The sequence below is a fragment of the Streptomyces sp. NPDC000878 genome (assembly GCF_053599695.1).
Genome location: NZ_JBSFMT010000052.1, coordinates 1 through 55,925, shown reverse-complemented (window position 1 = coordinate 55,925; position 55,925 = coordinate 1). Strand labels below are relative to the sequence as shown.

The following is a 55,925-nucleotide window of genomic DNA, read 5'->3' as shown; positions in this document are numbered from 1 at the left end:
CACGGTCGCCCAGACCGAGGCCGCCGTGGCCGCCGCCCGACGGGCCTTCGACACCACGGGCTGGGCGACCGACGTCCAGTTCCGTATCCGCTGTCTCGACCAGCTCCACCAGGCGCTGACCGACCATCTGGAGGAGCTGCGCGAGCTGACCATCGCCGAGGTCGGCGCACCCCGCATGCTCACCTACGGCCCCCAGCTCGACGACCCGGTCAAACTGGTCCGCTTCTACGCCGACCTGCTGCGCAAGTACCCGCTGACCGAGGACCTCGGCGAGGTCGAGATCCGGGGCCAGCGGCACCGGCGCTGGGTGGAGAAGGAGGCCGTCGGGGTCGTCGCCGCGATCACCGCGTACAACTACCCGAACCAGCTGGCCCTGGCCAAGCTCGCCCCCTCGCTCGCCGCGGGCTGCACGATCGTTCTCAAGGGCGCCCCGGACACCCCGCTGACCACGCTGTTCCTCGGTGAACTGATTGCCGAGCACACGGACATCCCGCCCGGCGTGGTCAACGTACTGACCTCCACCTCCGTCGAGGCGGCCGAGGTGCTCACCACCCACGCCGACGTCGACATGGTCTCCTTCACCGGGTCCACCGCGACCGGCCGGCGGATCATGGAGGTCGCGAGCCGCACCGTGAAGAAGGTGTTCCTGGAACTCGGCGGCAAGTCCGCCATGATCATCCTCGACGACGCCGACTTCACCACCGCAGCCATGTTCGCGGCCGGCACCATCTGCTCCCACTCGGGACAGGGCTGCGCGCTCACCACCCGGCTCCTCGTACCCCGGGCCCACCACGACGAGATCGTCGAGAAGGTCGCCGCGGGCCTCGCCCGGATGCGCATGGGCGACCCCACCGACCCCAAGACCTTCGCCGGCCCGCTCATCAGCGCCAAACAGCGCGACAAGGTCGACGGCATGGTCCGGCGGGCCGTCGCGGCGGGCGCGACACTCGTCAGCGGCGGTACGAAGGTCGATCCCGGCTTCTACTTCACGCCCACCCTGCTCACCGATGTCGATCCGGACAGCGAGATCGCCCAGGACGAGGTCTTCGGGCCCGTGCTCGTGGTCATCCCGTACGACGACGATGACGACGCCGTCCGCATCGCCAACAACTCGGTCTACGGACTGTCCGGCGGGATCCAGAGCGGTGACGACGAGCGGGCCATCGCCCTCGCGCGCCGCATCCGCACCGGCACCTTCAGCATCAACGGCGGCAACTACTTCGCCGCGGACGTGCCGTTCGGCGGTTACAAGCAGTCCGGCATCGGACGCGAGAGCGGTGTTCCGGGGCTTGAGGAGTTCCTGGAGTACAAGTCCTTCGCGGCGGTCGTCCGGTGAGGCCCCTGGAGGGCATCCGGGTCCTCGAAGTCGCCATGTACGGCTTCGTCCCCTCGGCGGGCGCCGTGCTCGCGGACTGGGGAGCGGACGTCATCAAGGTCGAGCACGCCGTCAACGGCGACCCGCAGCGCGGTCTGCGACAGACCGGCACGTTCGTCGTCGAGGGTGATCCGAACCCCAACGTCGAGCACGCCAACCGGGGCAAGCGCAGCCTGGGCCTCGACATCTCCGGGCCCGAGGGCCGCGAGGTGCTGTACGACCTGGCCAGGCGCTCGGACGTGTTCCTCACCAGCTTCCTGCCCGGACACCGCGAGCGGTTCGGCATCGACGTGGACGACATCCGCGCCGTCAATCCGGACATCGTCTACGCCCGGGGGAGTGCCCTGGGACCGCGCGGCCCCGAAGCGGTCAAGGGCGGCTACGACATGACCGCCTTCTGGTGCCGGGCCGGTACCGCCGCCAGCATCACCCCGGCCGGCACCGAAGGCATGATCAGCCCGCCCGCACCCGCCTACGGGGACACCATCTCCGGGACCAACCTCGCGGGCGGTATCGCGGCGGCGCTGCTGCGACGCGAACGCACCGGCGAGGCCTCGGTCGTCGACGTCTCCCTGCTCGGCAGCGGCGTCTGGGCCATGGGGCACGCCACCGCGCTCTCCCTCCACCTCGGCAGGCCCTGGGCGGCGCCACCGGTGGGCGCCCACGGCTCCCCGGCCAACCCCCTGTCCGGGCTGTACGTCACCGCCGACGGCCACTACCTGGCCTTCGTGATGATGCAGCCCGGCAAGTTCTGGGCCGATGTGTGCCACCACATCGAGCGCCCCGAACTCGCCGACGACCCCCGCTTCGCCACCGCCGAACTCATCGCCGCCAACACCGAACAGGCCGTCAAGATCCTGCGCAAGGTGCTCGCGGGCCGCACCCTCGCCGACTGGACGAAGCGCTTCGCCACCCTCGCCGGACCCTGGGCCCCCGTCCAGGACACCCTCCAGGTCGGTGAGGACGCACAGGTGCGGGCCAACGAGTACCTCGTGAAGGCAGGCGCACTCCAACTCGCCGCCAGCCCCGTGCAGTTCGACGTCACCGCACCCGTACCGCTCGGGCCCGCGCCCGAGTTCGCCGCCCAGAGCGAGGAGATCCTCCTCGAACTGGGCCTGGACTGGACCCGCATCCTCGAACTGAAAGAGGCGGGCGCGGTCACCTGATCACCGAAGCCGGGTGGTCACCGCAGTTCCAGAACCACTTCACCGGGAGGACCGATGAGACGACTGCTCATCGCGACCGCGCTCGTCCTGGCCCTGGCCGGGTGTTCCGACCGCTCCACGACCACCTCCAGTGCCGGCGAGCCGTCCACATCCGCGTCGGGGGCCGCCGCCAACGCGGACTTCGGCACGCTCAAGAACGTCTGCCACTCCGGCAGCCCCAAGTCCGTGACCGAACAGGGCATCACCGACAGCGAGATCAAGGTCGGTGTGTTCAGCGACATCGGATTCACCAAGAACCCCGAATTCGTCAACGCGGCCAAGGTGTTCACGTCCTGGTGCAACGCCGCCGGCGGCATCAACGGCCGCAAGATCGTCCCCGTCACCCGCGACTCCAAGCTCATGGAGGTCCAGCAGCGGATGATCGAGGCCTGCCGCGACGACTTCGCCCTCGTCGGTGGCGGCGCCGCCTTCGACGGCACCGGCGTCAAGGAACGGCTGAGCTGTCTGCTGCCCGACTTCCCCGCGCAGTCCAGCACCATCAACGCCCTCGGCGCGGACCTCCAGGTGCTCGCCCAGGGCGCCGGAGTCGGCTACGCCCCCTACACCGGCTACTACACCTGGCTGATCAAGGAGGCCCACCCGGACTCCGCCGACCACGTCGGCATCATCTCCGGCGACGTTCCGCTCACCAAGGTCCTCGCCGAACAGGCCAAGGAACTGATTCCGGCCATCGGCGGCAAGGTCGCCTACACCGACGTCTACCCGGCCGCCGGGGTCTCCGACTGGACTCCGTACGCGCAGACCATCAAGAGCAGGAAGATCAAGGGCCTCGTCTTCAACGGCCAGTTCAGCCAGCTCGCCAAGCTGGAACAGGCGCTCACCAACACCGGCTACCAGCTCGACTGGATCGACACCAACAACAACGCCTACGGCCCCGCCTTCCTCCAGCTGACCGGCAGCGCGCTGGCCAAGCAGAACAGCTACGCCGACCTCAGCGGTGTCACCCCGCTGGAACAGGCGTCCAGCAACCCGGCGACCAAACTGGTCGAGGACCTCTTCGCCAAGTACGCGCCCGACGCCGAGGTCACGCTGCCCGCGCTGCGCTCCTTCGACGCCTGGCTGCTGTTCGCCGCCGCGGCCGGGGAGTGCGACGAGCTGACCCGCAAGTGTGTGTACGAGAACGCGACGAAGCAGACGGAGTGGACGGCGGGCGGACTCCAGGCCCCCATGGACCTGACGAAGGTCACCAACCCGCCCCAGTGCTTCAACGTGGTCAAGGCGACCGAGAAGGGCTGGACCGTCGCCGACTTCAAGCCGGATCAGGGCTCCTACCGTTGCGACATCCCGGCGTACAAGTACAAGAAGTCCTACGGGAAGCCGATGACGCTCGCCGACGTCGGCAAGTCCATGGCGGACCTGAAGTAGCGGGCGGACGCCCGAAGTTGCGGCGGAAAGCCTGAAACAGCGGCAGGAAGTACCGAGTTGCGGCAGGAAGGAAGCAGGTCGTGAAGGTACGGGTCGACCCGGAGCGCTGCCAGGGGCACACGCTCTGCGCCATGCGGGCGCCGAAGGTGTTCGAGCTGAGCGAGATCGACGGTCACTCGTCGGTGATCGAGGAGGAGGTTCCGGACGACCAGCAGGACCAGGTCGTCGAGGCGGTCAGGTCCTGCCCGGAACGCGCGATCTTCGTTTCCTGACGCGATCTTCGTTTTCTGAGGGGAGAACGACACCACGATGACCACGGACGATGACGACGCCGAGCGCAAGAAGCACACCGTCCACTTCGACCGGCACACTCCCGAGTACCGGCACCAGTTCACCGACACCACCCACGAGTTGCAGTCCAAGTGCCCCATCGCCTGGACCGAGACGCACGGCGGCCACTGGGTGGCAAGCGGCAACCGCGAGGTCTTCGAACTGGCGAGGGCCGCCGAGTTCATCTCCAACGACCACGACGTGAAGGGCGAGCGGCGCGGCTACCAGGGCATCACCATCCCGCCGCCGTCCAAGGAACGGGGGCAGGTCCAGGGCGGGTTCCTGGAGATGGACCCGCCGGAACAGCGCCACTACCGCCAGGCCCTCAACCCCTATCTCTCCCCGGCGGCCATCAGCCGCTGGATCCCCGTCGTCGACGAGGTGGTGCGGGCCGCCATCGACGAGAAGATCGAGGAAGGCCGGATCGACTTCGTCGACGACCTCGCCAACATCGTCCCGGCCGTCCTCACGCTCGCCATGATGGGCATCCCGCTCAAGGACTGGACCGTCTACAACGAGCCGGCCCACGCCTCCGTCTACACCCCACCCAACTCGCCCGACATGAAACGCGTCGCCGAGATGGCCCGGGACATGGGCATCGGCCTGGCCACGGCCATCGCCGAGATCCGCGCCAACCCCAGGCCGGGGCTTGTGGACGCCCTGATCCACGCCGACATCAACGGCAGGACCCCGCCGGACAGCGAACTCCTGGGCGTACTGGCCCTGTTGATCGGCGGCGGCTTCGACACCACGACCGCGCTCACCGCACACGCACTGGAATGGCTGGGCGAAAATCCCACTGAGCGGGACAGGCTCAGCCGCGAACGGGACACCCTGCTGGACTCTGCCACGGAGGAGTTCCTGCGCTTCTACGCGCCCGCGCCGGGCGACGGACGCACGTTCTCCGCCGACTGCGAGATCGCCGGAACACGCTTCAAGGAGGGAGAACGGCTCTGGCTGTCCTGGGCGATGGCCAACCGCGACCCCTCCGTCTTCCCCGACCCCGACACCGTCCACCTGGAGCGCCCGGCCAACCGGCACAGCAGCTTCGGCCTGGGCATCCACCGCTGTATCGGTTCCAACGTCGCTCGTACGGTCTTCAAGCGCATGGTCACCCAGGTGCTCGACCGTATGCCCGACTACCAGTGCGACCCGGAGGGCACCGTTCACTACGAGACCATCGGCATCATCCAGGGCATGCGCCACCTCCCGGCGACCTTCACTCCGGGTCCCCGGCTCGGCGCAGGGCTCGACGAGACGCTGGAGAAGCTGCAACAGGTCTGCGACGAGCAGCGGATCGCCGAGCCGGTGACGGTCCGCAAGGCGAAGGCGCAGATCACCACATGACCGACGAGACACCTGACACGTCGGGGCGGGCCGCGCCGGAGATCACGGAGGAGAACGCCTTCTTCTGGACCTCCGGCGCGGACGGCCGGCTGCGCCTGACGGAGTGCGGGTCCTGCGCGGCCCTCATCCATCCGCCGCAGCCGGTGTGCCGCTACTGCCACGGGCAGGAGACCGGCGTGCGGGCGGTCTCCGGCTTCGCGACCCTGATCGGCTTCACCGTCAACCACCGTTTCCCCGCACCCGGGTTGCCGACCCCGTTCGTCGTCGCCCAGGTCGCGATCGAGGAGGACCCCCGGGTCCGCCTCACCACCAATGTCGTCCAATGCGAGCCCGAACAGCTGAGGTTGGGCATGCGCATGGAGGTCGTTTTCGAGCAGGCTGGGGACGCGTGGCTGCCCCTGTTCCGCCCGGCGGCCGACCAACGCGATCCGGCGCCCTTCCCCACGGACGCCGTCGAACCGTCCCAATTCCGGTCCCACGTACGCCCGATGGTGACCCCGGAGAAGTTCGAGGACAAGGTCGCGATCACCGGCGTCGGCGCCTCGGAGATCGGGCGCCGCCAGCTCGTGCCGCCCCTGTCGCTGACCGTGCAGGCCTGCCAACGGGCCGTCGCCGACGCCGGGTTGACCATCGCCGACATCGACGGCCTGGCCGCCTACCCGGGCGCCGGGGCCTACGGAGGCTTCGCCGAGGGCGGGGTCACCGCGCTGGAGTCCGCGCTGGGCGTGCAGCCGACCTGGTACAACGGCGGCAGCGAGACCTTCGGGCCCGGCGGCTCACTGGTCGCGGCGATGCTCGCCGTCGCGGGCGGCCTCGCCCGGCATGTGCTGTGCTTCCGTACGGTCTGGGAGTCGTCGTACGGCGAACTGGTCAAGCGCGGCCGGATCGCCGCGCCCGGCGCGGGCGCACCGGCGGCGGGCTGGATGAAGCCCTTCGGGGCGTACTCGGCCGCGCACACCCTCGCCATGAACGCGCAACGTCACTTCGACCGTTACGGCACCACCCGCGAGACTCTCGGCTGGATCGCCCTCAACCAGCGGGCGAACGCCGCGCTCAACCCCACCGCGATCTACCGCGACCCGATGTCCATGGACGACTACCTCCAGGCCAGAATGGTCACCACCCCCTTCGGCCTGTACGACTGTGACGTGCCATGCGACGGGTCGGTCGCCGTGATCGTGTCCGCCGTCGACGCGGCCCGGGACCTCGCCAAACCGCCCGTCCTCGTCGAGGCGGTCGGCACGCAGATCCTCGAACGCATCGAGTGGGACCAGAGCACCCTCACCCACGAACCCCAAGTACTTGGCCAGTCCGCCCACTTGTGGACCCGCACCTCACTGCGGCCCACGGACGTCGACGTCGCCCAGCTCTACGACGGCTTCACCTTCAACTGCCTGTCCTGGATAGAGGCGTTGGGCTTCTGCGGGATCGGTGAGGGCAAGGACTTCCTGGACGGCGGCAAGAACATCGCCCGCGACGGACTGCTCCCCCTGAACACCCACGGCGGACAGCTCTCGCACGGCCGCACCCACGGCCTGGGACTGGTCCACGAGGCGATCACCCAACTGCGCGACGAGGCCGGACCACGTCAGGTCGCGGACCCCCGGGTCGCCGTGGTCAGCACCGGGGGACTCGCCCCGAGCGGTGCGATCCTCTTCCGGACCGACACATGACCAGTGCGTCACGCGTCGTCGTCGACGTGGACGGCATCGCCGTGTCCGCACTGCTGCGCGAGGCACGGCAGCCGCGCGCCGTCGTCCTCGCCCTGCACGGCGGCGCCGCGTTCTCCGGCTACTTCGACTACCCCGACCGGCCCCGCATGTCGCTGCTGCGCACCGGCGAGGCCCTCGGCTTCACCGTCATCGCCATCGACCGTCCCGGATACGGCAGTTCGGCCCCGTACGCCGACGAGTTCATCTCCGCCGAACGGCGCGTCGACGTCGCCTACGGAGCCGTCGAGCGCCTCCTCGCCGCCCGCCCGCGCGGAGCCGGCGTCTTCGTGCTGGCCCACTCCATCGGCTGCGAACTAGGGGTCCGTATGGCCGCCGACGAGCGGCGCGGCGGGGACCTGCTCGGCCTGGAACTCGCCGGCACCGGACGCCGTCACCACGACGACGCGGCCGGCATCCTCGGCGACTGGCGGCACCGGCCACCGAACAGCGGGGTGCGTGACCTGCTGTGGCAGCCGTCCCGGCTGTACGCGGACGACGTGGTCGGCGGGGCCCGCATCTCGTCGCGCTCACCCGCGTACGAAGGGGTCGTGGCCCGGAGCTGGATCGACACGTTTCCCCTACTCGCGCCGAGAATAGGGGTCCCCGTTCACTACACACTCGGCCAACATGAACGGGTGTGGAGTTCCGGACCCTCGGCGCTCGCCGACATAGCCTCCCTGTTCACCGCGGCACCCCGGGTCGCGGTCGACGAACAGGCGGGCGGCGGTCACAACTTGAGCATTGGCTTGACGTCCATGGCCTATCACCTCAAGGTGCTGTCGTTCGTGGAGGAGTGCGTCCTCGCACGCGAGGAGGCAGCAGCGGCAGCGGCGACGGACGTCGCCGAACGACAGCAGGGGAGAGCAAGTTGACGAACGCGGAAGTGGTCGCGTTGCTGGTCGTCAGAGTGGTCCTGGGCGTCATCATGATCGCGCACGGACTCAACCACTGGCGGGGCGGCGGAAAGATCGAGGGCACGGCCCGCTGGTTCGGCGGGCTCGGGCTGCGGCACGGGACGCTGCAGGCATGGATGAGCGTGATCACCGAGATCGGCGCGGGCGCGCTGCTGGTCCTCGGTCTGTTCACCCCGCTGGCCTGCGCGGCGGTCGTCTCGGTGATGCTGGTCGCGGGGCTTCTCGCCCACCGGACCAACGGGTTCTTCGTGTTCAAGGACGGCTACGAGTACGTCCTGATGCTCGCCGCGATCTCCCTGGCGCTCGGCGTCCTCGGGCCCGGCAAGGTCTCCCTGGACCACGCGGCGGACATCGAGGTCACCGGCTGGGCCGGCGGCGGCATCGCGCTCGGGGTGGCCGTGGCGGCGACCGCCGGACTGCTGGCGACCTTCTGGCGTCCCGAGCGGCCCGCGAAGGCATCGGAAGCGCCGGCGACCGAACCGGCCGCGCAGGAGGCTGGCTGATGCGCGTCGGATTCATCGGGCTCGGCAACCAGGGCGGGCCCATGGCACGGCGGATCGTCGACGCCGGGTTCACGACGACCCTGTGGGCGAGGAGACCCGCCTCGCTCACCCCGTTCACCGGTACGCCCGCCCAACGTGCCGTCTCCGCCGCCGAGTTGGCCGCCGCCAGTGACCTCGTGTGCGTCTGTGTCGGCGACGACGCGGACGTCGAGGAGGTGATCGTCGGCGACGAGGGTGTCCTCGCCGGGCTCCGGCAGGGCGGGGTGATCGCCGTGCACAGCACCGTCCACCCCGACACCTGCCGCCGGCTCGCCGACCGGGCCAGGCTGCGCGGGGTCGCCCTGGTCGACGCGCCGGTCAGCGGAGGCGGCGGCGCGGCGGCCGAGGGGCGGCTGCTGGTGATGGTCGGGGGCGAGTCCGGAACCGTCGCCTTCTGCCGACGGGTGTTCGAGACGTACGGCGATCCGGTCGTCCACATGGGCCCGCTGGGCTCGGGGCAGGTCGCCAAGCTGCTCAACAACGCCCTGTTCACGGCGAATCTGGCGACCTCCGCCGACGTGCTCGCCCTCGGGCGCACCCTCGACGTGGACCCGGCCGGCCTCGCCGACGTCCTCGCGCACGGCAGCGGGGCGAGCTTCGCGCTCCGCCGGGTCGCCACGGACGGCGGCACCCTGGAGCGGCTCGCCGCCCACGCCGGTCCGCTGCTGCGCAAGGACGCGCGGCTGCTGGCCGACCTCGCCGAGGAGGCGGGCACCCCGGCGGGCACCACCGTGATGCGGACCGCCGACGACGCCCTCGCCCTCATGGCGCAGAGCGTCGTGATCCCGGCGCCGGGGGTCCGCCCGGTCCGGGGCAGGGTGCGCGGGCGCCGGGCCGGCTGAGTCCGTACAACGCGTCGATTACCGCAACTACCGCTCGCCACGGTCGATTCCCAGCCGATTCCCGTGAATCGGAAACGGTCTTCTCATTGTTGAAGAGCATTGATATCGTCCGGGGGCAGGGTGACGAAGGGAGCCGTACAGGCCGTGAACGACTTCGACGCGATCGACTTCTTCCGGGACGAGGGGCCCGTCGCGGACCCCTACCCGTACTTCGAGGCTCTGCGCGGCCGGTGCCCCGTACAGCGCGAGAGCCATCACGAGGTGGTGATGGTGACGGGCTACGACGAGGCGGTGCAGGTCTTCAACGACTCCGAGACCTTCTCGTCGTGCGTGTCCGTGACCGGGCCCTTCCCCGGGTTCCCGGTCCCGCTGGAGGGCGACGACATCAGTGAGCTGATCGAGCTCCACCGGGACGAACTCCCCATGAGCGACCAGCTGCCGACGTTCGACCCGCCCCTGCACACGGCCCACCGAGGCCTGCTGATGCGGCTCATCACGCCGAGGCGCCTCAAGGAGAACGAGGCGTCCATGTGGCACCTCGCGGACTCCCAGCTGGACGAGTATCTGGCCGCGGGCGGGGGCGACTTCATCGGCGGCTTCGCCGGGCCCTTCACCCTGCGGGTCATCACCGACCTGCTGGGCATACCCGACGCCGACCGGGACGAGTTCGTCGAGGCGCTCAACCGGCCGCACGCCGACCCGGGTGTCGGCAGCACGAGCGGCGCGATGTCGCACACGCCGCTGGAGTACCTGTACGACCGGTTCGCGGCGTACATCGAGGACCGCCGCCGCGAGCCCCGCGACGACGTGATCACCGGCCTCGCCATCGCGACCTTCCCCGACGGCTCGACCCCCGACGTCGCCGACGTCGCCCGTGTCGCCACCAACCTCTTCGCGGCCGGCCAGGAGACCACAGTCCGGCTGCTGAGCAACGCGCTCAAGATCATCGCCGAACAGCCCGAGATCCAGGCGCTGTTGCGTGCCGAGCGGGACCGCGTGCCGAACTTCATCGAGGAGGCGCTGCGGATGGAGAGCCCCATCAAGGGCGACTTCAGGCTCTCCCGCACACCGACCACGGTCGGCGGGGTCGACATCCCCGCCGGCACCACGCTCATGGTCCTGAACGGCGCCGCCAACCGCGACCCGCGCCACTTCGAGGACCCGCAGACCTTCGACGCCACGCGCGCCAACGCCCGCCACCACCTCGCGTTCGGCCGTGGCGTCCACACCTGCCCCGGCGCGCCCCTCGCCCGGGCCGAGGCCCGCGTGGCCATCGAACGCATCCTGGACCGTACGTCCGACATCAGGATCTCGGAGCAGGTCCACGGGCCCGCCGATGCCCGCCAGTACCGGTACCTGCCGACCTACATCCTGCGCGGACTGACCCACCTCGGCCTGGAGTTCACCCTCGCAGAGGAGCCCGCCCGATGAAGGCCGCCGTGGACGAGGACCGCTGCCGGGGACACGGCGTGTGCTGGACCCTGTGCCCCGAGGTCTTCGACCTCACCGACGACGGATACGCCGAGGTGCTTCTGCCCGAGGTTCCCGCCGAGCACGAGGACGCGGTGCGCACGGCTGTGGGCAGTTGCCCCGAGCGGGCCATCGTGCTCAGCTGAGGCCCAACTGCACAGTGAGCCGAGAGGAGTTGGCGATGCCCAAGGGGTACGTGATTGTCACCGAGGCCATCAAGGACCCGGTGGGCCTGGAGGTCTACGCTCGTGCCGCCGGGGCGTCCCTGGCCGCGAGTGGCGCGAAGATCCTGGCTGTCGACGACGGAGCGCAGTCGCTCGAGGGCGAGTGGCACGGTGACCGGACCATCGTCCTCGAATTCGACTCGGTGGAAGCGGCCCGTGCCTGGTACGAGTCCGCCGAGTACGAGAAGGCCAAGCCCCTGCGGCAGGCTGCGGCCGACTCGAATGTGGTGATCGTCGCCGGTTTCGAGCCGCCTGCCGGGAACGGCTGACACCAACCCGGAGTTGAATCAACGCCCGCCTCTTCGGCGGGCGTTGGTGTTTTCCGCGCGGCCTGTCACAAACCGTCGCCGACCGGCAGTGGCCGAAAGAGCCGATTGTGTGGTGGGGTGACCGTACTGTCACATCGGTGTGTCAGCGGCGGAGAGGGTGACGCGTGGAGACGACGACCCGGCGCGAGGAGATCCTGGGGGCTGCCCTGGAGGTGTTCGCCGAGCGCGGCTACAGAAGGACCTCCATCGACGCGGTCGCCGAACGCGCGGGCCTGACCCGGCAGGGCGTCCTGCACTACTTCCCCAGCAAGAAGCGCCTGCTGCACGCCCTCCTCCAGCGCCGCGAGGACCTCGCCCGCGAACACCTGGCCGGCCACCCGGACCTGGACCTGCCGAACCTGGTCGCCGAGGTCGTCGCGTACGACCACCGGAACGCCGGGCTCGTCCAGATCCACAGCGTGCTGATCGCGGAGGGGATCGTCGGGGACGACCCCGCCCACGCGTTCTGCCACGACCACTACCGCTCGATCCAGGACAACACCGTCGCCCATCTGACCAAGCTCTACGGCGACCGGCTGCCCAGCGGTCTCACCCCGCGCGCCGCGGCGAGCGCCCTGGTCGCGATGCTCGACGGGATGCAGTTGCAGTGGCTGCTGGACGACGAGCAGTCCGACTACCCCGAGATCATGCGGGACGTGATGACCCTTCTGATCGGGTCCACGCCCGGATGAACCCGGCCATGGCCGCCACCGCCTCGGGCCGCAGCCGCTCCGCGTCCTCCCGGACCCGCAGATCCACGGTGACCCCGGAGCGGGCCGCGCGGGCGGCGAACCCGAGCGAGTCGTCCAGCAGCGGGTCGGTGCCCGCGACCAGCAGCTGCACCGGCGGCAGCCCGTGCAGATTGGCGTGCAGCGGGCTGAGCAACGGGTTGGTCGGCTCGGTGCCGGCCGCGTAGAGCGCGGCGCGCAGCCGGAGTTCGTCGAGGTCGAAGGAGGGTTCGGCCGCCGCGTTGAACAACAGGCTCGGCGCGTCCAGGGTCAGATCGAGCAGCGCCGACCCGAGCACCGCGCACTGCGGCGCCGCCGCCCCCATGTCCCGCAACCGCACCAGCAACGAGGCCACGAGCCCGCCCCCGAGCCGCTCCCCGGCGAGCGCCACCGGCCCCCGGGCCCGACAGGAGTCGTACACGGCGTGTACGTCGTCCAGGGCGCCCGGGAAGGAGCTGCGGTAGCGCGGACAGACGACCACCGCACCGGTGCGCAGCGCGAGCCGCTCGGCGAGGTCGAGCGCCGACTCCGGGGTTCCGGACAGATGCCGGTCGCCGTGGAGGTAGAGGATCACGAGATCGCTGGGTTCCGGGGGCCGCACGATCGGCCCCACCGGACTCGACTCGACCCGCACGGGGCCGACTTCGTCCGCCGCACCACCCGGCTCGGTGCGTACGTCGGTCAAGTCGGGCTGGGTGGGGGTGGGTTCGGCCGATGGGTGCGGGCGGTTGACGCCGGCCTGCGCCGGGACGGCGGGGCCGCCGTATCGGCGTGCGCTCGCAACTCGGGCTTGTGCCCGGCTGGTTGCCCCCGTATCGGCTGCGGCCTCCCGTGGCTCGGCGCGTGTGTCAAGCCGTGCGGAGGCGGGGTGAGTCGACGCGTGTGGGAGGTCGGTGCCTGCCTGCGCGGCAACCCCGGGTGCGCCGTGTTCGTGTTGTCGGCCTGTGGTCTCGACTCGGGTCCACAGGGGGTCTGCGCCGCCCGTCGTCTCGGCCGGTTCGGTGCGCACGCTGGTCAAGGCGCCCTGTGCACAGGTGGGTTCGGCCGATCGGTGCGGGCGATCCGGGTCGGTCTGTGCCAGGACGGCGGGGTCGCCGTAGCCGCCTGCGGTCTCAACTCGTGTGTCATCCACGGGACATCACCCTTTCCGCTGCCTGCCAGTGCTCGTCGGACACCCACAGGTGGGCGAAGGCGTGGGCCGCCTCGTTCGCCGTCAGGTCTCCGGACACCACCCGCTTGATCTCCTGCGCGGGGCGGGTGGCGAGTGTGCGGGCCAGCGTGCGCCAGCCCTCCTCGAAGGCGGGCCGGGGGAGCACCCGGTCCACCAGGCCGAGGCGTTCGGCCTCCGGTGCGTCGAGTATCTGGGCGGTGCCGGCGAGCAGGAGCGCGCGGCCCCTGCCGACCAGCGCGGCCAGCCGTTCGGCGCCGCCCCACGCGGGCATGATCGCCAGGGCCGTCTGGTTGAAGCCGATCCTGATGTCGTCGGCCGCGATCCGGATGTCGGCGGCCACCGCGACCTCGGCGCCGCCGCCGAAGGCGTGGCCGTTGAGGGCGGCGATCACGGGGCCGGGGAAGGCGGCGAGCCGGTTGCAGACGCCGCGCATCCGAAGGGCCATCGCCAGCGCTTTCTCCTCCGTGCGGATCGCGGCCAGTTCCTTGAGGTCGCCGCCCGACACGAAGGCCTTCTCGCCGGCGCCCGTGATGACCAGCGCCCGGGCGCCCGCCGCCGCGTCGAGGGCCTTGTCCAGCTCGTCCATGGTGGCCGGGGCGATGGCGTTGCGGGCGTGCGGGCGGTTGATGGTGATGACCGCCAGGCCCTCGTCCAGTTCGAGTTCGAGATCAACCATGTGTGCCTCTTCGGTCGGTGGGGCGCGGGCTTCGGGTCTCGCACTCAGCTGCCGTATCGCGTACTGAGCTTCCGTATCGCGTACTCAGCTCTCGTACTCGACCGTGACGTGCGGGGTCACCGGTTCGCCCTGGCAGGTCAGGACCCAGCCCTCGGCGACCTCGTCGTCGTCCAGGGCGTTGTTGACGCGCATCTTGGCCTCGCCCTCGGTGAGCCGGGCGATGCAGGTGCCGCAGTTGCCCATCTCGCAGGAGAAGGGCGGCATGAGGCCGGCCCGGCGGGCGCTCTCCAGTAGCGACTCGCGGGGGTGCTGGTCGACCGTGCGCCGCTTTCCGGCGAGGACGACGGTGACCGTGCCGCCGCCGGTCTCCGGTACGGCTTCGGCGGGTTCCTCGGATTCCTCGGGCGCCGGGGTGAAGCGTTCCGCGACGATCTGCCCGGCTTCGGCTCCCTGTGCGAGAAGCGTGTTCTCGGCCAGCTCCATGAACGGTGCGGGACCGCAGAGATAGAAGTCCGCGTCCAGGTCGTCCCCGACGAACGCCTGTATCTCGGCGCCGGTGACGAGTCCCTGCGCATCGTCGAGGTGATGGCGGATCTCGAACCGGCCCGCGTGCCGTCGCGCCAGCTCGGACAGCGTGTCGCCGAAGATGACCGAGTCCGCGTCCCGGTCGGCGGCCAGGACCCGGACCCGCCGTCCGGTCGTGGCCAGCGCGGTCTTCACGAGGGAGAGGACCGGCGTGACCCCGCTGCCCCCGCACAGGGCGACCAGCGGTGCCGTCCCCTCGCGCAGACAGAAGACCCCCGCCGGAGACGTGGTCTCGATGAGATCGCCGGGCGCGAGGTGGTCGTGCATCCAGTTCGACACCAGACCGCCCGGAACCCGCTTCACGGTGGTCATCAACTCGCTGTCGGTGTCCGGGGAACTCGACATCGAGTAACTGCGCAGGGTGCCGCACGCTCGTACCGTCAGGAACTGGCCGGCGAGATAGGGGAAGGGCGCGTCGAGCACGTACGTGCGCGTGTCGGCTGTCTCCTGGACGATCCGCTTGATCCGGACCGGGTGGAAACCGTGGTCTCGTACCATGTATGGAATTTACCTTCTCTCTCTGCGAGAGTGCAATTCTCGCTACAAGGGAGGGAGTTCCCGCGATGCGAACCATCCCCACACGCACGGTCCCCGCCGAGCTGGCCAAGCGCTACGAGGCGGAGGGCTGGTGGACCCGCGACACGCTCGGTGACCTGCTGGCTCGCGGGCTGACGGCCGCCCCCGACACGGAGTTCCGCGTGCACTCGGCGGTACGGCCGTGGACGGGAACCTTCGCCGACGTCGAGCGTGTCGCGCGCCGGCTGGCGGCCGGGCTCAGGGCGCGCGGGGTGGGTCCCGGTGACGTCGTCGCCTTCCAACTGCCCAACTGGATGGAGGCGGCGGCGGTCTTCTGGGCGTCGGCCTTCCTCGGCGCGGTCGTCGTGCCGGTCGTCCACTTCTACGGGCGCAAGGAGGTCGGCTACATCCTGGACGCCGTCCGCCCGCGCGTCTTCGTCACCGCCGCCCGCTTCGGCCACCTCGAACACCAACCGGACTTGAGCGCGTGCGTGCCCGTGGTCGGCGTCGTCGGACGGGACTTCGACGAGCTGCTCGCCGACGAACCCCTCCCCGGCGTCCTCCCGACGGACCCGGCGGGCCCGGCGCTGATCGCGTTCACCTCCGGAACGACCCGTGATCCCAAGGGAGTTGTGCACAGCCACCAGACCCTCGGCTTCGAGACCCGCCAACTGGCCGGGCTCTACCCGCCCGACCGGGGCCGCCAGCTCACCTCGGCACCCGTCGGCCACTTCATCGGCATGGTCAACGCCTTCCTCATCCCCGTCCTGGACGGCACCCCGGTCAACCTCGCCGACGCCTGGGACCCCGGCGCGGCCCTCGGCCTGATGAAGAGCGACGGCCTGACGGTCGGCGGCGGCGCCGCGTACTACATGACGAGCCTCCTCGACCACCCCGACTTCACCCCCGCTCACCTCGACGGCATGAAGTACGCGGGCCTCGGCGGCTCGGCGGTCCCGGCCGCCGTCACCAACAGGCTGGCGCACCTCGGGATCACCGTCTTCCGCTCGTACGGCAGCACGGAGCACCCCTCGATCACCGGCTCCCGCCACACCGCGCCCGAGGCCAAGCGGCTCTACACCGACGGCGATTCCCTCCCGGGGGCCGAGGTCAGGCTCGCCGAGGACGGCGAGATCCTCAGCCGGGGACCGGATCTCTGCCTCGGCTACACCGACCCCGCCCTGACCGAACGGGCCTTCGACGCCGACGGCTGGTACCGCACCGGCGACATCGGGGTCATCGACGGCGACGGGTATCTCACGATCACCGACCGCAAGGCCGACATCATCATCCGGGGCGGCGAGAACATCGGTGCGCTGGAGGTCGAGGAAGTCCTCCTAGCCCTGCCGGCCGTCGCCGAGGCGGCGGTGGTCGCTGCCCCCGACGAGCGGCTCGGCGAACACGCGGCGGCCGTCCTGCGCCTGAAACCCGGTCACCCCGCGCCCACGCTCGACGAGATGCGCGCCCACCTCGACCGGGAGGGCCTCGCCCGCCAGAAGTGGCCGGAGGAACTGCACGTCGTCGACGAGTTCCCGCGCACCGCCAGCGGCAAGGTTCAGAAGTTCGTTCTCCGCAAGGACATTGCGGGCCGTAAGAAGTGAGAATAAGATTCTCGCAATCTGCGAAGGAGGATCTCAATGCCGTCGCGCGAGCTGCCGTATCCGCTTTTCGACGCGGACAATCACCTGTACGAGACCGAAGAGGCGCTGACCAGGCACCTCCCCAAGCAATACGCGGGCGCGATCCAGTACGTGCAGGTGAACGGCCGTACGAAGATCGCGATCCGGGGGCAGATCAGCGAGTACATCCCCAACCCGACCTTCGAGGTGGTCGCCCGCCCCGGGGCGATGGAGGACTACTTCAAGTTCGGCAATCCGGACGGGAAGACCCGCCGCGAGATCTTCGGCGAGCCGATGCGCTCGATCCCCGCCTTCCGTGAACCGGGGCCCCGGCTGGAGCTGCTGGACGAGCTGGGCGTGCAGCGGACGCTGATGTTCCCGACGCTCGCCAGCCTCATCGAGGAGCGGATGCGGGACGATCCCGAACTGATCCACGCGGTGATCCACTCGCTCAACGAGTGGCTGCACGAGACATGGGGCTTCAACTACAAGGACCGCATCCTCACCACCCCGGTCATCACCCTGCCCATCGTCGAGAAGGCGATCGCGGAGCTGAACTGGGCGGTCGAGCGCGGCGCCAGGGCGATCCTGGTGCGCCCGGCCCCGGTGCCCGGCTACGGCGGCTCGCGCTCCTTCGCGGCACCCGAGTTCGACCCGTTCTGGAAGCGCGTCGTCGAGACCGGCGTCCTCGTCGCGATGCACTCCTCGGACAGCGGCTACGCCCGCTACACCAGCGACTGGGAGGGCGGGACCAACGAGATGCTCCCGTTCAAGCCCAACGCCTTCCGCGCGGTGTCCGAGTGGCGGCCGATCCAGGACGCGGTGGCGGCCTGGGTGTGCCACGGGGCGCTGTTCCGGGTCCCGGGGCTGAAGATCGCGCTCATCGAGAACGGCTCCTCCTGGGTGGCGCCGCTGCTCGACCAACTCCGCGACGTCTACAAGAAGATGCCGCACGAGTTCCTGGGCGACCCGGTGCAGGCAGTCAAGGACAGCATCCACGTCAGCCCGTTCTACGAGGACGACCTCGGTGACCTCGTCGACCTGATGGGCGTGGACCGGGTGCTGTTCGGCTCGGACTACCCGCACCCCGAGGGCCTGGCCCAGCCGCAGAGTTACGTCGACGCGATCCAGCACCTGAGCGTGACGGACCAGGCCAAGATCATGGGCGGCAACCTCTCCGGGCTGATCCCGGAATGAAGTGGGAGACCATCCCGCGGATGGTGCTGAGTGCGGCCGACCGCTTCGGTGACGCCGAAGCGGTCGTCGACGGCCGACTTCGGCTCACCTTCACCGAGTTGGTCGACCGGGTGCGCACGGCCGCGGGAGCGTTCGCCGCGGGCGGGATCGGGAAGGGCGACCGGGTCGCGATCTGGGCGCCCAACTCCGCCGAGTGGATCGTCGCCGCCTTCGGGCTGCTCACCGCCGGCGGGGTGCTCGTCCCGGTCAACACCCGGTTCAAGGCGGACGAGGCCCATGACATCGTCCGCCGCAGCGGCGCCAAACTCGTCCTCGTTGAGGCGGGTTTCCTCGGGCTCGACTTCGAGGGCCCGCCGGGCGTGCCCGTGATCGACCTCAAGTCGGGCTTCCTGGCGAGCGGTTCGCCGTTCGAGCGGGCCGTGAGCGGCGACGACGTCAGCGACATCACGTTCACCTCCGGGACCACCGGGCGGCCCAAGGGCGTCCTGATGACCCACGCCCAGACGCTCCGCCTGTACGGGGAGTGGTGCGACCTGGCCACCCTGCGGGAGGGCGACCGCTATCTGATCGTCAACCCGTTCTTCCACATCTTCGGCTACAAGGCGGGCTGCATCGCCTCCCTGATCCGGGGCGCGACCATCCTCCCGGTGCCGGTCTTCGACGTGGATCGTGTGCTGGAGCTGGTGGAACGGGAGAAGGTGACGGTCCTGCCCGGCCCGCCCACGCTCTACCACTCGCTCCTCGCGGCGGGCGACCGGCACGACCTGTCCTCCTTGCGGGTGGCGGTGACCGGCGCCGCCGACATCCCGGTCGAGCTGATCCGCCGGATCGTCAGCGACCTGCCCTTCGAGCACATCATGACCGGGTACGGCCTGACCGAGGCGGGCACGGCCACAGCCTCCCGCCCCGGCGACTCCTTCGAGGACATCGCGACGACGGTCGGTACGCCCTGCGAGGGCGTAGAGGTGAGTGTCGCGGCCGACGGCGAGGTCCTGATCCGCGGCTACAGCGTCATGCGCGGCTACCTCGACGATCCCGCCGCCACCGCCGAGACGATCGACGCGGACGGCTGGCTGCACACCGGAGACCTCGGCACCCTCGACGACCGGGGGCACCTGAGGATCGTCGGACGCAAGAAGGACATGTTCATCGTGGGCGGCTTCAACGCCTACCCGGCCGAGATCGAGGGCTTCCTCCTCGAACACCCGGCCGTCGCCCAGGCCGCCGTGATCGGCGTACCCGACGAGCGGCTCGGACAGGTCGGCAAGGCGTACGTCGTCCGCAGCGCACCCGTCTCGGCGGACGCCCTGATCGCCTGGAGCCGCAGACGGATGGCCGGGTTCAAGGCGCCCCGGTCCGTGGAGTTCCTCGAAGAACTGCCGTTGAACGCCACCGGCAAGGTGATGAAGGACCAGCTGCGATGACCCAACCGCACGAAACGGCCTCAGGCATCCCGCTCCAGGCGGTCTACGGACCCGCCGACCGGGCCGCCGAACCACCCGAGCCGGGCAACTTCCCCTTCACGCGCGGAAATTACGCGACCGGCTACCGGGGACGGCTGTGGACACTGCGCCAGTACTCCGGCTTCGGCACGCCCGAGGAGTCCAACCGCCGCTACCGCTATCTGCTCGAACAGGGCGGTACGGGACTGTCGGTGGCGTTGGACCTGCCCACGCAGTGCGGCTACGACTCCGACGACCCCGAAGTCACCGAGGAGGTCGGCCGCGTCGGCGTCGCCCTCGACACCCTCGCCGACGCCGAGATCCTCTTCGAGGACATCCCCCTCGACAAGATCAGCACCAGCTTCACCATCAACGGCACGGCGGCGATCCTCCTCGCCTTCTACGTGGCCGCCGCCGAACGCAAAGGCGTGCCGCGCGCGAAACTCACCGGCACGATCCAGAACGACATCCTCAAGGAGTACGCGTCCAGGGGCACTTGGATCTGGCCCGCACAGCCGTCCCTCCGCCTCATCGCGGACACCATCGAGTTCTGCGCCGCCGAGGTGCCCCGGTTCAACGCGATCTCCGTCGCCGGTTCGCACTTCCGTGACGCGGGCGCCAACGCCGTACAGGAGATGGCGTTCACGCTCGCCGACGGGGTGACGTACGTCGACACGGTGCTGGAGCGCGGCCGGATGACGGTCGATCAGTTCGCCCCGCAGATCTCCTTCTTCTTCTACACGCACGGCGATTTTTTCGAGGAGATCGCCAAGTACCGTGCGGGACGCAGGCGTTGGGCCACCATCGTCCGGGAGCGCTACGGCGCCACGACTGACAAGGCGTCCATGTTCCGCTTCGGCTGCGTGGCCGGCGGAGCCTCGCTCTACGCGCCCCAGGCGCAGAACAACACCGTCCGGGTGGCGTACGAGGCGCTGGCCTCCGTACTCGGCGGCGTCCAGTCGATGTTCACGGCTGCGTGGGACGAGCCGTTCGCGCTGCCCAGCGAGGACTCGGCGACGCTGGCCCTGCGCACCCAGCAGATCCTCGCCCACGAGACCGGCGTGACCCGGGTCGCGGACCCGCTCGGCGGCTCGTACTTCGTCGAGGCGCTCACCGACGCCACCGAGGCACGGATCGTCGAGATCATGGACGACCTGGAGCGGTACGGCGGCATGGTCCGCGCCATCGAGGACGGCTACCTCCAGGGACTCATCGCCGACGAGGCCTATCAGCTCCACCTGGACGTCGAGGCGGGCACGCGTCCGGTCGTCGGCGTGAACCGGTTCGTCTCCGACAAGCCGCCGCCGGACCTCGCGACCTACGAACTGGACGCGGAGGGCCGCGACCGGCAGCTCAAGCGGCTCGCCGACGTGAAGGCCACCCGGGACGCCGCCCTCGTACGGGAGCAGTTGGCCCGGCTGGCGCGCGCGGCGGACGGGACGGAGAACCTGATGCCCGTACTGATCGACTGCGCCAACGCCTACTGCACGGTGGGGGAGATGGTCGCCGCACTGAAGGCGGTCTGGGGCGAGTTCCAGCAGCCGGTGGTGTTCTGATGGCCGCCGCCGCACGCATCCTGGTCGCCAAGCCCGGCCTGGACGGCCACGACCGCGGGGCGAAGATCGTCGCGCGGACACTGCGCGACGCAGGCTTCGAGGTCGTGTTCACCGGCATCCGTCAGCGCGTCGACACCATCGTGGCGACCGCCGTCCAGGAGGACGTGGCCGTGGTCGGGCTCAGCATCCTCTCCGGCGCGCATCTCGCCCTGACCACCCGGGTCGTCGAGGCGCTGCGGGCCGCCGGGGCGGACGACATCGCCGTCGTCGTGGGCGGCACGATTCCTCCGGCCGACGTACCCCGGATGCGGGCGGCGGGCGCGGCGGCGGTCTTCCCGACCGGTACGCCGCTCGATGTGCTGGTGGCGGAGATGCGGGCGCTGACGACGGGGGACGCGGCCACGGGCTCGTAGGACCTGTAGGACCTGCTTGAAGTCTGCTCGACCCCTGCTCGATTCCCTGGCCGGAGACCTTTTCAGCAACCTGTTCGGATATCTGTTCGGATACCTGGAGGCACTGTGCGGGTCGGTGTGATGATCGGGCCGGAGCGTGGGGACTCCGCGCGCAAGGTCGCGCGGATGATCGACGACGTGACGTGGGCCGAGCAGGCGGGCCTCGACACCGCGTGGGTGCCCCAAATACCCACGGATTTCGACGCGTTGACGGCCGTCGCGCTGATGGGCGCGCGGACGGAACGGATCGAGATCGGGACGGCGGTCGTACCGCTCCAGGCCCAGCATCCGATCGCCCTCGCCCGACAGGCCCTGTCCGCGCAGGCGGCGACCGGGGGACGGCTGGCGCTGGGCGTCGGGCCCTCGCACCACTGGATCGTCCGGGACATGCTCGGGCTGCCGTACGAGAAGCCGGCCGCGTTCACCCGTGACTACCTGGATGTCCTGGACGCGGCCCTGCGCGGCCCCGGCCCGGTCGACGTCGAGAACGGCACCTTCACCGTGCACAACCCGCTCGACCTCGGCCCGGTCGGCCCGCTGCCCGTCCTGATCGCCGCGCTCGGCCCGGTCATGCTGGCCCTCGCGGGCGAGCGCGCCGACGGCACCGTCCTCTGGATGGCCGACGAACGCGCGGTCGCCGACCACGTCGTACCGCGCATCACCAAGGCCGCCGAGGGAGCGGGCCGCCCGGCGCCCCGGGTCGTGGCGGGCATCCCCGTCTGTCTGTGTCGTACGGCGGAGGTCGACGCGGCCCGCGAACGAGCCAACCGCATCCTCGGCGAGGCCGAGATCTCGCCCAACTACCAGCGCCTGTTGGACTACGGCGATGCCCGGGACATCGGCGACCTGTGCGCGGCGGGTGACGAGGCCGCCATCCTGGCCCGGTTCCGCCGGTTCGCCGACGCCGGGGTCACCGACCTCTCCGTACGGCTGCTGCCGATCGGCGAGGGCCGGGACGAACTGGTCGCCTCCAAGCGCCGTACGCGGGACATGCTCGCGGCACTGGCGGTGGAAGTCCGATGACCTCCGAGTCGACGGCCGGGCCACTCGCGGGCATCCGCGTCCTGGAGGTCGGCCATATGCTGGCGGGCCCCTACGCCACGATGATGCTCGCCGACCTCGGAGCCGAGGTCACGAAGATCGAGCCGCCCGGCGGGGACATCTCGCGGCAGGTGAGCGACGCCTACTTCGCCAGCCTCAACCGGGGCAAGAGCAGCGTCTGCCTGGATCTGACGACCGGGGCGGGACAGGACCGGCTCGGTGAACTCGTCTCCGACGCCCACGCGTTGCTCGTCAACCTCAAACCGTCGGCGATCCATCGGCTGGGGCTGACCTACGAGGCGCTGCGGAAGTGGAACGAGCGGATCGTGTGTGTCGCGCTGACCGGCTTCGGGCTGACGACGGGAGACGAACCGGCCTTCGACTACGTCGTCCAGGCGGCCACCGGAGTCGCCGCGCTCACCGGCGATCCCGACGGCCCGCCGACGCTGCCCGGCTACTCCGCCGCCGACAACTCGACCGGCCTCACAGCGGCATTGGGGCTGCTCGCGCAGATCGTCTCGGGTCGCGGCGGTCAAGTCGACGTGTCCCTACGGGATGTGATGCTGTCCCAGCTCAACTACCGTGCCTCGGCCTACCTCAACGAGGGCACCGAGCCACGGCGCCTGCCGCTCGGCGCGCACTCCTACTACGTACCGGCGCAGCTCTTCCCCACCGCCCAGGGCCACTTGGCGCTGTTCATCACGCATGACGGCTTCTGGAAGTCCTTCGCGGCCGAGGCGGGCGTCGAAGGGTTTCCGACGATGGCCGAGCGGGCGGGGCGGCGGGAGGAGGTGCTGGACGCGGTGACACAAGCCCTGGCCGCCGACACCGCCGTCGGCTGGGAGTCCCGGCTGCGGCCCCTGGGCGTACCGGCAGCCGCCGTACGCACGCTGCCACAGGCGCTGGCCGCCACGCCGGAGGCCGTGGTGACGGCGGGCGACTTCCGGCTGGTCCGCAGCCCCGTACGGATCGTGGGCCACGAGCCCGACTACGGGCCGCCGCCCCGACTGGGCGAGCACGGCGATGCCGACTCCGGTTCGGTGAGGGAGTCATGAGGGGCGAGGACCAGTTCCATCTCGGCATCGTCGCCGAGGACTTCGAAGGGACGCTGGCCGGCTTGTCGGCGGCGTTCGGATACGAGTGGTGCGCGGAGATCGGCGGACCGCTGAACGTGACGCTGCCGACCGGCGAGGCCGTCATCCGGCTCAACTGCGTGTACTCGCGGACCTCACCCCGCCTGGAGATCCTCCGGAACATCCCCGGCACCCTCTGGGAAGCGGCGCCCGGCGGGGGCGTCCACCACGTCGGCTACTGGTCCGACGACGTCGCCGCGGACTGCGCCGGACTCGCCGGCCTCGGCTACACGGTCGAGGCGTCCCGAATCGGCTCCACCGGCTCCGACTTCGCCTTCGTACGTGGCCCGGACGGCGTGCTCGTCGAACTCGTGGACCGGGCGGCACAGCCGATGCTGGAGAAGTTCTGGGCCACCGGAGGGGGCACGAAGTGACCACGGTAGGTATCGCCACCGGCGCCGGACGCGGGATGGGACTGGCGTGCGCGCGGCGGATGGTCGGCACGGTGGACACGCTGCTGCTCGTCGATTGGGACGAGGCGACCGTGACGGCGGCGGCGAAGGAGCTGGCGGCCTCGGCCGAAGGGGGAGCGGTCGTCGAGCCGTTCGTCCTCGACATCACCGACCGGGACGGCATGGCCCGGCTCGCCGCACGCACCGCCGAACGCGGCACCCTGCGCGCCGTCGCCCACGCCGCCGGAATCTCACCCACGATGGCCGACTGGCGGAGCATCTTCGCCGTCGACCTGGTGGGCACCGCGCTGCTCGCCGAGACACTGCGCCCCCTGGCCACGGAGGGCACGGCGATGGTGTGCTTCGCGTCGATGGCCCCGCTGCTGGGCAACCTGGAAGCGGATCCGGCCGTCGCCGCCGCCCTGGACGACCCGCTCGACGACGCCTTCCTCGACCGGCTCCACGACGCCCTGGGACCGGCCGTCGAGGACACGGGCGCCGCCTACACCTGGGCCAAACACGGCGTACACCGTTTCGTACGACGGGAGGCGCTCCGGCTCGGCCCGCTCGGCGCCCGAATCTGCTCGGTCTCGCCCGGCGTCATCGACACCCCGCAGGGCCGCCAGGAGGCCGCGAAGCAGCCGGCCATGGACGCGCTCGTCCGCGGGTCCGCGATCGGCCGCCCGGGCCGCGCCGAGGAGGTCGCCGCCGGGGTCGCCTTCCTGCTGTCGGCGGAGGCGAGCTTCGTCACCGGGATCGACCTGCTGATCGACGGCGGTGCCTGTGCGGCGGTACGGGGACAAGCGGGCCGGTAGGCATTCACCTGACGTTCCGGTTGCCAACTGCTGGACAAGGGTCAGCAGTTGGCAACCGGCATGCTCTCCTCAGCCGACCGACTCCGACCGCTGCACGGTCCCCGTGATCCCGCCCGCGTCCTGCCCGGCCAGCAGCACGGCGGCCCGCCCCATCGCCTCCGGGGGCTCCACCATCTCCGGCGGGATCTTCCGGCCACCGCCCGCCGCCTGCCACCCCTCCGTCAGGACGATCCGGGACGGGGCCAGGCAGTTGACGGCGATGTTGTCGGCCCGCAGATCCGTGGCGAGCCCGAGATAGAGCCGCTCGACGGCCGCCTTGGACACCCAGTACGCGTTGGCACCCCGGTCGGTCATCCCGACCCCGCTGGTCGTCACGGCCACCAGCGAACCGCCGCCGCGCTTGCGGACGTACGGGATCACGGCCTTGGTGACCAGGAAGACGCCCGTCAGATTGACGTCCAGGCAGAGCTGCCAGCGTTTGAGGGGCGTCGACTCGACCGGGCCCAACCACAGCACCCCGGCGTTGGCGATGAGGATGTCGATGCCCCCGAACTCGGCGACGGTCGCCGCCACGGCAGCCTCCACCGACTGCTCGCTGCTGACGTCGCAGGGCACGGCGAGCGCCCGGCCGCCCGTCTCCGCGATCCCGTCGGCGACCGAGTGGATCGTCCCCGGCAGCCTGCCCGCCTCCTCGGACCGCGCGGCCACCGCCACCGACGCCCCGGCCTCCGCCAACGCCACGGCGACCGTCCGCCCGATGCCCCGGCTGGCCCCGGCGACGAACGCGACCTTCCCCTTCAGCGAGGTCAACGGCGCACTCACGTCGCTCACTTCGGCGGGAACCTGAGCGCTCCGTCGAGGCGTATGACCTCGCCGTTCAGATAGTCGTTCTCGCAGATGTGCTCGACGAGCGCCGCGTACTCGGGGGAGCGGCCCATCCGCCGGGGATGCGGAACCTGGGGACCCCAGTAGGCCTCCAGCTGGTCACCAGCCTTGCCGTAGGCGGGAGTCAGGAAGGTGCCGGGGGCGATGGTGACGACCCGGATGCCGAGCGGGGAGAGGTCGCGGGCGGCCACCAGCGTCATGCTCACGACGCCGCCTTTGGCCGCCGCGTACGGGAGTTGGCCGATCTGGCCCTCGTACGCGGCGATCGACGCGGTGTTGACTGCGACCCCCCGGCCGCCGTCCTCCGTCGGCTCCTGCTTGGCGATGGCGGCGGCGGCCAGGCGCAGCACGTTGAAGACGCCGGTCAGATAGACCTCGATGGTCGTCCTGAAGCCCTCCAGGCTGATCGGCGTACCGTCCTTGCCGATCAGTCGGCCGCCGCTCGCCGGGCCTCCGTGGCAGTCCACCGAGATGCGCAGCGGGCCCGCCGACTCGGCCTCGGCCAGCGCCGCCAGGACGTCCTCCTCGGAGGTGGCGTCCGTCCGGACGTAGCGCACGCCCAGTTCCTGCTCCAGCGCCTTGCCCTTCTCGTCGGCGAGGTCGGCCACGACCACCTTCGCTCCCGCCGCGTGCAACCGGCGGACGGTGGCCTCGCCCAGGCCTCCTGCCCCACCGACGACGACTGCTGAGCTGCCACTGATCTGCATCAAGGTTTTCCTCTCTTGCAAGCAGGGCTCTAGTGAGATGAGAATAGCGTTCTCATGAATATAACCATGATTCTGGAGATGGCTACCTCGGCCGGAGACCGGGTGGTGGTGACGGCGGACGACCGTTCCCTGACCGCCTCGGAGTTGCTGGACCGCGCCCGGGCCGCCGCGCACGGCTTCCGGCGCCGTTCGGCCGTGTTGTATCTGGGCACCAACCATGTCGCCTACCCCGTCGCCCTGTTCGGCGCGGCCCTGGCGGGGATCCCCTTCATCCCCCTCAACTACCGCCTCGGAGAACACCAGTTGGCCCGGCTGGTCGACCATCACCCGGGAGCACTGGTTCTGCGCCCCGCCGACCTCGACGTACTCCTCGAAGCCGGACCGGTGCCGCAGGGGGTCGGCGAACCGGCTCCTCAGGACCAGGACGCCGTCGCCGTCGTGCTCTACACCAGCGGTACGACGGCCGAGCCGAAGGCCGCCCTCCTGCGCCAACGCCACCTCCTTGCCTACGTGTTCAACACCCAGGAGTTCGGTTCGGCCGAGCCCGACGCCGCGACCCTGGTGGCGGTGCCCCCGTACCACGTGGCCGGTCTGATGAACCTGCTCACGAACCTCTACTCCGGACGCCGGATCGTGTACCAGCCCGCCTTCGACGCGCCCGACTGGCTGGCCACCGTCCGACGCGAGCGCGTCACCCACGCGCTGGTCGTCCCGACGATGCTGGCCCGGATCGTCGCCGAGGTCCCCGACGGCGCCACCGCCGGGACACCGACCCTGCGCAGCCTCGCGTACGGCGGCGCCCGCACCCCGCGACCCGTCGTCGAACGGGCGCTGCGAGCCTTCCCGGACACCGGGTTCGTGAACGCGTACGGCCTCACCGAGACGGCGTCCTCGATCGCCGTACTCGGCCCCGACGACCACCGAGAGGCACTCGTCTCAGACGAACCGGCGGTGCGCGACCGGCTCGGATCGGTGGGGCGGGCACTGCCCGGCGTCGAGATCCAGATCCGCAGAGAGGAGGGAGACTTGCCGGTTCAAGTCGGGTGCACCGGGCTGGTGTTCGTGCGCGGCGAGCAGATCTCCGGCGAATACGGCGGTCGCCCCGACGCGCTCGACGGCGACGGCTGGTTCGCCACCCGGGACCGGGGACGCCTCGACGCCGACGGTTATCTGTTCATCGAGGGGCGTGCCGACGACACCATCATCCGAGGCGGCGAGAACATCGCCCCGGCCGAGATCGAGGACGTACTCCTCGCCCATCCCGGCATCGTCGAGGCGGCGGTGATCGGGCTGCCCGATCCGGAGTGGGGGCAGCGGATCGTCGCCGTGCTCGTCGGGGAGGGCGACCCGGACGAGATCCGCGCCTGGGTCAGGGAGCGTCTGCGCTCCGCCAAGACGCCCGACACCGTCGTCTTCCGCGCCGAACTGCCGAGGACCGACACCGGAAAGCTGCTGCGCCGCACCCTGCTCGCCGACCTGGAGACCACCCATGCCTGAAGCAGTCATCGTGTCCGCCCTGCGCACTCCCGTCGGCACCGCCTTCAAGGGCACCCTGCGCGACACCACGGCCTTCGACCTCGCCCACCACATCGTCGCCGCGGCAGCCGCCACGGAGGGCCTGGACACATCCCTCATCGACGACATCGTCCTCGGCGAGGGCCTGTACGGCGGCGGAGTCATCGCCCGGCACGCGGCCGTGACCACCGGTCTCACCTGGGTCCCCGGGCTCGCCCACAACCGGCACTGCGCCGCCGGGCAGGCCGCCGTGCAGAGCGCCGCGGCGAGCATCCGCGCCGGCATGGACGAACTCGTCATCGCCGGAGGCGTCAACTCGGCCTCCACGTCCCCGCGTTCGGTGACCAAGGTCGACGGCGAGTGGGAACCCTGGATGTCACCGACCCACCCCGCCCGGCCGGACGCCCCCAACACCGACATGTCGATCACCGTCGGCTGGAACACGGCCGTCCGGGCGGGTATCGGCCGCGCCGAGATGGACGACTGGGCGCTGCGCTCGCACCGGAACGCCGTACGCGCCATCGACGAGGGCCGCTTCGACGCCGAACTCGTCCCGATCGACACCCCGTACGGCCTGTTCTCCGTCGACGAGCACCCGCGCCGCAGCACCAGCGCGGAGAGACTGGCCGCGCTCAAGCCGCTCCACCCGGAGATCGAGGGCTTCAGCATCACGGCCGGCAACGCGGGCGGCGCGAACGACGGCGCGGCGGCCCTGGTCATCGCCAGTGACCGCCTCGGCCTCCCGGTGCTCGGTACGGTCCGGGCGTGGGCGTCCGTGGGCGTCGACCCCGCCGACATGGGCCTCGCCCCGGTGACCGCGATCCCCAAGGCCCTGAAACGCGCCGGGCTTTCGCTCTCCGACGTCGACCTCTACGAGATCAACGAGGCCTTCGCCGTCGTCCCCGTGGCCGCCGTCAAACAGCTCGGCCTCGACCCGGACCACGTCAACGTGAACGGCAGCGGCTGCTCGCTCGGCCACCCGGTCGCCGCCACGGGCGCCCGCATGCTGGTCACCCTCGTGCACGAACTGCGTCGACGCGGCGGTGGGATCGGCGTCGCCGCGATGTGCGCGGGCGGGGGGATGGGCTCGGCGACGGTGATCGAGGTACCCGCGCCATGAATTGACGAACCGTCAGCTATTCGATTCCCTTGAAACGGAGCAGGGCTTCCTGGGCGTACGAGGCGACCAGGGTGCCCTCTTCGGTGAGGACGTCACCTCGGCCATAGCAACGGCCGTGCGCCACAAGGGGGCTGTGCTGGCGCAGGAGCAGCCAGGAGTCCGTCCGGAAGGGCCGGTGGAAGCGCACGGTGTGTGCCGTCACGGCCGAGGTGAACACCTTGTTCGCGTCGTGCTGACCGACCCCTTCGACCTGGCGCAGCGCGGTCCCGATGAGGCTCAGATCGGTGGCGTACGCCGTGAGGGCCGGGGCCAGTTCGTGCGCGACGGCCGGGGTGCGCATCCAGAGTTCGTACTCCGGCGCCTCCGACTTCGGGGTGTCCAGGTCGGTGACCGCGCGGGTGTCCCAGGGCAGCAGATCCAGGTCCACCGAGTGCTCCTCGCCGGGTACGGCGGGGACGTGGAACGGTGTCTGGTGGTCGGGGCCGTCCTCGGGCACGTGCATCGACACCGAGGCGGTGGCCATGACCCCGAGTGACTGCCGGGCGACGATCCCCAACGTGGCGAAGGTGGAGCCCTCGTGATGGCGCGTCACCTTGTAGCGGACGGGCTCGTCGGGCCGTCCCGCGCGCGCGAAGAGGGCGTGTACGGACTTCACCGCCTTGTCGGGGCAGGCGAGCGAGGCCGCCCGCACGAACTGGGCGAGCAACTGCCCGCCGAACAGCCGGTGATAGCCGAGGTGTTGGTTGGCCCCCTCGAACGCCAAGTCCTCTTCAGCGGGGCGGAGTTCGAGGCACGCGAGCAGGTCACTCCAGAGATCCGTCACAGGGGCTCCCAGATGTGAGAAATGGACTGCCAGTCCTTGACCAGGAAGGGACTGTCAGAGCTGCACCAGCCGAGGAGCCGACCGCCCCTCCCGTACGAGCGCCCCTGCCTCGCGCGTCAACTCCCGTGCGCTGCCGAGCAGTCCGTCCAGTACGAGTGCCCGTCGGACATGCCGGTGCAGATCGTGTTCGGCGGTGAAGCCGATCCCGCCCAGGACCTGCTGGCAGTGCCGGGCCGCCGTCAGCGCCGCCCGCCCTGCGGCAGCCTTGGCGAGCAGCGAACCGAGGTCGTCGTCGGCGGCCACGAGGGTCGCCTCTGCGCCGTCCAGCGCGACCAGCGTCTCCGCGAGCCGATGCCGTACCGCCTGGAAGGAGGCGAGGGGCCGGCCGAACTGGGTCCGGTCCAGCACATGCGTCCGGGCCAGCGCGAGCATTGCCCGCCCGCTGCCCAGCAGCCACCAGCCGAGCGCCCGCCGACCCGCAGCGAGCGGAATCGGCTCCCCAACAGGGCTGACCCGCAACGGCAGTTCACCGTCGAGAGAGACACCCGGCGTCCCACTCTCCCCGCGCTCCCACACCACCCACGAGCCGCCCGTGTACGGCAACGGCAACGTGCCCCCGAGTGGTCGGCCGGCCGCGTGCAGCACCACGTCGTTGAGGAGTGAGGCGTGGTCGCCTGTCTCACCGAGCAGTCGGAACACGAGCGGGACCGCGACCTCGGGCGCCTCCACCAACAGGTCGGCCCAACCGAGGTCGGTCAGTGCGGAGTCGAGCGCCGGGCCCGTCGCCGTCGCCATGGTTTTGCGGAGCGTCTCGGCCAGCAGGTCCCGTTCGGCGGCGTCCACGGCTACTCCCTCCCCAGGTTCAGCAACCGGCGCGCGATGATGTTCCGCTGGATCTCGGCGGTACCGCCGTAGATGGTCGCCGCGCGTGAGTACAGGTACTCCGACCGCCACGGCGTCTCCGTCAGCTCCAGCACACCGGGCAGCAAGTCCCGTACGGTGTCGAAGAGTTGTTGCTCCGCCGTGGCCAGCAGGACCTTGTCGACGGAGGTTTCCGGGCCAAGGTGCTCGCCCTCCGCCAGGCGCCGCTGTGTCGTGTGGGAGCGGCAGCGGGCGGTGTGCAGGGCGAGGTAGGCGGCGCCGAGGGCGTCGTCGTCCTGGGCGGAGTCGGCCGCGGGCCTCTGTTCCAGTAGGCGGTCAAGTCGCGTGTAGAGATGGGCGATCCGGTGCCAGAAGCACGTCGAGCGCTCGTGCGGGAGCAGGTCCATCGCCAGCTGCCAGCCGTCGCCCGGGCGGCCCAGCATCCGGTCGCCGGGGACGATGGCGTCGTCGAAGAACACCTCCGCGAACTCGTCCACACCGTGCATCGTGCGCAGCGGCCGGACGGCGATCCCCGGGGTGTCCATGTCGACGAAGAACGCGGTGATGCCCGCGTGTCCGGGGGCTGTGCGGGTGAGCAGGACGCAGCGGGCGGCGTACTGGGCGAGGCTCGTCCACACCTTCTGGCCGGTCACCACCCAGTCGTCGCCCCGGGGGACGGCCCTGGTGGTGAGCGAGGCGAGATCGCTGCCGGAGCCGGGTTCGGAGAAGCCCTGGCACCACTGTTCCCGCCCGCCGAGCAGCAGGGGGACCATCTCGGCGGCCAGTTCCGGACGCGCGTACGAGATCATGGTCGGGGCCAGGACCTCGACCATGGAGTAGATCCCGGGCTCGGCCAGGCCCCGGGTGGCGACCTCCTCGCCGAGCACCGCGCGCAGTACGGCGGGCCCGCCTAGCCCCCTCACCTCGGCGGGCCATCCGTACCGCATCCACCCCGCCTCGTACAGCGCGCGCCGTACCCGGGCGAGCTGCGCGACCTGCGCGTCGAGCGAGTCGTCGGGGCCGGGGGAGAGATCGTTCGTGTCGAGCCAGCGCCGCAGGTCCGCGCGGAACTCGGTGACGTTCATGTCCCCGGGCGCTGGTAGGCGTGCGGGCGGCCCGAGTCGTGCGCGCCGCTGCGGCGGATGAACGTCATGGCCCGGGTGCGCAGCCGCCAGCCCTCGGCGGTCCGCGTGTACGTGTCGTTGTAGTAGCCGATGCGCAGGTCGTGGGTGGAGTGGTCGACGAAGCACAGGGGCTGGGTGCCGGACGCGGAGTCCTGGTCCGCGCCCGGCTCGACCACGGCGGTCCCCGTGAGGAAGAGCCCCTTGGGGGCCGCCGCGACCAGCGCCGGGAACTCGTCGAGGGCGTAGGTGTCTCCGAAGGCGCTGTAGGTCCCGTCGGGGGTGAAGACCGCGAGCACTCCGTCCAGGTCGCCCTGGGTGATGTACACCGCGTACCGGGCCAGCAGCTGCTGGATCTCCATCAGGTCGTCAGTGGACATTGAGAATTCCATTCTCTAATAGGGAGCGGAAGGTTCTCACGGGGGCCGTCAGGGCGTCAACGGTCCTTCCGCAGCTTCGAGAAGTCCCAGCTCACCACCTTCTCCGCAGCCACCCGCAGCCATGCGTGCCGCCCGTCGTACGGGAAGTCCTTGCCGCCCGCGTACTTGTCCGCGAACAGTCGTTCCGGCTCCCGGAGTTCATCCACGGGTGCCCCCTTCCGCGGCGTCTCGCCGACCATTTGAACGCTGCCCTTCAGCTCCACGCCCCGCAGCTGCATGAAGTCGGCGCCTCCGTCGTCGACGATCACGCTGAGCCTCGGGTCGCGGTCGAGGTCGGTCCAACGCTGGCTGCGGACCAGCGAGTTCAACCACAGGGCCGTCCCGTCCCACACGAACCACAGGGCACTGGCATGGGGGTGTCCGCCCGCCCCGACCGTCGCCACCCGGCACACGGGCTGGGCGCGCAGAAACGCGTCCCGTTCCGACTCCGTCATGGCGATGGCGGTTCCCCTGCGCTGTCCGGTCATCGTTTCTCCCAGCATTGTCCGAATGGTTGATTCTCTCTAAGTGAGAAGCTAGTTTCCAGCTTTAGAGAGGGGGACACTCAGTCGGCCTACCCCGACATCGAGTGACGGCGCGTCATGGACCAGTTCCTCACCTTCGGCATCGTCGGTCTGAGCACCGCCGCGATCTACGCGGTCATCGGCAGCGGTCTCGTGCTCACCTACACCACCACCGGCGTCTTCAACTTCGCCCATGGCGCCGCGGGCATGCTCTCGGCGTTCACCTACTGGCAGCTCACCGTCGGCTGGGGCTGGCCGGTTCCGCTCGCACTGGTTGTCGTCCTGCTTCTGCTCGCCCCGGCGTTCGGTCTCCTTGTCGAACGCTTCATCTTGCGGCCCGTCCAGGCGCTGGGGGAAGCGGAACGACTGGTGATGACCGTCGCACTATTGAGTGGCCTCATTGGTGTAGCGCGCTGGATCTGGGACCCGAACGTGGCCCGGCCCCTGCCGGCCTTCTTCGACGACCGGGCCCCCTTCCATATCGGCCCGGCCGCCGTCACCTGGCACCAGGCCATCACCATGGGCGTGGCCCTCGTGGTCGCCGCCGGACTGCGGATTCTGCTCTACCGCACCCGCGCCGGTGCCGAGATGCGTGCCACCGTCGACGACCGCGCGCTCGTCGGGCTCACGGGCGCAGATCCCGTACGGGCCAACAAGGCCGCCTGGATTCTGGGCACTCAACTCGCCGCGCTCGGAGGCATCCTGATCGCGCCGACCGTCACTCTGGACGCCGCTCAGCTCTCCCTCCTGATCGTCAGCGCCTACACCGCAGCCGTCTTCGGCCGGCTGCGCAGCGTGCCGCTCACCTTCATCGGCGCTGTCGTCATCGGCTGCACGGAGAGCTATCTCACCGGCTATCTGCCGCAGAACGACTACCTGCCCGGACTGCGCCTCGCCGCCCCCGCCCTGCTCCTGTTCATCGCCCTGCTGGTGTTCCCGCACCGGCGGCTGCGCGGACGCGACCGACGGCTGGCCCCGGTCCCGGTGCCGACGGCACGCGGCACACTGGTGTTCGCCGCCGCCACCATCGCCTTCGGCGTCGTCCTGGCGTCGATGCTCGGCGAGGCCGACCTCATCACGTACGGGCCGATCTTCTCGCTCGGCGTGGTGGCACTCTCGTACGTCCCGCTTGCCGGTTACGCGGGCCAGATCTCCCTGTGCCAGCTGAGCATGGCCGGGATCGGCGCGGTCGTGTGGGCGCACTTCGGCGTGCACGGCCAGTTGTGGGCGCTCGGCCTCGCGGTGCTGGTCGCGGCGGTGGCCGGGGCGCTGATCGCGCTGCCCGCGTTGCGGCTGTCCGGTGTGTATCTGGCGTTGGGGACCGCCGCGTTCGCCGTCGTACTCGACCGCTGGATCTTCACCCTCCCCGCCTTCCATGTCTTCGGCGTCGAGGTCGTGCTGTTCGACCAGGGCTCGGTGGAAGTGACCGGACCCTCGCTGTTCGGGCTACGGCTGGACAGCGGGGAGGAGTTGATGGTGCTCGCCGCGGTCTGTCTCGCCCTCGCCTCGATCGGCGTGGCGGCGCTGCGCCGGGGCCGGTTCGGGCGGCGGCTGATCGCCCTGCGCGACAGCGAGGCCGCGTACGCCACCCTCGGGGGCAACCTCCTCATCGCCAAGGTGCTGGTGTTCTCGCTGGCCTCGGGCATCGCGGGCCTCGGCGGCGCGCTCTACGGAATGCAGCAACGGGCCATCACCCCCGACCAGTTCAACCTCGTCGCCGGGCTGCCGATCTTCCTGGTCGCGGTGATCGGCGGCCTCGGCGCGGTCGGCAACGGCCTGTTCACCGGTACGGCACTCATCGGGCCGACCAACGCCCTGGTCGCCGTCGCGCCTTCGCTGCAGAACCCGGTCGCCCTGCTGCCGGCCCTCGCGGGCATGGGCCTCGGCAAGAACCCCGACGGCATCGCGGCCCACTTCCGGAGCCAGTGGGAGCCGCTCGGCCGCGACCGCGTCGCCCTCACCGCGCTCGTCGCCTGGCTGGCAACGGCCTGGCTGCTGCGCCTCGGTGACGTCATCAACGGCTGGACCTTCCTCGGCGGAGCCCTCGTCGTGGCGGTGGCACTACGGACATGGGCGAGCGTCCGGCAGGCCCCGGTGGCCGAGCCGGAGATTCCGGTCGAGTGGTGGGGCGTACGGCGTGACTGGCGCCCGGAGGACGGGGAGGTGCTGGCCCGTGGCGTCGCTGCGAGTTAGTGGAGTGACGGTCGCCTTCGGCGGGAACCGGGCCCTGGACGGGGTCGGCATGACCGCCGAGCCCGGCCGGATCACCGGGCTCATCGGGCCCAACGGGGCAGGAAAAAGCACCCTGTTCGACGTCGCGTCCGGGCTGCGCAGACCGTCGTCGGGGCGGGTCTTCCTCGACGACCGGGACGTCACCCGGATGCGGCCCTCAGCCCGCGCCCACTGCGGACTCGCCCGTACCTTCCAGCGGCTTGAGCTGTTCGGCCGGCTCAGCGTCCACGACAACCTGCTCGTCGCCGCCGAACTCGGCCCCGAACGGCCGCGCGCACTCGCCGTGGTCAAGGAGATCCTCGACCGCCTCGGTCTTGCGGGCATCGCCGACACCGCCCCCGACACCCTCCCCACCGGCGTCGGCCGCCTCGTCGAGGTCGGCCGGGCGCTCGCCCTGCGCCCCAAGGTGCTCCTCCTCGACGAACCGGCCGCCGGACAGGACGCCGAGGAGACCGAACGCTTCGCCGCCCTCCTGCGCTCCCTCGCCGACGACGGCACCGCCGTCGTCCTCGTCGAACACGACATGAGCCTCGTCATGAGCGTGTGCGACGACGTGTACGTCCTCGACCTCGGGAAGGTCATCGCCGTCGGCCCGCCCGAGGTGATCCGCAACGACGAGACGGTCCTTGCCGCCTACCTGGGGGACGCGTGAACGCGCTACTCGAACTGCGCGGCATCCGCGCCGCCCACGAACGGATCACCGTCCTGCACGGAGTCGATCTGAGCGTCGCCGCCGGCGAGGTGGTGGCGCTGCTCGGCCCCAACGGCGCAGGAAAGACGACCACGTTGAGGATCGCGGCGGGCGTCCACCCGGCCGAGTCCGGCCAACTCCTGCTCGGCGGACGGGACATGACGGGGGCAGACCCGCGCGACCTGGCCCGCGCCGGAGTCTGCCTGATCCCCGAGGGGCGCGGGGTGTTCCCCAACCTCTCGGTGCGCGACAACCTCATGATGATGACGTACACCGGCCGCACCCGCGCCGAGATCGAGGAGATCGCGTACACCCGCTTCCCCGCTCTCGCCCGGCGCGCCTCCCAGCCGGCCGGCACCATGTCCGGCGGCGAACAGCAGATGCTCGCCCTCGCACGAGGCCTCGCCACCGACCCGGCCGTCCTCCTCCTCGACGAACTCTCCATGGGACTCGCCCCGTTGGTGGTCGCCCGCCTCTACGAACAGGTCGCCGAGATCGCCCGGCAGGGCGTGGCCGTCCTGGTCGTCGAGCAGTTCGCCGCCGCCGTACTCGACATCGCCGACCGCGCCGCCGTACTCGTCCGCGGCAAGGTCCAACGACAGGGCCACCCCGACGACGGGTTGCGCGCCGAACTGTCCGCCCTCTACCTCGGGAGTTCCGCATGACATCCACCGAGCCACGTGCGGACCGCTTCGTCCGCGAACTGACAGAACTGAAGATCCCCGACCCCGCCGCCGCCCGCTCCACCCTCTGGCTGCGCCTCGGCGGCACCCTGATGGCCCTCGGTGTGATCCTCGGCGCCTCCGGCTACCTGGTCACCCACAACACCCTCGACCCCCTCGTCCAGAACGACGGCCTCGCTCTCGGCATAGCCGGAATCGCCGCCGGAGTGGTCGGCTCGGCGCTCTTCCTGCGCTACTCACTCACCGGGTTCCTGCGGTTCTGGATGGCCCGCCAGTCGTACGACGTCAGCCTCCTCGCAGAGCGACTGCGCGACCCGGAGCGGCTCCACGACCCGGAGTGACCCCGCGCCCATCCCCACGCCCCGACCACCTGCTCGAAAGGGACCTCGGCCATGACCACTCCGGCAACGACACTGCGCCCCGGCGACCAGCTCGCCAGCACCGCCTGCGGCACCCGCGTGGTCGTGATCCGGGCCCCCGCCGACGCCCAGCCCCAACTCACCTGCGCGGGCGCGCCCATGGCGCCGGCCGCCTCCGCACCGCAGGTCAAGGACCCCGGCTCGGGAACGGTCATCGGCAAGCGGTACGTGGACGCCACGGGCACTCTCGAACTCCTCTGCACCGCCTCCGGAGCGGGCGAACTGGCCTGCGACGGCACCCCGATGACCATCAAGGCGGCCAAGCCGCTGCCCGCGTCCGACTGAACCGACCTGAACCCGATGGGAGTTGCCATGCCGCAGGACGACCAGGACGACCATGACGACTTGGTCCTCACCGAACGGGTGGGCAACGTCCTCGTGGCCACGATGAACCGGCCCGAGGCACGAAACGCCCTGAACCCAGAGCTTCTTCACGATCTGTCCGCAGTCCTGAAGGAGGCGGACGCCGACCCGGCGGTGCGGGCGATCGTCCTCACGGGGGCGGGCCCGGTCTTCTGCGCCGGCATGGACCTGAAGGCGTTCGCACGAGGCGCCCGCTTCGACGGCCTGAGCTGGTTCTACCGAGACGGCGTGGCCACCCCGGTGATCGCGGCCCTCAACGGATCGGCGGTGGCCGGCGGCTTCGAACTGGCCCTGGCCTGCGACCTGGTGGTCGCCGCCGACACCGCGTCCCTCGGCATCGCCGAGGTCAAACGCGGCCTCTTCGCGGCAGGCGGCGCCACCACCCTCGCCGACCGCATCCCCCTAGCCGTCGCCCTGGAGATGGGCCTCACCGGCGAGCTGGTCACGGCGGCCAGGGCCCGGGAGATCGGCCTGGTGAACCGCGTCGTCCCGGCCGACACCGTCCGCACGGAGGCACTGGCCCTCGCCGAACGGATCGCGGAGAACGGCCCGTTGGGCGTCACCATGACCAAGAAACTGATGCGAGAACGCCGTTGGGCCGAACCGGCCGAGATCGAGTCGGTGTTCCGCAGCGCGGACGCGACAGAGGGGGCAAGGGCGTTCGCGGAACGAAGGGCACCGGTATGGACGGGTGAGTGAAGGCGCCCCGATAGGGGCGCGGGGAACTGCGCGACCAGCCACAGTGGGCCCGCAGCCTCAATACAACCCTCCCCCGGAGCGCTACTCACCCTCAACGACTTCGTCGACCAACCCCCACCGAAGCGCCTCCCCAACACTCAACCCCACCCCCGACAACGCCAAATACGCCGTACGCTCCCGCCCAACCCGCAGCGGCAGACTCGCCGTACCCCCCGCCCCCGGAATCAGCCCCATCCCCACCTCGGGCAACCGAATCACCGTGTCCGGCGTAGCCACCACCCGCCCCGCGAACGCCGTCAACTCGATCCCCGCCCCAACACACGCCCCATGCAAATGCGCGATCACGCGCTCCCCGCACCGCTGAAGCAGCGCCGCCGGACTCCGCTGCACGCGCACCAGATGCGCCTGCGCGGGATCCCTGGCCGTGCCGAACTCGCTGAGGTCCCCGCCGGCGCAGAAGGCCGGCCCGTTGCCGTACAGGTCGACCCGGGTGATCGACGGGTCGAGAACAGCGACCTCCAGCGCCTCGCACAAGGCGTCCCGCGTACCCGCGTCCATCGCGTTGCGGGCCTGCGGCCGGTCGAGGGTGATGGCGAGCCGGTCACCGTCCCGGCTCAGCCGTACCGGCGCGGGGGAGGGACGCGGCGTACGAGCGGGCGCCGAGTCCAGCCAGGCGCGAAAGACGGCCGACCCCTGGAGCGTCGAGTAGGCGAGCGACTCGGCCACGAGACGGTCGGCCGGTGCCAGCGCCGGCCCCATCCGCAGCACCTGCATCAGGGCGACGGAGGCGGCGGGACGCTCCGCGACGATCTCCGCCAGCCGCCGGGCCGTGGCGTACGGGTCGGCGCAACTCACCCAGGGGCGCGGCGGATCAGGGTCGGCGCTGAGGAGGACGTCGAAGTCACCGTCGGCCTCAACAGGCTTCTCCGCGACTCCCACGAGGACCCGCCCGCTCACTCCCGCCGTACCCAGGCCGAGGCCGGAATGCGGTGCACGGTCGAGGTCGACGAGGACGAAGGGGGAGTCCAAGGTCACGGGCGGAGTGTAATTTGGGGCCACCTCGGAAGAGAAGGGCGTTTGACCATTGGAGAATGACGCTCTCGCCGCGCGGGTGGGGCCGTGGATGGAGTCGGTCGAGCCGTATCTGCCTCCGCTGGCCTCGCTCGCGAAGGAGTTCACCGCTCTCACGGGCGTGCCCGTCGACCTGCCCACGGCCCTGTTCCTCCGCGCCCAGCTGATGGGCCACGCCCTCCCGGGCCGGACCTCGGCCGGCGGCTCCTGCCACCTCCTCGAAGCCGCCGACGGCTGGACCGCCGTGAACCTCGCCCGCCCCGACGACCTGGCAGCCGTACCGGCTCTCGTCGCACTCCTGTCCGGATCGGAAGGCGAACTGCTCCCCGAGGCGGCCAAACGGTCGACGGCCGCCGAAGTGGCGGCGAGAGCACAACTCCTCGGGATCGCGGCGGCCGAGCACGCCTCCGCGAGCGGGCCGCCCCCCGTACGGGCCGAGCGCCTCGGCGAGCGTCACGTACGCGATCCACGCACCCTCCGTATCGTCGACCTGTCCGCCCTCTGGGCCGGCCCCCTCTGCGCACGCCTCCTCGGCCTGGCGGGCGCCCAGGTGGTGAAGGTGGAGAGCACGACCCGGCCGGACGGCGCCCGCGCCGGATCCCCCGCCTTCTACCGCTGGCTGCACGACGGCCACGACAGCCTCGTGCTGGACTTCGCCTCCGGCGCGCTCGCCGAGGTGGTCGCCGGGGCCGATGTCGTCATCGAGGCGTCCCGGGCACGGGCGCTGCGCAGGCTCGGGGTCCACGCGGAGGAGTTCCTCGCCGCCCGTCCGGGCCGGGTCTGGGTCAGCATCACCGGGTACGGCAGGGACGACGACCGCATCGCGTTCGGCGACGACGCCGCCGTCGCGGGCGGCCTCACCGGCCTGGACGCACACGGCGACCCCGTCTTCCTGGGCGACGCGCTCGCCGACCCGGTCACCGGCATCTACGCCGCCCACGCCACGGCCCACTCCCTCGCCACCGGAGGCGGGGAGCTGCTGAGCCTCTCCATGTCGGCCTGCGCCGCCTCCCTGGTTCCGCCGCCGTGCTGATCAGAAACGTGGAAGTCCAGGGCGCGGGCCGGACGGACGTACGCATCCGGGGCGGGCGCATCACGGAGATCGGACAGCGGCTGGACGGAAGAGACGAGCCCGACGACCTCGACGGACACGGCGGCGCCCTGCTGCCCGGCCTCCACGACCACCACGTACACCTCGCGGCGCTGGCCGCCGACGCCGCGTCCGTCCGGGTCGGCCCGGCGGACGTCACCGGCCGGGACGGACTCGCCGCCGCGCTGCGCGGCGGGGCGCCCACGGGCTGGGTACGGGCCGTCGGCTACCACGAGAGCGTCGCGGGCGAACTCGACCGACGGGTCCTCGACACCCTCGCACCGGACCGCCCGGTCCGCGTCCAGCACCGGACCGGCGCGCTGTGGGTGTGGAACAGTGCCGCGCTACGGGCGGCGGGACTGGAAACGGAAGCGGAGAAGGAGGCGAGCGACGGGCGGTTCTGGCGGGAGGACGAACGGCTGCGTGGCTTCGTACCGCCGGTGCGGCTGGACCTGGAGGGCGTGGGGCGCAGGGCGGCGGCGCTCGGCGTCACGGGGTTCACCAACGCCGATCCGCATCCGGCGGACGGCCTCCTCGACCTGCTGTCGGTGCTGCCGCAACGGCTGCTCGTCATGACCGTCGACGCGCCCGTGAAGCTGCTGCTCGACGACGCCACCCTGCCCACCCCAGCCGAACTCGCCGCCAGGATCGCCTCGTTGAGACCACGCCCGGTCGCCGTCCACTGCGTGACCCGGGTGCAGTTGCTGGTGACCCTCCTCGCCCTGGACGAGGCCGGCCCGGTCGACGGCGACCGCATCGAGCACGCGTCCGTCGTCCCGGCCGAGACGATCCCCTGGATCGAGCACCTCGGCGTGACGGTCGTGACCCAGCCGCACTTCCCCGCCGAACGCGGCCACGCCTACGCCACCGACGTGGACCCCGACGACCGCCCCCACCTCTACCGCTGCCGCTCCCTGGCCGACGCGGGCATCCCCCTCGCGGCCGGCACCGATGCCCCGTACGGAACCCACGACCCCTGGGCGGTCATGCGGGCCACCGTCGAACGCTCCGGGGAAGAATCCCTGACCCCGGAAGCGGCACTGAACCTCTTCACCGGGGAGCCCCAACACCCGGCCAGGCTACGGCGATTGACGGCCGGAGCGCCCGCCGACCTGTGCCTGCTCCACGTACCCCTGCGGGAGGCACTGGACGTACTCTCCGCCCAGACCGTACGGGCGGCGTTCGTGGACGGCCGACGTATCACCGCCCCCGGGGAGGGCGAAGCCCGATAGGGGCGCGGGGAACTGCGCGACCAGCCACGACGGCGCCGCAGCGAACTGACAACACCTCGCGGCACTTCCAGCGGACCACTCAGACGCTGTACCCGCCATCCACCCCCAGCGCCTGCCCCGTAATGAACCCCGCCCGCTCCGAGGCGAGGAACGCCACAGCCTCCGCGATATCCGTCGCAGCCCCGAACCGCCGCAGCGGAATATTGCGCCGGGTGATCGCAAGAGCCGCCTCGTCCAGTTCCCCGGTGGCGATCAGACGGGCGGCGATCCCGTCGTTGAGCATCCCGGGCGCAACGCAGTTGACCCGGACCCCGTACCGCCCCTCCTCCGCCGCGAGCGCCCGGGCGACCGCCTCGACGGCCCCTTTGGTGCCCGAGGACAGCCCGTCCCGGACCGGGAAGCGGCGGGTTGCGACCGTCGTCACGGCCACGATGCTGCCCCGGGTCTCCCGCAGTCTCGGCAGCGCGGGATGGACCAGGTTGAAGAACGCCCCCGCGTCCGCGTCGAGTTGGGCACGGTACTCGCTCGGCTTCACCCTGCTGAGATGCCTCATCGGTACGTGTGGACCGGCCGCGTACACGACCGTGTGCAGCCCTCCGAACGCCTCGCCGACCCCGGCCACCGCCTCCGCCGTCGCCAACTCGTCCCCCAAGTCCAGCCGCAGGGACAGGACTTGGCGCCCGTACGCCTTCACCTCACCGGCGATCGCCTCGGCCGCGGTCTCGTTGGCGCGATACGTGAACGCCACGTCACTGCCCCGCTGAGCCAGCATCCGGACGATCTCCGCACCGATGCCCCCGGTACCACCGGCGACGAACGCGGCGCCCGTCCGCCCCTCGAAATCCGCCATCCCGAACTCCGACATCACAGTCCCAACGACTTGGCGATGATGACCTTCATGACCTCGCTCGTCCCGGCGTAGATACGGGTGATGCGGGCGTCCGTGTAGAGCCGGGCGATCGGATACTCCTGCATATAGCCGTATCCGCCGAAGAGTTGAAGGCATCGGTCGACGGCACGGGCCTGCATCTCGGTGCAGAACAGCTTGACCTTGGCCGCGTCCGCGCCGGACAGTTCGTGGTCGACGAGTTCGAGGACCGCCCGGTCCAGCATCATCTGCGCCGCCTCCAACTCGGCGGCCACGGCGGCCAGTTCGAACTTCGTGTTCTGGAAGGCGGCGACCGGCTTCCCGAAGACCTTGCGCTCCTTGACGTACTCGACCGTCGTGTCGAGAGCCGCTCGCGCCTGTGCGACCGAGCCGACCGCCACGGTCATCCGCTCCTGCGGCAGGTTGTGGCCCAGGTAGCCGAAGGCGGCACCCTCCTCGCCGAGCCGGTTGGCGACCGGGACCCGCACGTCGTCGAAAGCCAGCTCGACCGTGTCCTGCACCCTGATGCCCATCTTCTTCAGCACCCGGCCCCGTGTGAACCCCGGCATGCCGTCCTCGACGACCAGCAGGGTCAGCCCGGCGCGCCGGTCGTCGGGATCGGTGGCCGTCCGGGCCACCACGACCACCAGATCGGCGAGCAGCCCGCCCGTGATGAACGTCTTCGCCCCGTTGAGGACGTACGAGTCGCCGTCCCGCACTGCTGTCGTCCGGATGCCCGCGAGGTCGGAGCCCGTACCGGGTTCCGTCATGGCGACGGCCGTGAGCAGCTTGCCCGCGGCGAGGCCGGGGAACCAGCGGGCGCGCTGCTCCTGGTCGGCGTAGGCGAGGAAGTAGGGGAGCACGACGTCGAGTTGGGTGCGTACCGTGCCCAGGGTGACCAGCGTGCGGGCCGCCTCCTCCTGGAGGACCACGTTGTAGCGGTAGTCGTCCAGGCCCGCCCCGCCGTACTCCTCGGGCACGGACATACCCAAGAGGCCCAGCGAGCCGAGCTGTTCGAAGAGTTCGCGGGGCAGCCGCCCGGCCTCCTCCCAGTCGGCGTAGTACGGGACCACCTCGTTCGCCACGAAGTCCCGGACGAGCCCGCGGAACGCCTCGTGGTCGGGCGTGAAGATCTCTCGGCGCACAACTGCTCCCGTCCGTTCCCGTCAGGAGGCGAGTTCGACGAGGGTTGCGTTCGCTGTGCCGCCGCCCTCGCACATGGTCTGCAGGCCGTAGCGCAGGCCGCGCTCCCGCATGTGGTGGATCATGCGGGTCATCAGGACCGCCCCGGACGCCCCGAGCGGATGCCCGAGGGCGATGGCCCCGCCCAGCGGATTGAGCAGCGCCGGATCGGCGCCCGTCTCGGCGAGCCAGGCCAGCGGTACGGGCGCGAAGGCCTCGTTCACCTCGAACACACCGACCTCGGACAGACCGACGCCCGCCTTCCGCAGTACCCGCTCGGTCGCGGGGATCGGCCCGGTCAGCATGAGCACCGGGTCGGATCCGACGACCGCACCCGCGCGGTACCGGACGAGCGGTGCCAGGCCCAGCTCGCGCGCCTTCTCGGGCGTCGTCACCAGGAGCGCTGCGGCGCCGTCGGAGATTTGGGAGGCGTTGCCCGCGTGGATCACACCGTCGTCCTGGAAGGCGCGCTTGAGCCGCGCGAGGCTCGCGACGCTGGTCCCGCGCCGTACGCCCTCATCGGCGCCCACGGTCTCCGGGCCGACGGACACCGGCACGATCTGCTCCGCGAACACCCCGGAGTCCAGGGCCGCCGCGGCCCGCTCGTGCGAGAGCGCGGCGAACTCGTCGAGCCGCGTCCGCGTGAACCCCCACTTCGCGGCGATCCGCTCGGCGGACACCCCCTGGTCGAACGAGAAGTCGTCGTACCGCGTGAGGACTTGGGGCCCGTACGGCATTCCGGACGCCCGCGCCGAGCCCAGCGGAACCCGGCTCATCACCTCGACCCCGCCCGCCACCACGACGTCCTGCTGCCCAGACATCACGGCCTGCGCGGCGAAGTCCAGCGCCTGCTGACTCGACCCGCAGGCCCGGTTGACCGTCGTCCCCGGAATGCTCTCGGGCCAGCCCGCCGCAAGCACCGAGTACCGGCCGATGTTGCTCGACTGGTCGCCGACCTGCGACACACACCCCCAGACGACATCGTCGACAACGCCGGGATCGATGCCCGTCCGCTCGACGAGCGCGCCCAGCACGACAGCGGACAGGTCGGCCGGGTGGACGCCCGCGAGGCCGCCCCCGCGCTTCCCCACAGGCGTGCGCACCGCCGCCACGATCACCGCTTCCCGCACTACGGCCTCCTGACCGAAGGGGCGCCTGGCGCCACCGAGTTGATCGCATCCGGGCCGCTCCCCGGCACCGCCCACCGCCCGTCGAAGAGCGGCTCGCGCTTCTCCGTGAACGCCGAGAACGCCTCCGACACATCGCCCGTGGCGAAGTTGACCCCCTGGGCGCGCGCCTCGTTCGCGAGCGCGTCCCGCAGCGTCCGGTCGGCACCCTCGTTCAGCAGCGCCTTGGTCTGCGCGAGTGCGACAGGCGCACCTGCCACCAGCCGCGCCCCGAGACCGTCGACAAAGGCATCCACCTCGTCCGCCGCCACCACCCACGTCACCAGCCCGAGTGCCCGCGCCTCCTCGGCGCCGATCGTCTCGGCGAGCAGCGCGAGCCGCTTGGCCTGCTGCAACCCGATCAGCTTCGGCAGCAACCAGGAACCCCCGAGGTCCAGGGAGAGCCCGCGCCGCGCGAAGATCTGCGAGAACCGTGCCTCCGGCGTGGCCACGACCAGATCGCACCCGAGCGCGAGATTCCACCCCGCGCCGACCGCGACTCCGGTCACCTTGGCGACGGTCGGTACCGGCAACTCGTGCAGCAGTAGCGCGACTTCGCTCAATGTCCGCATCCGGTACATGGGGTGGACGCTGCTGAGCCCGCCCGAGATGTCGGCGCCGGAGCAGAACGAGCCCCCGGCCCCTGTGACCACCAGCGCCCGCACAGCACGATCACGCCCGGCGTCCGCCAACGCGTCCCGAAGCGCGTCCCACAACTCCGCGTCGATGGCGTTCTTCCGGTGCGGCCGGTTCAGCGTCAGCGTCCGTACGCCGTCCCGGTCGTCGCAGAGCAGCACGGGCTCCCCGCCGCTCACGGAGTCTCGCCCCCGAGAACTTCCCCGCCCACGTCCTCGCCCTGGTCGTCGATGCCCAACTCGGCGAGTACGGCGGCCGTGTGCTGCCCCAGCGCCGGAATCGCGCCCATCGGCGGCTCGTAGCCTGAGATCACCGGCGGCGGAAGCAAGGCAGAGATGGGCCCGTACGGTGTCTCGACCTCCCGCCACCGGTCCCGTGCCTTGAGATGCGGATGCGCGACCACTTCGCTCGGCTTGTTGAACCGGGAGTTGCCGATCCCGGCCGCGTCCGCGCTGCTCTGCACATACGCCAGATCATGGCGGGCACACCAGGCGCTGATCTCGGCGTCCAGGACGGCACGGTGGGCGACCCGGCCGGGCGTGGTGGCGAACCGTTCGTCGTCCGCCAGGTCGGTCCGTCCCAGCAACTCCCGTGCGAACCGCTGCCATTCACGGTCGTTGGTCGTCCCGAGGACGACGGTGTGACCGTCGGCCGTGGCATACGCGCCGTACGGCGCCACCGCCGGCGAACCCATCCCCATGGGCTGCTGATCGACCCCCGAGTGCTGGGTGTACGTGAGCGGGTAGCCCATCAGCTCCGTCATGGTGTCGAACAGGGACACCGCGACCGAGGCCGGACCGGTGCGCCGCCCGCGCCCGCGGTCGTACAGCAACGCCATGATGGACAGGGCCGCGTACAGCCCGCTGCCCACGTCAGCCATCGGCGGCCCGGGCTTGGCCGGCGCCCCGGCCAGACCGGTCACCGCGCACGCGCCCGCCTCGGCCTGGACCAGGAGGTCGTACGCCCGCTTGTGGGAGAGGGGGCCGCCGGGACCGTACCCGTCGATCTCGACGGCGATCAGCTCCGGGTGCCGTACGGCCAAGTCGGCCGGGGAGATGCCCAGTTTCGCCGTGGTGCCGGGGGTGAGGTTGGAGACGAGAACGTCGGCGCGGTCGAGCAGCCGGTGCAACACCGCCATTCCCGCTGGTGACTTGAGATCCAGGGTCACCGATTCCTTGCCCCGGTTGATCCACACGAAGTGCGCCGCGAGACCGTTCACCACATCGTCGTAGTGCCGGGCGAAGTCGCCGCCCTTCGGGTTCTCCACCTTGATGACCCGGGCGCCGAAGTCGCCGAGCGTACGGGTGCAGATGGGGGCGGAGACGGCCTGCTCCAACGTCACCACGGTGATGCCGGCGAGTGGCCCGACCGTCCCGGCCGCGCCCGCTGCTTCGTCGTCCATGTCAGGCCTTCGCTTCGAAGCGGGCGCGCAACTCGTCCTTGAGGACCTTCTGGCTCGCGTTGCGCGGGAGCTGGTCGCTGAAGCGGACATGGCGCGGCACCTTGAAGTTGGCCATGTGCTCGCGCGCCCACTCGACGACGTCCTTCTCGCTGACCTCGTACCCCTGTCTCGGCACGACGAAGGCACAGCCGACCTCGCCGAGCCGCTCGTCGGGCACCCCGATCACCGCGACCTGCCCGATGGGCTCGTATGCGAGCAACAGCTTCTCGATCTCGGCCGGATAGGCGTTGAATCCGCCGACGATGTACATGTCTTTCTTCCGGTCGACGATCGACAGATTCCCGGACGCGTCGAGCCGCCCTATGTCCCCGGTGTGCAGCCAGCCTTCACCGTCGATCGTGGCGGCGGTCGCCTCGGGGTCGTCCCAATAGCCTCGGGTGACGTTGTATCCCCGTACGAGAATTTCCCCGTCCTGTTCCGCCGGGAGTGCCCGTCCCTCCTCGTCGACGATCCGCACCTCGACGTCCGGTATGACACGTCCGGTCGTGCGGGCCACCGTCTCCTCGGAATCCCCGATGCGTGTGGTCGTCACCAGTGCGGACGACTCGGTCAGCCCGTATGCACTCATCACGATGTCGAAGGACAACTCCGACTTCATGGCACGGATCAGCGACTCCGGAATGGTGGTGCCACCCGTCATGGAAACGCGGAGCGAGGAAAGGTCGTGTGCGGAGCGGTCGGGGTGGTTGACGAGGTCGTGGAAGATCGTCGGCGGGCCGAGGATAATACTCACTCTTTCCCTGCCGATGATCTCCAGTGCCTGACCGGGGTGGAACACGGCCATCGGAATGACTGTCACCCCGTGCATCAGGGAGGCCAGCCAACCCGCCTTGTAGCCGAAGCAGTGGAAGAAGGGCGGGATGACGAGAAAACTGTCGCCGCGCCGGAACGTGTACTCCTCGGACATCCACCCGTAGGCCCGCAGCGACTGGCCGTGGGTGAGGATGACGCCCTTGGGATGGCCCGTCGTGCCGGACGTGAACATCACGTCGGAGATGTCGTCCGGGACGAGCCGCCCGATCGGCTCCTCGGCCGCGGAAGAGGCGACCGTCTGACCGGCCCGCAGGAATTCCGCCCAGGACAGATCCGCGGCGCCCTGCGGACCGCGAATCGACACCGTCCTGCGCAGGGCCGGAAGATCGGGGTCGTGTTTCAGCAGCTCGGCGATGTAGTCGGTGTCGAGGAAGGCGGACGCGAAAACCGCCTTCGCTCCCGACTTGCGCAGAATGTAGGAGATCTCGCCTGCCTTGAATCGGGTGTTGAGCGGCACGACGACACCTCCAGCTCCCTGAATACCGAGCGCGGCGAAGATCCATTCCGCGGAATTGGGCGCACAGAGCCCTACCCGGTCACCCTTCTCGACACCCAGCGCGATCGTCGCCCGCACCGCCTGCACCATCCGCTGTTCCAGCTCACGGAAACTCCATCGGCGATCCCCGTCGATCAGCGCGATGTCGTCTCCGAAGCGCTTGGCGGCCACTCTGACGACATGGGGAATGGTCAGGAATTCTTCGTCGTATCGCAATCGCATCGAGAAGGCTCCAGGGGCTCCAGGGCTCAGGACTGGCCGGACGAAGAAAGACGCAGGACCCGTTTCGCGATGATGTTCCGCTGGATCTGGGAGGTGCCGCCGTACACCGACGCGGCCCTGGAATAGAGGTACTCGCCGAAGATCTCGCCGCCGTCCTCGGCCAGCTCCTCCGGGAACACCTTGAGTGCCGTCTCGTACAGACGCTGTTCGGCCCTCGTCATGAGGAGCTTGTCGATGGACGACTCGGGGCCGGTGACCTGCCCGCTCAGACGTTCGGCGGTCCGGCGCCGGGCATGCGCCACCAGGACCTCGTAGTCCACGTAGCACTGCCCGATCTCGGAACGCAGCCCGTCCGGAAGCGTGCCGGCCCGCTCCTGCGCGGTGGACCGCAGACGTTCCACGAGCAGGCCGTACTTCGACAGATGGCCGGTGTCCAGGGCATTGCGCTCGTACGACACCGTCGTCATCGCCAGCGGCCAGCCGTCACCCTCGGCCCCGACCCGCTCGGAGTCCTCGATGCGCACGCCGTCCAGGAACAGCTCGCAGAACTCGTCGTCCCCGTTGGCCGCCCGCAGCGGCCGTACGGTCACACCCGCGCGGTCCAGCGGGAGCGCGAACGCCGTGATCGACCGGTGCGGCGAGCCCGCGCGGTCCGTACGGGCCAGGAGCAGGCACAGGTCGGAGTACTGGGCGTAACTGGTCCAGAGCTTCTGACCCCGGACGATGTAGTGATCGCCCCGGCGTTCCGCGAAGGTGCTCATTCCGGCGAGGTCCGAGCCCGCGCCCGGCTCGCTGAACCCCTGACACCAGACTTCGTCGCCCGCCAGCATCCTGGGCAGCATGCGCAGTTGCTGCTCCTCGGAGGCGAACTCCAGTAGCGCATGGGCGAGATAGCCGATCCGGGGAACACCAGGGGCCCGGCATGCCCCCAACTCGTCGCTGATCGCCACCTGGTGAAGGGCTGTCAGACCGCGACCGCCGTACCGCTCGGGCACATCGAGTCCGACCCAGCCGCCGGAGTGCAGCAGTCGGTGCCAGCGGTGCAGGAAGACGGGGACCGGTTCGTCCAAGTGCCGTTCGGGGAGCGGGTGTTCGGCCAGCCAGGCACGGAACTCCGTCCGGAGCCGGTTCAGGTCGGCCGGGTCCCCGAAGTCCAGCGGGGTGTCGCTCATCGTGCCGCCTCCGGTTCCGCCGCCGGCTCCGGTTCGGCCAGCACCGTCAGCAGATCGGCGGTCGTGGCCAGCACCGTCGCGCCCACGCGGACCTTGCGCAGATACAGGTGCGCGATGTGCTCCCACGTCTGCGCGATCCCGCCGAACACCTGCATACCGGCGTACACCGCCTCCAGCGCCGACCCGTTGACCTCGGCCTTTGCGACCTGCGCGGCGGTCAGCGCCCGCTCAGGCGGCTCGTGGTCGAGACACCAGGCGGCATACCGGGTCGCGCTCGCACAGGCCTCCACGAGCACGGTCGCGTCCGCGAGCAGATGCTGCACCGCCTGGAACGACCCGATGGGCCGCCCGTACTGGCTGCGCTCCCGCGCGTACGCCACGCTCTGCCCGACGAACGACCGTGCCGCGCCCACGAGTTCGGACGCCACGACGATCAGCGCGTACGCCTGCCAGTGCCGGTGTCCGGCCGGGTCGAGCCGTCCGACCACGTGCTGCGCGGGCCCCGCCGTACGGATCGCCCGCAGCAGGTCCACGCTCGGTGCCGCCGGGCCCAGGCCGGCCGCGGTCACCGTCCCGTCGGGGTGCACGCACAGCGCCTCGTCCGCGCCCTCGCTGTCCCAGCCGACGAGCGGGGAGGGGCTCGCGGCGGGAAAGCGCAGGTCACGGGCGAGGCCGATCGTCGGGGTCCGGCCCGGCGCCGCGGCTGCCCCCAGCAGGCGGAGGAGCTCCGGGGCGAGCAGGACCGTACCGAGGAGGGAGGTGGGCAACGGCAGGCTGCCGTGTTCCTCGGCGAGCAGCGCGCACTCCTGCACGGTGGCGGCCGGGGGAGTGGACCGGCGTAGTTCGCCGAGGCCCAACCCGGCCAGCGCCTCCTGCGCGGCGGCGCCGGCCGAGGGCTTGACGTCGTCGGCGGAGCCCACGCGGAACCGGGCGGCGAACGACCGGAACAGGTCGCGTACGAGCACGAACTCCTCGGTCTCCACGGGCTGTCACTCCCCGCCCTTGGACCGGCGTTCCGCCCGCGAGGCCAGTTCGTCGATGATGCGGATGTGGTCCGGGCTGGTCATCGTGGACCGCTCGGCCATCAGTGCCGCCTCCATACCGCCCCGGGTCGCCTGTTCCACCACGGCGGCCAGCGCCGCCTTTGTGGCGCGCAGCGCCTCCGGGGGCTGCGCCGCCAGCCGGTGGGCCAGCGCCAGCGCCTCCTGGTGGAGGTCGGCGGACGCCACGACCCGGTTGGCCAGGCCGAGTTGGACCGCTGTCGCGGCGGGAACGCGGTCGCCGGTGAAGAGGTACTCCTTTACCCGGAGCAGGCTCGTGAGCAGCGGCCAGAGGGTCACACCGCCGTCGCCGGCCACCAGGCCCACCGAGATGTGCGGGTCCGCGAGATAGGCGTCGTCGGCCATCAGCACCAGATCGCAGCCCAGCGCCAGGCTGCAACCCAGGCCCACCGCAGGGCCGTTGACCGCCGCGACGACGGGCAGCGGGAAGCGGATCATCTCCGTCTGGATCGTCCGGTCGAGGCGGATCGACCGCTCCCGCAGCTCTGCGTCGGTGTGATGGCGGCGCAGATGGTCGAAGTCGCCGCCCGCGCTGAACGCCCGTCCCGCGCCGGTGAGGACGACGGCCCGTGCCTTGGGATCGTCCGCCAACTCCCGCCAGACCTCGGCGAGTCGGCGGTGCAGCTCCTCGGAGACTCCGTTGAGCCTGTCGGGCCTGTTCAGGGTGACGACCCGGACATCGCCGTCGGCGGTCACGGTCAGGACGGAACCGGCCTCGCCCATGCGCACCCTCTCCCTTGCCACTGGTGCCACTGGTCGGTCGACCTCGGATGCTAGTAAAGGTCAGACCGAAAGTGAAGAGTGTTGTTCACACTGAATGGAAATCCCATTCTCGCATGGGTGGGGCTCGGCCGGGGAGGGGCGAGGCCGCCCGATCCCGTATGAACTGACGTCAGTCGTCGGCCGGTTCGGGCAGTTCCACCCGCTGCCGCTGGTCCACCTCGGCCGCCGCCCGGGCGAACCCGCACACATGCCGGGTCATCCGCCGCATCGCCGCGGGTCCGTCCTGAGACCGGATCGCCTCGGTGATCCGCGCGTGGGCGCGAGCGGTGACCTCGCGGACCTCCGCGTCCAGGAACTGGTCGATGTCCGTGGCGGCGTAGATCGACTGGGAGAGCGCGGTCATGAAACCGATCAGCAGCTCGTTGTCGCCTGCCTTCGCCACGGCCGTGTGCCACCGGACGTTGGCCCGCAGAAACCGCGGGATGTCGTCGTCGGCCGCCACCAACTCGGCGTGGGCCGCGTCGAGTTCCGCGAGGTCGGCCGACGTACGCCGTTTCGCGGCCAGCGCGGCGCACGTCGGCTCGATCGCCTCACGCGTCTCGTGCAGCGCCTCAAGCCGGATCTGCTGGCCCCGGATGACCAGCCGTACGGTGTTCGCCACCGACTCATGGCCCGGCCGGTGCACAAAGGCGCCGCCGCCGCGCCCCGGCCTGATCCGCACCAGGCGTTCGACTTCGAGGATGCGCAGCGCCTCGCGCACCGTCGCCCGGCTCAGTCCCGTCTGGTCGACCAGCTGACGCTCCGGCGGCAGCGCCATGCCCTCGATGAACTCGCCGGACAGGATCCGCTCGCGCACCTCGGCAGCCAGTACGTCCGACGCCTTGGGCACCCTCACCACGTCGAAGCGCGGGTCACTGGCGGAATGTCCGGCGCTCTGCACGGATTCAGGCCTCTCGTCGGTGGCTCTACTTCGGCCGGACCATTCAATACGGACCCGTGCTGCCTGTCACATGACATGTCGGCTGACATGCCGGCCCGCCTGTCACATGACCAGACCCCCGTCCACCGGCAGCACCTGCCCCGTGATGAAGGACGCGGCGTCCGAAGCGAGGAAGACGAAGGCACCCGCGATCTCCTCGGGCGCCGCCCAGCGGCCCAGCGGGATGCGCGCGAGCATCGGGGCCGCGAACTTCTCGTTGGTGCGGATCGTCTCCGTCATCGGCGTCGCGGCGAGCGGCGCCAGCGCGTTCACCAGGATCTGCCGGCGCGCCAGTTCACGCGCCAGCGACTTCGTGAACCCGATGATGCCCGCCTTCGCGGCGGAGTAGTTCACCTGCCCGAGCGTTCCGACGAGACCGGCCGACGACGTGACGTTGATGATCCGCCCCCTGCCGTCCTCCGGGAGGAAGGGCAGCGCCGCCTGGGAGCAGTGGAAGGTCCCCATCAGATGGATGTCGACGATCCGCCGGAATGAGTCCTCCTCCAGCTTGTCGAACATGGCGGGCGCGGTGACTCCCGCGTTGTTGACGACGATGTGCAGTGTCCCGCCCGCCAGTTGGGCCGCCTGAGCCGCCGCCGCATCGGCGGCGACCCGGTCCCGTACGTCGAGAGCGGCACTGTCCGCCTTGAGCCCGGCGGCGCCGATCTTCCCGGCGACGGCGGCAGCAGCGTCCCCGTCGACGTCCGTCACGAGCACGGCGGCACCGGCGCGGGCGAGCGCCTGGGCGACGGCGGTGCCGATACCGCCCGCCGCCCCGGTGACCAGCGCGGAGCGGCCGGTGAGATCGAACAGCCCACTGTTGTCGCTCATGGCTGACTCCCGGTGACTAGTAACTCCTCGGCAGGCCCAGCACATGCGAGCCGAGATAGTTCAGGATCATTTCCTGGCTGATCGGCGCGATCCGCATCAGCCGCGCCTCACGGAAGTAGCGGGCCACGTGGTACTCCTCGGAGTAGCCCATCCCGCCGTGCGTCTGGAGCGCCCGGTCCGCCGCCGTGAACCCGGCGTCCGCGCACAGGTACTTGGCGGTGTTGGCCTCGCGCCCGCACGGGCGGCCGTGGTCGTACAGCCAGGTCGCCTTGCGCAGCACCAGCTCGGCCGCGTCCAGCCGGGCCAGCGAGTCCGCGAGCGGGAACTGCACCCCCTGGTTTATGCCGATGGGCCGGTCGAACACGACCCGCTCCTTCCCGTACTGGACGGCCTTGTCGAGCGCGACCCGCCCGATGCCCAGCGCCTCGGCGGCGATCAGCATCCGCTCCGGGTTGAGTCCGTCCAGGAGATACCGGAACCCCTGGCCCTCCTCGCCGACCCGGTCCTCGACGGGCACCCGCAGATCGTCGATGAACAGCTCGTTCGAGGTGACGGCGTTGCGGCCCATCTTCGGGATCGGGCGGATGTCGACGTGGGCGCGGTCGAGATCGGTGAGGAAGAGGGTCATCCCGTCGGTCTTCTTCGCGACCTCGCCGATCTTCGCCGTGCGCGTGAGCAGCAGGATCTTCTCCGACTCCATCGCCTTGGAGATCCACACCTTGCGGCCGTTCACCACATAGTGGTCGCCGTCCCGGCGTGCGTACGTCGTGATGCTCGTCGTGTCCAGACCGGCACCCGGCTCGGTCACGCCGAAACAGACGTGCAGGTCACCGGTGGCGATACGGGGGAGCGTCCGGCGCTTCAGCTCCTCGGAGCCGTGCACGACGACGGGATGCATCCCGAAGATCGACAGATGGATGGCGCTGGCCGCGTTCATTCCGCCGCCCGACCGCGCGACCTCTTCAAGGAGCAGCGTGGCCTCGGTGATCCCGAGGCCGTGGCCGCCGTACTCCTCGGGGATCGTGAGCCCCAGCCAGCCGCCGCCCGCGACGGCGGCGTAGAACTCGGCCGGGAACTCGTGGTCCCGGTCCTTCTCCATCCAGTACCGGTCGTCGAAGTCGCGCAGAAGTCCGGCGACGGCCTTGCGGATCGTCTCCTGATCCTCGGTCAGCTCGAAGTCCACAGTTCGAACGCCTCCCGCAGCCTCGGTGGCGTCGAAACATACCAAAGGTCAGACCGAAGCGATAGACGGCGGCTGACGGTCGGGTTGCGCGTGTGGCGGGTGTGCTGACTTCGTGCGGGGCTTCGTGATGTCATGCCCCTGTCGACCGAGTCGTCGAGCCTCCGAGTTCACGAAGGGCCTCGTCAATGCCAACCCCCCGCACCGCACTGCTCACCGCAACTGCCGCCCTGGCAGCGGCAGTTGCGGCACCCGCACCGCCCGCCCTGGCCGCTCCCGTTCCGGCCGCCGGCGCCTACTACGTCCAGAGCGCCACCACCGGACTCAACGCCGCCGACGACGCCGGAGCCGTCGAGCAGCACCGGCCCAAGGGCAACGAGGACCGCCAGCAGTGGACGCTGCGCGCGAGCGGAACCTCGTACCTGCTGGAGAGCACGGACACCGCGGGCTCCTGTCTCGGCCGCTCCGGCGACCTGGCCAGGACCGTCGCCTGTACGAGCGCCGACGCGCCCTGGGAGATCACCCCGTCCGGCACCGACCAGTACACCCTCAAGGCCCCGGGAACCACCCGCTACTTGACGGTCGCCGCCAAGCCGTCCGGCGCCAACTACCCCGACCAGCTGGCCATCGGCGGCTCGGGCAGCCTGGCCGCCTGGTACCTCACCCCGGTCACCCCCACCCTCGCCCCGATGCCGTCCGCCGACCAACGGACCCTGGACCAGGTCACGTTCCTCACCGCCCACAACGCCTACGCCAACGGCGTCGACGGCGGCTTCGCTCCGCCCTTCGTCAACCTGGTCCCGAACCAGACGCGCGGTATCAACCAGCAACTCACCGACGGCGTACGGGGGTTCATGCTGGACATCCACCAGACCTCCGACGGCGCGATCCTCTGCCACAACAGCTGCACCCTCGTCGGCAGCCCGGTCGCGCTCTGGGTCGACCTCCAGCGGATGGTCGACTTCCTCAAGCAGAACCCCACCCAGGTCGTCACCGTCTTCCTGGAGGACTACGTCGACCCGGGCGTCCTGCGCAGCGAACTCGCCCGCGTCAGCGGCCTGTCGGACGTCCTCTACCGCCCCGACCAGACCGGCGTACGGCAGAACGGCTGGCCGAAGATGGCGGACCTGATCGCCGCCAACGACCGGCTGCTGATCTTCACCGACCACAGCCGCTCCGCCGACCAGGCCGCGGGCCTCACCCGGGACACCTTCGGTGTGATGTACCAGCGCGAGTGGACCGTGGAGAACTACTGGTCCATGGGCGGCGGCCTCGGCGCCTCCGACTGGTCCTGCTACAGCCGCTGGTACGGCGCCGACTCCAACACCCCGCTCACCCTCACAGGGGGCGCCTTCAAGCCCCTCTTCGTCATGAACCACTTCCGGGACGCGGCGATCACCTCCACGGCGACGACCGACAACACCAAACTCGCCGACCGGGCCCAGCGGTTCTGCCAGCCGGCCGCCCGCAAGAAGCCCAACTTCCTTGCCGTGGACCACTACAACCTGGGCAACCCCACCTCGGCGGTGGCCACGCTGAACACCTACGTGTATCCGTAGTCGTTCGCGGCTGTGGTGGATGCGACCTGTCCGCCTGTGCGAAAGAAGGGTGTTCAGGCGGTCCAGGTCCAGTCGGTGACCTCGGGCAGGTCGGTGCCGTGTGTGCGGATCCAGGCGTGGTGGCGGGTGCGGGCGTCGGCCA

At 70.6% G+C, this 55,925-nt stretch carries 56 protein-coding genes (1 of these 56 running past the window's edge); 33 read left to right on the top strand and 23 right to left on the bottom strand.

Annotated elements, in window-relative coordinates; genetic code table 11:
• From ACWDR4_RS34435 to ACWDR4_RS34375, 13 genes are all read left to right on the top strand, one after another.
• Window positions 1-1,336, top strand: the 3' portion of a protein-coding gene (locus tag ACWDR4_RS34435; protein WP_450414235.1) for an aldehyde dehydrogenase family protein. It extends 101 nt beyond the left edge of the window; only the last 1,336 of its 1,437 coding nucleotides appear in the window; the start codon falls outside the window, past its left edge; its stop codon occupies window positions 1,334-1,336.
• The gene (locus ACWDR4_RS34430) at window positions 1,333-2,541 is read left to right on the top strand and encodes a CaiB/BaiF CoA transferase family protein (protein WP_450414233.1); all 1,209 of its coding nucleotides are present in this window, start codon (window positions 1,333-1,335) and stop codon (window positions 2,539-2,541) included. Before ACWDR4_RS34435 ends, ACWDR4_RS34430 begins: the two co-directional genes overlap by 4 nt.
• 54 nt (window positions 2,542-2,595) lie before the next feature.
• Entirely contained in the window at window positions 2,596-3,966 is a 1,371-nt protein-coding gene (locus ACWDR4_RS34425; RefSeq protein WP_450414232.1) for an ABC transporter substrate-binding protein, read from the top strand.
• Window positions 3,967-4,046: 80 nt separating this feature from the next.
• The gene (locus tag ACWDR4_RS34420; protein ID WP_105968013.1) at window positions 4,047-4,238 is read left to right on the top strand and encodes a ferredoxin; all 192 of its coding nucleotides are present in this window, start codon (window positions 4,047-4,049) and stop codon (window positions 4,236-4,238) included.
• A 37-nt stretch (window positions 4,239-4,275) separates the two neighbouring features.
• On the top strand, window positions 4,276-5,643 hold the full coding sequence (locus ACWDR4_RS34415) for a cytochrome P450 (protein ID WP_450414230.1): 1,368 nt from the start codon (window positions 4,276-4,278) through the stop codon (window positions 5,641-5,643).
• Window positions 5,640-7,316 carry a thiolase C-terminal domain-containing protein gene (locus tag ACWDR4_RS34410; protein ID WP_450414229.1) on the top strand — a complete coding sequence of 559 codons (1,677 nt, stop codon included), beginning with the start codon at window positions 5,640-5,642 and terminating at the stop codon, window positions 7,314-7,316. The genes ACWDR4_RS34415 and ACWDR4_RS34410 overlap by 4 nt, the downstream gene beginning before the upstream one ends.
• Complete coding sequence (locus ACWDR4_RS34405; RefSeq protein WP_450414228.1) at window positions 7,313-8,227, top strand: alpha/beta hydrolase; 915 nt, start codon at window positions 7,313-7,315, stop codon at window positions 8,225-8,227. Before ACWDR4_RS34410 ends, ACWDR4_RS34405 begins: the two co-directional genes overlap by 4 nt.
• Entirely contained in the window at window positions 8,224-8,772 is a 549-nt protein-coding gene (locus tag ACWDR4_RS34400; RefSeq protein ID WP_450414227.1) for a DoxX family protein, read from the top strand. The genes ACWDR4_RS34405 and ACWDR4_RS34400 overlap by 4 nt, the downstream gene beginning before the upstream one ends.
• A complete protein-coding gene (locus tag ACWDR4_RS34395) occupies window positions 8,772-9,653 on the top strand; it encodes an NAD(P)-dependent oxidoreductase (RefSeq protein WP_450414225.1) in 882 nt (293 codons plus the stop codon). The genes ACWDR4_RS34400 and ACWDR4_RS34395 overlap by 1 nt, the downstream gene beginning before the upstream one ends.
• 144 nt (window positions 9,654-9,797) lie before the next feature.
• Complete coding sequence (locus tag ACWDR4_RS34390) at window positions 9,798-11,084, top strand: cytochrome P450 (protein WP_450414224.1); 1,287 nt, start codon at window positions 9,798-9,800, stop codon at window positions 11,082-11,084.
• Window positions 11,081-11,269: a ferredoxin gene (locus ACWDR4_RS34385; RefSeq protein ID WP_450414222.1), complete on the top strand. Its 189-nt coding sequence runs from the start codon at window positions 11,081-11,083 to the stop codon at window positions 11,267-11,269. Before ACWDR4_RS34390 ends, ACWDR4_RS34385 begins: the two co-directional genes overlap by 4 nt.
• A gap of 35 nt (window positions 11,270-11,304) precedes the next feature.
• On the top strand, window positions 11,305-11,616 hold the full coding sequence (locus ACWDR4_RS34380) for a DUF1330 domain-containing protein (RefSeq protein ID WP_450414220.1): 312 nt from the start codon (window positions 11,305-11,307) through the stop codon (window positions 11,614-11,616).
• A gap of 164 nt (window positions 11,617-11,780) precedes the next feature.
• Entirely contained in the window at window positions 11,781-12,347 is a 567-nt protein-coding gene (locus ACWDR4_RS34375) for a TetR/AcrR family transcriptional regulator (protein WP_450414219.1), read from the top strand.
• On the opposite strand, the gene ACWDR4_RS34370 is transcribed toward ACWDR4_RS34375, so the two are convergent.
• The 3 genes from ACWDR4_RS34370 to ACWDR4_RS34360 form a co-directional block, all read right to left on the bottom strand.
• The gene (locus ACWDR4_RS34370) at window positions 12,301-13,068 is read right to left on the bottom strand and encodes an alpha/beta hydrolase fold domain-containing protein (protein ID WP_450414217.1); all 768 of its coding nucleotides are present in this window, start codon (window positions 13,066-13,068) and stop codon (window positions 12,301-12,303) included. The genes ACWDR4_RS34375 and ACWDR4_RS34370 overlap by 47 nt on opposite strands.
• A gap of 439 nt (window positions 13,069-13,507) precedes the next feature.
• Window positions 13,508-14,230, bottom strand: coding sequence for an enoyl-CoA hydratase/isomerase family protein (locus ACWDR4_RS34365; RefSeq protein WP_450414216.1), 723 nt, complete (start codon window positions 14,228-14,230; stop codon window positions 13,508-13,510).
• 84 nt (window positions 14,231-14,314) lie between these two features.
• Complete coding sequence (locus ACWDR4_RS34360) at window positions 14,315-15,313, bottom strand: 2Fe-2S iron-sulfur cluster-binding protein (protein WP_450414214.1); 999 nt, start codon at window positions 15,311-15,313, stop codon at window positions 14,315-14,317.
• 65 nt (window positions 15,314-15,378) lie between these two features.
• Here ACWDR4_RS34360 and ACWDR4_RS34355 point away from each other — a divergent pair, with 65 nt between their 5' ends.
• The 9 genes from ACWDR4_RS34355 to ACWDR4_RS34315 all read left to right on the top strand — a co-directional run bounded on the left by ACWDR4_RS34355 (window position 15,379) and on the right by ACWDR4_RS34315 (window position 24,978).
• Entirely contained in the window at window positions 15,379-16,932 is a 1,554-nt protein-coding gene (locus ACWDR4_RS34355) for an AMP-binding protein (protein ID WP_450414212.1), read from the top strand.
• Window positions 16,933-16,968: 36 nt separating this feature from the next.
• A complete protein-coding gene (locus ACWDR4_RS34350; protein WP_450414210.1) occupies window positions 16,969-18,147 on the top strand; it encodes an amidohydrolase family protein in 1,179 nt (392 codons plus the stop codon).
• Entirely contained in the window at window positions 18,144-19,571 is a 1,428-nt protein-coding gene (locus ACWDR4_RS34345; protein WP_450414209.1) for a FadD3 family acyl-CoA ligase, read from the top strand. The genes ACWDR4_RS34350 and ACWDR4_RS34345 overlap by 4 nt, the downstream gene beginning before the upstream one ends.
• The gene (locus ACWDR4_RS34340; RefSeq protein WP_450414208.1) at window positions 19,568-21,145 is read left to right on the top strand and encodes a methylmalonyl-CoA mutase family protein; all 1,578 of its coding nucleotides are present in this window, start codon (window positions 19,568-19,570) and stop codon (window positions 21,143-21,145) included. The genes ACWDR4_RS34345 and ACWDR4_RS34340 overlap by 4 nt, the downstream gene beginning before the upstream one ends.
• A complete protein-coding gene (locus tag ACWDR4_RS34335; RefSeq protein ID WP_450414207.1) occupies window positions 21,145-21,558 on the top strand; it encodes a cobalamin B12-binding domain-containing protein in 414 nt (137 codons plus the stop codon). The genes ACWDR4_RS34340 and ACWDR4_RS34335 overlap by 1 nt, the downstream gene beginning before the upstream one ends.
• A gap of 105 nt (window positions 21,559-21,663) precedes the next feature.
• Window positions 21,664-22,620: an LLM class F420-dependent oxidoreductase gene (locus ACWDR4_RS34330; RefSeq protein WP_450414205.1), complete on the top strand. Its 957-nt coding sequence runs from the start codon at window positions 21,664-21,666 to the stop codon at window positions 22,618-22,620.
• Window positions 22,617-23,693, top strand: a complete 1,077-nt coding sequence (locus ACWDR4_RS34325; protein ID WP_450414204.1) for a CaiB/BaiF CoA transferase family protein — start codon at window positions 22,617-22,619, stop codon at window positions 23,691-23,693. The genes ACWDR4_RS34330 and ACWDR4_RS34325 overlap by 4 nt, the downstream gene beginning before the upstream one ends.
• Complete coding sequence (locus ACWDR4_RS34320; protein WP_450414203.1) at window positions 23,690-24,145, top strand: VOC family protein; 456 nt, start codon at window positions 23,690-23,692, stop codon at window positions 24,143-24,145. The genes ACWDR4_RS34325 and ACWDR4_RS34320 overlap by 4 nt, the downstream gene beginning before the upstream one ends.
• Window positions 24,142-24,978, top strand: coding sequence for an SDR family oxidoreductase (locus ACWDR4_RS34315; RefSeq protein ID WP_450414201.1), 837 nt, complete (start codon window positions 24,142-24,144; stop codon window positions 24,976-24,978). The genes ACWDR4_RS34320 and ACWDR4_RS34315 overlap by 4 nt, the downstream gene beginning before the upstream one ends.
• Window positions 24,979-25,047: 69 nt before the next feature.
• Here ACWDR4_RS34315 and ACWDR4_RS34310 read toward each other — a convergent pair whose 3' ends face one another.
• Together ACWDR4_RS34310 and ACWDR4_RS34305 are read right to left on the bottom strand one after the other, a co-directional pair.
• Window positions 25,048-25,809 carry an SDR family NAD(P)-dependent oxidoreductase gene (locus ACWDR4_RS34310; protein ID WP_450414199.1) on the bottom strand — a complete coding sequence of 254 codons (762 nt, stop codon included), beginning with the start codon at window positions 25,807-25,809 and terminating at the stop codon, window positions 25,048-25,050.
• Complete coding sequence (locus tag ACWDR4_RS34305) at window positions 25,806-26,570, bottom strand: SDR family NAD(P)-dependent oxidoreductase (protein ID WP_450414197.1); 765 nt, start codon at window positions 26,568-26,570, stop codon at window positions 25,806-25,808. The genes ACWDR4_RS34310 and ACWDR4_RS34305 overlap by 4 nt, the downstream gene beginning before the upstream one ends.
• Before the next feature lie 66 nt (window positions 26,571-26,636).
• Between ACWDR4_RS34305 and ACWDR4_RS34300 the strand changes: the two genes are divergently transcribed.
• Together ACWDR4_RS34300 and ACWDR4_RS34295 are read left to right on the top strand one after the other, a co-directional pair.
• A complete protein-coding gene (locus ACWDR4_RS34300; protein WP_450414269.1) occupies window positions 26,637-28,067 on the top strand; it encodes a class I adenylate-forming enzyme family protein in 1,431 nt (476 codons plus the stop codon).
• Complete coding sequence (locus ACWDR4_RS34295) at window positions 28,060-29,205, top strand: thiolase family protein (protein ID WP_450414196.1); 1,146 nt, start codon at window positions 28,060-28,062, stop codon at window positions 29,203-29,205. Before ACWDR4_RS34300 ends, ACWDR4_RS34295 begins: the two co-directional genes overlap by 8 nt.
• A 16-nt stretch (window positions 29,206-29,221) precedes the next feature.
• On the opposite strand, the gene ACWDR4_RS34290 is transcribed toward ACWDR4_RS34295, so the two are convergent.
• Genes ACWDR4_RS34290 through ACWDR4_RS34270 form a run of 5 tightly spaced genes read right to left on the bottom strand, consistent with a single transcriptional unit; the run spans window position 29,222 to window position 32,917 of the window.
• Window positions 29,222-30,028, bottom strand: a complete 807-nt coding sequence (locus ACWDR4_RS34290) for an acyl-CoA thioesterase (protein WP_450414194.1) — start codon at window positions 30,026-30,028, stop codon at window positions 29,222-29,224.
• Between the two features lie 54 nt (window positions 30,029-30,082).
• Window positions 30,083-30,871, bottom strand: coding sequence for an acyl-CoA dehydrogenase family protein (locus ACWDR4_RS34285; protein ID WP_450414193.1), 789 nt, complete (start codon window positions 30,869-30,871; stop codon window positions 30,083-30,085).
• A gap of 2 nt (window positions 30,872-30,873) precedes the next feature.
• Entirely contained in the window at window positions 30,874-31,974 is a 1,101-nt protein-coding gene (locus ACWDR4_RS34280; RefSeq protein WP_450414191.1) for an acyl-CoA dehydrogenase family protein, read from the bottom strand.
• Window positions 31,971-32,390: a nuclear transport factor 2 family protein gene (locus tag ACWDR4_RS34275; protein ID WP_450414190.1), complete on the bottom strand. Its 420-nt coding sequence runs from the start codon at window positions 32,388-32,390 to the stop codon at window positions 31,971-31,973. The genes ACWDR4_RS34280 and ACWDR4_RS34275 overlap by 4 nt, the downstream gene beginning before the upstream one ends.
• A gap of 56 nt (window positions 32,391-32,446) precedes the next feature.
• On the bottom strand, window positions 32,447-32,917 hold the full coding sequence (locus tag ACWDR4_RS34270; RefSeq protein WP_450414189.1) for a pyridoxamine 5'-phosphate oxidase family protein: 471 nt from the start codon (window positions 32,915-32,917) through the stop codon (window positions 32,447-32,449).
• A 114-nt stretch (window positions 32,918-33,031) separates the two neighbouring features.
• Here ACWDR4_RS34270 and ACWDR4_RS34265 point away from each other — a divergent pair, with 114 nt between their 5' ends.
• The 6 genes from ACWDR4_RS34265 to ACWDR4_RS34240 are packed head-to-tail and all read left to right on the top strand — an operon-like array spanning window position 33,032 to window position 38,040.
• The gene (locus ACWDR4_RS34265; protein ID WP_450414187.1) at window positions 33,032-35,146 is read left to right on the top strand and encodes a branched-chain amino acid ABC transporter permease; all 2,115 of its coding nucleotides are present in this window, start codon (window positions 33,032-33,034) and stop codon (window positions 35,144-35,146) included.
• Window positions 35,127-35,837: an ABC transporter ATP-binding protein gene (locus ACWDR4_RS34260; protein WP_450414186.1), complete on the top strand. Its 711-nt coding sequence runs from the start codon at window positions 35,127-35,129 to the stop codon at window positions 35,835-35,837. Before ACWDR4_RS34265 ends, ACWDR4_RS34260 begins: the two co-directional genes overlap by 20 nt.
• A complete protein-coding gene (locus ACWDR4_RS34255; RefSeq protein WP_450414184.1) occupies window positions 35,834-36,541 on the top strand; it encodes an ABC transporter ATP-binding protein in 708 nt (235 codons plus the stop codon). Before ACWDR4_RS34260 ends, ACWDR4_RS34255 begins: the two co-directional genes overlap by 4 nt.
• The gene (locus ACWDR4_RS34250) at window positions 36,538-36,900 is read left to right on the top strand and encodes a hypothetical protein (RefSeq protein WP_450414183.1); all 363 of its coding nucleotides are present in this window, start codon (window positions 36,538-36,540) and stop codon (window positions 36,898-36,900) included. Before ACWDR4_RS34255 ends, ACWDR4_RS34250 begins: the two co-directional genes overlap by 4 nt.
• A 51-nt stretch (window positions 36,901-36,951) precedes the next feature.
• The gene (locus tag ACWDR4_RS34245) at window positions 36,952-37,263 is read left to right on the top strand and encodes a hypothetical protein (RefSeq protein WP_450414182.1); all 312 of its coding nucleotides are present in this window, start codon (window positions 36,952-36,954) and stop codon (window positions 37,261-37,263) included.
• A gap of 27 nt (window positions 37,264-37,290) precedes the next feature.
• Window positions 37,291-38,040 (top strand): enoyl-CoA hydratase-related protein, encoded by a 750-nt coding sequence (locus ACWDR4_RS34240; RefSeq protein WP_450414180.1) that lies wholly within the window; start codon window positions 37,291-37,293, stop codon window positions 38,038-38,040.
• 81 nt (window positions 38,041-38,121) lie between these two features.
• Here ACWDR4_RS34240 and ACWDR4_RS34235 read toward each other — a convergent pair whose 3' ends face one another.
• The gene (locus tag ACWDR4_RS34235) at window positions 38,122-39,075 is read right to left on the bottom strand and encodes an enoyl-CoA hydratase/isomerase family protein (protein WP_450414178.1); all 954 of its coding nucleotides are present in this window, start codon (window positions 39,073-39,075) and stop codon (window positions 38,122-38,124) included.
• Between the two features lie 49 nt (window positions 39,076-39,124).
• On the opposite strand from ACWDR4_RS34235, the gene ACWDR4_RS34230 reads away from it, so the two are divergent.
• Window positions 39,125-40,144 (top strand): CoA transferase, encoded by a 1,020-nt coding sequence (locus tag ACWDR4_RS34230; RefSeq protein ID WP_450414176.1) that lies wholly within the window; start codon window positions 39,125-39,127, stop codon window positions 40,142-40,144.
• Entirely contained in the window at window positions 40,138-41,433 is a 1,296-nt protein-coding gene (locus ACWDR4_RS34225) for an amidohydrolase family protein (RefSeq protein ID WP_450414175.1), read from the top strand. The genes ACWDR4_RS34230 and ACWDR4_RS34225 overlap by 7 nt, the downstream gene beginning before the upstream one ends.
• 79 nt (window positions 41,434-41,512) lie before the next feature.
• On the opposite strand, the gene ACWDR4_RS34220 is transcribed toward ACWDR4_RS34225, so the two are convergent.
• From ACWDR4_RS34220 to ACWDR4_RS34165, 12 genes are all read right to left on the bottom strand, one after another.
• Complete coding sequence (locus ACWDR4_RS34220; protein ID WP_450414173.1) at window positions 41,513-42,283, bottom strand: SDR family NAD(P)-dependent oxidoreductase; 771 nt, start codon at window positions 42,281-42,283, stop codon at window positions 41,513-41,515.
• A gap of 14 nt (window positions 42,284-42,297) precedes the next feature.
• The gene (locus ACWDR4_RS34215) at window positions 42,298-43,446 is read right to left on the bottom strand and encodes an acyl-CoA dehydrogenase family protein (RefSeq protein WP_450414171.1); all 1,149 of its coding nucleotides are present in this window, start codon (window positions 43,444-43,446) and stop codon (window positions 42,298-42,300) included.
• A gap of 21 nt (window positions 43,447-43,467) precedes the next feature.
• Window positions 43,468-44,613, bottom strand: coding sequence for a thiolase family protein (locus ACWDR4_RS34210; protein WP_450414169.1), 1,146 nt, complete (start codon window positions 44,611-44,613; stop codon window positions 43,468-43,470).
• On the bottom strand, window positions 44,613-45,464 hold the full coding sequence (locus ACWDR4_RS34205; RefSeq protein ID WP_450414167.1) for an enoyl-CoA hydratase/isomerase family protein: 852 nt from the start codon (window positions 45,462-45,464) through the stop codon (window positions 44,613-44,615). Before ACWDR4_RS34205 ends, ACWDR4_RS34210 begins: the two co-directional genes overlap by 1 nt.
• Window positions 45,461-46,687, bottom strand: a complete 1,227-nt coding sequence (locus tag ACWDR4_RS34200; protein ID WP_450414166.1) for a CaiB/BaiF CoA transferase family protein — start codon at window positions 46,685-46,687, stop codon at window positions 45,461-45,463. The genes ACWDR4_RS34205 and ACWDR4_RS34200 overlap by 4 nt, the downstream gene beginning before the upstream one ends.
• Window position 46,688: 1 nt before the next feature.
• Window positions 46,689-48,272 carry a FadD3 family acyl-CoA ligase gene (locus ACWDR4_RS34195; protein WP_450414267.1) on the bottom strand — a complete coding sequence of 528 codons (1,584 nt, stop codon included), beginning with the start codon at window positions 48,270-48,272 and terminating at the stop codon, window positions 46,689-46,691.
• 32 nt (window positions 48,273-48,304) lie between these two features.
• Entirely contained in the window at window positions 48,305-49,450 is a 1,146-nt protein-coding gene (locus ACWDR4_RS34190) for an acyl-CoA dehydrogenase family protein (RefSeq protein ID WP_450414165.1), read from the bottom strand.
• Window positions 49,447-50,433, bottom strand: a complete 987-nt coding sequence (locus ACWDR4_RS34185; protein WP_450414164.1) for an acyl-CoA dehydrogenase family protein — start codon at window positions 50,431-50,433, stop codon at window positions 49,447-49,449. Before ACWDR4_RS34185 ends, ACWDR4_RS34190 begins: the two co-directional genes overlap by 4 nt.
• 6 nt (window positions 50,434-50,439) lie before the next feature.
• Window positions 50,440-51,234, bottom strand: coding sequence for an enoyl-CoA hydratase/isomerase family protein (locus tag ACWDR4_RS34180; RefSeq protein WP_450414163.1), 795 nt, complete (start codon window positions 51,232-51,234; stop codon window positions 50,440-50,442).
• A 169-nt stretch (window positions 51,235-51,403) separates the two neighbouring features.
• Complete coding sequence (locus ACWDR4_RS34175) at window positions 51,404-52,174, bottom strand: FadR/GntR family transcriptional regulator (RefSeq protein WP_450414161.1); 771 nt, start codon at window positions 52,172-52,174, stop codon at window positions 51,404-51,406.
• A 102-nt stretch (window positions 52,175-52,276) separates the two neighbouring features.
• Window positions 52,277-53,044: an SDR family oxidoreductase gene (locus ACWDR4_RS34170; protein WP_450414159.1), complete on the bottom strand. Its 768-nt coding sequence runs from the start codon at window positions 53,042-53,044 to the stop codon at window positions 52,277-52,279.
• Between the two features lie 16 nt (window positions 53,045-53,060).
• Entirely contained in the window at window positions 53,061-54,227 is a 1,167-nt protein-coding gene (locus ACWDR4_RS34165; RefSeq protein ID WP_450414157.1) for an acyl-CoA dehydrogenase family protein, read from the bottom strand.
• A gap of 185 nt (window positions 54,228-54,412) precedes the next feature.
• Between ACWDR4_RS34165 and ACWDR4_RS34160 the strand changes: the two genes are divergently transcribed.
• On the top strand, window positions 54,413-55,783 hold the full coding sequence (locus ACWDR4_RS34160; protein ID WP_450414155.1) for a phospholipase: 1,371 nt from the start codon (window positions 54,413-54,415) through the stop codon (window positions 55,781-55,783).
• The last annotated feature ends 142 nt before the right edge of the window (window positions 55,784-55,925 follow it).

Excerpts from the sequence above, each read along its gene's own strand:
- ACWDR4_RS34425 (WP_450414232.1), top strand. The coding sequence starts at position 2,596 with ATGAGACGACTGCTCATCGCGACCGCGCTCGTCCTGGCCCTGGCCGGG.
- ACWDR4_RS34415 (WP_450414230.1), top strand. The coding sequence starts at position 4,276 with ATGACCACGGACGATGACGACGCCGAGCGCAAGAAGCACACCGTCCAC.
- ACWDR4_RS34410 (WP_450414229.1), top strand. The coding sequence starts at position 5,640 with ATGACCGACGAGACACCTGACACGTCGGGGCGGGCCGCGCCGGAGATC.
- ACWDR4_RS34405 (WP_450414228.1), top strand. The coding sequence starts at position 7,313 with ATGACCAGTGCGTCACGCGTCGTCGTCGACGTGGACGGCATCGCCGTG.
- ACWDR4_RS34395 (WP_450414225.1), top strand. The coding sequence starts at position 8,772 with ATGCGCGTCGGATTCATCGGGCTCGGCAACCAGGGCGGGCCCATGGCA.
- ACWDR4_RS34385 (WP_450414222.1), top strand. The coding sequence starts at position 11,081 with ATGAAGGCCGCCGTGGACGAGGACCGCTGCCGGGGACACGGCGTGTGC.
- ACWDR4_RS34380 (WP_450414220.1), top strand. The coding sequence starts at position 11,305 with ATGCCCAAGGGGTACGTGATTGTCACCGAGGCCATCAAGGACCCGGTG.
- ACWDR4_RS34365 (WP_450414216.1), bottom strand. The coding sequence starts at position 14,230 with ATGGTTGATCTCGAACTCGAACTGGACGAGGGCCTGGCGGTCATCACC.
- ACWDR4_RS34360 (WP_450414214.1), bottom strand. The coding sequence starts at position 15,313 with ATGGTACGAGACCACGGTTTCCACCCGGTCCGGATCAAGCGGATCGTC.
- ACWDR4_RS34355 (WP_450414212.1), top strand. The coding sequence starts at position 15,379 with ATGCGAACCATCCCCACACGCACGGTCCCCGCCGAGCTGGCCAAGCGC.
- ACWDR4_RS34350 (WP_450414210.1), top strand. The coding sequence starts at position 16,969 with ATGCCGTCGCGCGAGCTGCCGTATCCGCTTTTCGACGCGGACAATCAC.
- ACWDR4_RS34345 (WP_450414209.1), top strand. The coding sequence starts at position 18,144 with ATGAAGTGGGAGACCATCCCGCGGATGGTGCTGAGTGCGGCCGACCGC.
- ACWDR4_RS34340 (WP_450414208.1), top strand. The coding sequence starts at position 19,568 with ATGACCCAACCGCACGAAACGGCCTCAGGCATCCCGCTCCAGGCGGTC.
- ACWDR4_RS34335 (WP_450414207.1), top strand. The coding sequence starts at position 21,145 with ATGGCCGCCGCCGCACGCATCCTGGTCGCCAAGCCCGGCCTGGACGGC.
- ACWDR4_RS34325 (WP_450414204.1), top strand. The coding sequence starts at position 22,617 with ATGACCTCCGAGTCGACGGCCGGGCCACTCGCGGGCATCCGCGTCCTG.
- ACWDR4_RS34320 (WP_450414203.1), top strand. The coding sequence starts at position 23,690 with ATGAGGGGCGAGGACCAGTTCCATCTCGGCATCGTCGCCGAGGACTTC.
- ACWDR4_RS34305 (WP_450414197.1), bottom strand. The coding sequence starts at position 26,570 with ATGCAGATCAGTGGCAGCTCAGCAGTCGTCGTCGGTGGGGCAGGAGGC.
- ACWDR4_RS34300 (WP_450414269.1), top strand. The coding sequence starts at position 26,637 with ATGATTCTGGAGATGGCTACCTCGGCCGGAGACCGGGTGGTGGTGACG.
- ACWDR4_RS34295 (WP_450414196.1), top strand. The coding sequence starts at position 28,060 with ATGCCTGAAGCAGTCATCGTGTCCGCCCTGCGCACTCCCGTCGGCACC.
- ACWDR4_RS34280 (WP_450414191.1), bottom strand. The coding sequence starts at position 31,974 with ATGAACGTCACCGAGTTCCGCGCGGACCTGCGGCGCTGGCTCGACACG.
- ACWDR4_RS34275 (WP_450414190.1), bottom strand. The coding sequence starts at position 32,390 with ATGTCCACTGACGACCTGATGGAGATCCAGCAGCTGCTGGCCCGGTAC.
- ACWDR4_RS34270 (WP_450414189.1), bottom strand. The coding sequence starts at position 32,917 with ATGACCGGACAGCGCAGGGGAACCGCCATCGCCATGACGGAGTCGGAA.
- ACWDR4_RS34265 (WP_450414187.1), top strand. The coding sequence starts at position 33,032 with ATGGACCAGTTCCTCACCTTCGGCATCGTCGGTCTGAGCACCGCCGCG.
- ACWDR4_RS34250 (WP_450414183.1), top strand. The coding sequence starts at position 36,538 with ATGACATCCACCGAGCCACGTGCGGACCGCTTCGTCCGCGAACTGACA.
- ACWDR4_RS34245 (WP_450414182.1), top strand. The coding sequence starts at position 36,952 with ATGACCACTCCGGCAACGACACTGCGCCCCGGCGACCAGCTCGCCAGC.
- ACWDR4_RS34240 (WP_450414180.1), top strand. The coding sequence starts at position 37,291 with ATGCCGCAGGACGACCAGGACGACCATGACGACTTGGTCCTCACCGAA.
- ACWDR4_RS34220 (WP_450414173.1), bottom strand. The coding sequence starts at position 42,283 with ATGGCGGATTTCGAGGGGCGGACGGGCGCCGCGTTCGTCGCCGGTGGT.
- ACWDR4_RS34200 (WP_450414166.1), bottom strand. The coding sequence starts at position 46,687 with ATGGACGACGAAGCAGCGGGCGCGGCCGGGACGGTCGGGCCACTCGCC.
- ACWDR4_RS34190 (WP_450414165.1), bottom strand. The coding sequence starts at position 49,450 with ATGAGCGACACCCCGCTGGACTTCGGGGACCCGGCCGACCTGAACCGG.
- ACWDR4_RS34180 (WP_450414163.1), bottom strand. The coding sequence starts at position 51,234 with ATGGGCGAGGCCGGTTCCGTCCTGACCGTGACCGCCGACGGCGATGTC.
- ACWDR4_RS34170 (WP_450414159.1), bottom strand. The coding sequence starts at position 53,044 with ATGAGCGACAACAGTGGGCTGTTCGATCTCACCGGCCGCTCCGCGCTG.
- ACWDR4_RS34160 (WP_450414155.1), top strand. The coding sequence starts at position 54,413 with ATGCCAACCCCCCGCACCGCACTGCTCACCGCAACTGCCGCCCTGGCA.